Annotated in this window: 58 protein-coding genes and 1 pseudogene (1 of these 59 only partly in view); 39 read left to right on the top strand and 20 right to left on the bottom strand. The window is 31.3% G+C overall.

Features of this window, described 5'->3' with window-relative positions:
* Positions 1 to 38 precede the first annotated feature (38 nt).
* The 14 genes from cyoE to tsaB all read left to right on the top strand — a co-directional run bounded on the left by cyoE (position 39) and on the right by tsaB (position 11909).
* Positions 39 to 929, top strand: coding sequence for a heme o synthase (cyoE, locus tag L3X37_RS08315; RefSeq protein ID WP_237239709.1), 891 nt, complete (start codon positions 39 to 41; stop codon positions 927 to 929).
* A 6-nt stretch (positions 930 to 935) separates the two neighbouring features.
* Positions 936 to 1517: a cytochrome c oxidase subunit 3 gene (locus L3X37_RS08310; RefSeq protein WP_237239708.1), complete on the top strand. Its 582-nt coding sequence runs from the start codon at positions 936 to 938 to the stop codon at positions 1515 to 1517.
* 138 nt (positions 1518 to 1655) lie between these two features.
* Positions 1656 to 2636, top strand: a complete 981-nt coding sequence (locus tag L3X37_RS08305) for a cytochrome c oxidase subunit 3 (protein WP_237239707.1) — start codon at positions 1656 to 1658, stop codon at positions 2634 to 2636.
* A gap of 19 nt (positions 2637 to 2655) precedes the next feature.
* Positions 2656 to 3036, top strand: coding sequence for a cytochrome C oxidase subunit IV family protein (locus L3X37_RS08300; protein ID WP_237239706.1), 381 nt, complete (start codon positions 2656 to 2658; stop codon positions 3034 to 3036).
* A 132-nt stretch (positions 3037 to 3168) separates the two neighbouring features.
* Positions 3169 to 3885: a hypothetical protein gene (locus L3X37_RS08295; RefSeq protein ID WP_237239705.1), complete on the top strand. Its 717-nt coding sequence runs from the start codon at positions 3169 to 3171 to the stop codon at positions 3883 to 3885.
* A 56-nt stretch (positions 3886 to 3941) separates the two neighbouring features.
* Positions 3942 to 4679: an SCO family protein gene (locus L3X37_RS08290; RefSeq protein WP_237239704.1), complete on the top strand. Its 738-nt coding sequence runs from the start codon at positions 3942 to 3944 to the stop codon at positions 4677 to 4679.
* Between the two features lie 46 nt (positions 4680 to 4725).
* A complete protein-coding gene (locus L3X37_RS08285) occupies positions 4726 to 5262 on the top strand; it encodes a DUF420 domain-containing protein (RefSeq protein WP_237239703.1) in 537 nt (178 codons plus the stop codon).
* The gene (locus L3X37_RS08280) at positions 5259 to 5477 is read left to right on the top strand and encodes a hypothetical protein (protein WP_237239702.1); all 219 of its coding nucleotides are present in this window, start codon (positions 5259 to 5261) and stop codon (positions 5475 to 5477) included. The genes L3X37_RS08285 and L3X37_RS08280 overlap by 4 nt, the downstream gene beginning before the upstream one ends.
* Before the next feature lie 88 nt (positions 5478 to 5565).
* A complete protein-coding gene (locus L3X37_RS08275) occupies positions 5566 to 6267 on the top strand; it encodes an ABC transporter ATP-binding protein (protein ID WP_237239701.1) in 702 nt (233 codons plus the stop codon).
* Positions 6260 to 7489, top strand: coding sequence for an ABC transporter permease (locus tag L3X37_RS08270; protein ID WP_237239700.1), 1230 nt, complete (start codon positions 6260 to 6262; stop codon positions 7487 to 7489). The genes L3X37_RS08275 and L3X37_RS08270 overlap by 8 nt, the downstream gene beginning before the upstream one ends.
* 2 nt (positions 7490 to 7491) lie before the next feature.
* Complete coding sequence (locus L3X37_RS08265; protein WP_237239699.1) at positions 7492 to 8736, top strand: ABC transporter permease; 1245 nt, start codon at positions 7492 to 7494, stop codon at positions 8734 to 8736.
* Between the two features lie 12 nt (positions 8737 to 8748).
* Positions 8749 to 9867 carry an efflux RND transporter periplasmic adaptor subunit gene (locus tag L3X37_RS08260; protein WP_237239698.1) on the top strand — a complete coding sequence of 373 codons (1119 nt, stop codon included), beginning with the start codon at positions 8749 to 8751 and terminating at the stop codon, positions 9865 to 9867.
* Complete coding sequence (locus L3X37_RS08255) at positions 9860 to 11236, top strand: TolC family protein (RefSeq protein ID WP_237239697.1); 1377 nt, start codon at positions 9860 to 9862, stop codon at positions 11234 to 11236. Before L3X37_RS08260 ends, L3X37_RS08255 begins: the two co-directional genes overlap by 8 nt.
* Before the next feature lies 1 nt (position 11237).
* Positions 11238 to 11909 (top strand): tRNA (adenosine(37)-N6)-threonylcarbamoyltransferase complex dimerization subunit type 1 TsaB, encoded by a 672-nt coding sequence (gene tsaB / locus L3X37_RS08250; RefSeq protein ID WP_237239696.1) that lies wholly within the window; start codon positions 11238 to 11240, stop codon positions 11907 to 11909.
* Here tsaB and L3X37_RS08245 read toward each other — a convergent pair.
* The 5 genes from L3X37_RS08245 to L3X37_RS08225 all read right to left on the bottom strand — a co-directional run bounded on the left by L3X37_RS08245 (position 11906) and on the right by L3X37_RS08225 (position 16469).
* A complete protein-coding gene (locus L3X37_RS08245; protein WP_237239695.1) occupies positions 11906 to 12718 on the bottom strand; it encodes a mechanosensitive ion channel family protein in 813 nt (270 codons plus the stop codon). The genes tsaB and L3X37_RS08245 overlap by 4 nt on opposite strands.
* A gap of 20 nt (positions 12719 to 12738) precedes the next feature.
* The gene (locus L3X37_RS08240; RefSeq protein ID WP_237239694.1) at positions 12739 to 13092 is read right to left on the bottom strand and encodes a DUF1304 domain-containing protein; all 354 of its coding nucleotides are present in this window, start codon (positions 13090 to 13092) and stop codon (positions 12739 to 12741) included.
* On the bottom strand, positions 13089 to 15194 hold the full coding sequence (locus tag L3X37_RS08235; protein WP_237239693.1) for a thioredoxin domain-containing protein: 2106 nt from the start codon (positions 15192 to 15194) through the stop codon (positions 13089 to 13091). The genes L3X37_RS08240 and L3X37_RS08235 overlap by 4 nt, the downstream gene beginning before the upstream one ends.
* Before the next feature lie 78 nt (positions 15195 to 15272).
* The gene (locus tag L3X37_RS08230; RefSeq protein WP_237239692.1) at positions 15273 to 15473 is read right to left on the bottom strand and encodes a dodecin family protein; all 201 of its coding nucleotides are present in this window, start codon (positions 15471 to 15473) and stop codon (positions 15273 to 15275) included.
* Between the two features lie 93 nt (positions 15474 to 15566).
* Entirely contained in the window at positions 15567 to 16469 is a 903-nt protein-coding gene (locus L3X37_RS08225) for a NifU family protein (RefSeq protein WP_237239691.1), read from the bottom strand.
* Positions 16470 to 16607: 138 nt separating this feature from the next.
* Between L3X37_RS08225 and L3X37_RS08220 the strand changes: the two genes are divergently transcribed.
* Positions 16608 to 17612 carry a PorP/SprF family type IX secretion system membrane protein gene (locus L3X37_RS08220; protein ID WP_439654833.1) on the top strand — a complete coding sequence of 335 codons (1005 nt, stop codon included), beginning with the start codon at positions 16608 to 16610 and terminating at the stop codon, positions 17610 to 17612.
* A gap of 26 nt (positions 17613 to 17638) precedes the next feature.
* Here L3X37_RS08220 and L3X37_RS08215 read toward each other — a convergent pair whose 3' ends face one another.
* Complete coding sequence (locus L3X37_RS08215) at positions 17639 to 18799, bottom strand: vWA domain-containing protein (protein WP_237239689.1); 1161 nt, start codon at positions 18797 to 18799, stop codon at positions 17639 to 17641.
* 207 nt (positions 18800 to 19006) lie between these two features.
* On the opposite strand from L3X37_RS08215, the gene L3X37_RS08210 reads away from it, so the two are divergent.
* The 3 genes from L3X37_RS08210 to L3X37_RS08200 all read left to right on the top strand — a co-directional run bounded on the left by L3X37_RS08210 (position 19007) and on the right by L3X37_RS08200 (position 22594).
* A complete protein-coding gene (locus L3X37_RS08210) occupies positions 19007 to 21181 on the top strand; it encodes a histidine kinase (protein WP_237239688.1) in 2175 nt (724 codons plus the stop codon).
* A gap of 29 nt (positions 21182 to 21210) precedes the next feature.
* Positions 21211 to 21945: a LytR/AlgR family response regulator transcription factor gene (locus tag L3X37_RS08205; RefSeq protein WP_237239687.1), complete on the top strand. Its 735-nt coding sequence runs from the start codon at positions 21211 to 21213 to the stop codon at positions 21943 to 21945.
* 136 nt (positions 21946 to 22081) lie between these two features.
* Complete coding sequence (locus tag L3X37_RS08200; RefSeq protein WP_237239686.1) at positions 22082 to 22594, top strand: gamma carbonic anhydrase family protein; 513 nt, start codon at positions 22082 to 22084, stop codon at positions 22592 to 22594.
* Positions 22595 to 22751: 157 nt separating this feature from the next.
* Here the strand turns inward: L3X37_RS08200 and murI are convergent, their stop codons facing one another.
* The 8 genes from murI to L3X37_RS08160 all read right to left on the bottom strand — a co-directional run bounded on the left by murI (position 22752) and on the right by L3X37_RS08160 (position 31136).
* Positions 22752 to 23534 carry a glutamate racemase gene (murI, locus tag L3X37_RS08195; RefSeq protein WP_237239685.1) on the bottom strand — a complete coding sequence of 261 codons (783 nt, stop codon included), beginning with the start codon at positions 23532 to 23534 and terminating at the stop codon, positions 22752 to 22754.
* A gap of 87 nt (positions 23535 to 23621) precedes the next feature.
* Entirely contained in the window at positions 23622 to 24128 is a 507-nt protein-coding gene (locus L3X37_RS08190) for an OmpH/Skp family outer membrane protein (protein WP_237239684.1), read from the bottom strand.
* Between the two features lie 34 nt (positions 24129 to 24162).
* Entirely contained in the window at positions 24163 to 25140 is a 978-nt protein-coding gene (locus L3X37_RS08185) for an OmpH/Skp family outer membrane protein (protein WP_237239683.1), read from the bottom strand.
* Positions 25141 to 25426: 286 nt separating this feature from the next.
* Entirely contained in the window at positions 25427 to 28084 is a 2658-nt protein-coding gene (locus L3X37_RS08180; RefSeq protein WP_237239682.1) for a BamA/OMP85 family outer membrane protein, read from the bottom strand.
* Complete coding sequence (gene uppS / locus L3X37_RS08175) at positions 28056 to 28796, bottom strand: undecaprenyl pyrophosphate synthase (protein ID WP_237239681.1); 741 nt, start codon at positions 28794 to 28796, stop codon at positions 28056 to 28058. Before uppS ends, L3X37_RS08180 begins: the two co-directional genes overlap by 29 nt.
* A 1-nt stretch (position 28797) precedes the next feature.
* Complete coding sequence (porG, locus tag L3X37_RS08170) at positions 28798 to 29487, bottom strand: type IX secretion system protein PorG (RefSeq protein WP_237239680.1); 690 nt, start codon at positions 29485 to 29487, stop codon at positions 28798 to 28800.
* Positions 29488 to 29586: 99 nt separating this feature from the next.
* Positions 29587 to 30471: an NAD kinase gene (locus L3X37_RS08165; RefSeq protein ID WP_237239679.1), complete on the bottom strand. Its 885-nt coding sequence runs from the start codon at positions 30469 to 30471 to the stop codon at positions 29587 to 29589.
* Positions 30472 to 30476: 5 nt separating this feature from the next.
* Complete coding sequence (locus L3X37_RS08160; RefSeq protein ID WP_237239678.1) at positions 30477 to 31136, bottom strand: CBS domain-containing protein; 660 nt, start codon at positions 31134 to 31136, stop codon at positions 30477 to 30479.
* An 88-nt stretch (positions 31137 to 31224) separates the two neighbouring features.
* On the opposite strand from L3X37_RS08160, the gene L3X37_RS08155 reads away from it, so the two are divergent.
* The 6 genes from L3X37_RS08155 to clpX all read left to right on the top strand — a co-directional run bounded on the left by L3X37_RS08155 (position 31225) and on the right by clpX (position 36776).
* Positions 31225 to 31938 carry a pyridoxine 5'-phosphate synthase gene (locus L3X37_RS08155; protein WP_237239677.1) on the top strand — a complete coding sequence of 238 codons (714 nt, stop codon included), beginning with the start codon at positions 31225 to 31227 and terminating at the stop codon, positions 31936 to 31938.
* An 87-nt stretch (positions 31939 to 32025) separates the two neighbouring features.
* Positions 32026 to 32790 (top strand): alpha/beta fold hydrolase, encoded by a 765-nt coding sequence (locus L3X37_RS08150; protein WP_237239788.1) that lies wholly within the window; start codon positions 32026 to 32028, stop codon positions 32788 to 32790.
* A 24-nt stretch (positions 32791 to 32814) separates the two neighbouring features.
* Entirely contained in the window at positions 32815 to 33168 is a 354-nt protein-coding gene (locus L3X37_RS08145; protein ID WP_237239676.1) for a phage holin family protein, read from the top strand.
* Positions 33169 to 33366: 198 nt separating this feature from the next.
* A complete protein-coding gene (gene tig, locus L3X37_RS08140; protein WP_237239675.1) occupies positions 33367 to 34695 on the top strand; it encodes a trigger factor in 1329 nt (442 codons plus the stop codon).
* A 98-nt stretch (positions 34696 to 34793) separates the two neighbouring features.
* The gene (gene clpP / locus L3X37_RS08135; protein ID WP_136481577.1) at positions 34794 to 35468 is read left to right on the top strand and encodes an ATP-dependent Clp endopeptidase proteolytic subunit ClpP; all 675 of its coding nucleotides are present in this window, start codon (positions 34794 to 34796) and stop codon (positions 35466 to 35468) included.
* Positions 35469 to 35543: 75 nt separating this feature from the next.
* Positions 35544 to 36776, top strand: coding sequence for an ATP-dependent Clp protease ATP-binding subunit ClpX (gene clpX / locus L3X37_RS08130; protein WP_237239674.1), 1233 nt, complete (start codon positions 35544 to 35546; stop codon positions 36774 to 36776).
* Between the two features lie 302 nt (positions 36777 to 37078).
* Here the strand turns inward: clpX and L3X37_RS08125 are convergent, their stop codons facing one another.
* A complete protein-coding gene (locus L3X37_RS08125; protein ID WP_237239673.1) occupies positions 37079 to 38188 on the bottom strand; it encodes a glycoside hydrolase family 88/105 protein in 1110 nt (369 codons plus the stop codon).
* Between the two features lie 1021 nt (positions 38189 to 39209).
* Here L3X37_RS08125 and tnpA point away from each other — a divergent pair.
* The 5 genes and pseudogenes from tnpA (at position 39210) to L3X37_RS08100 (ending at position 43963) form a co-directional block, all read left to right on the top strand.
* A pseudogene (gene tnpA, locus L3X37_RS08120) lies at positions 39210 to 39642 on the top strand (IS200/IS605 family transposase).
* 163 nt (positions 39643 to 39805) lie between these two features.
* Positions 39806 to 40813, top strand: a complete 1008-nt coding sequence (locus tag L3X37_RS08115) for a LacI family DNA-binding transcriptional regulator (protein WP_237239672.1) — start codon at positions 39806 to 39808, stop codon at positions 40811 to 40813.
* A gap of 367 nt (positions 40814 to 41180) precedes the next feature.
* Positions 41181 to 41327: a hypothetical protein gene (locus L3X37_RS08110; RefSeq protein WP_237239671.1), complete on the top strand. Its 147-nt coding sequence runs from the start codon at positions 41181 to 41183 to the stop codon at positions 41325 to 41327.
* Positions 41328 to 41517: 190 nt separating this feature from the next.
* Positions 41518 to 43278, top strand: coding sequence for a tetratricopeptide repeat-containing sensor histidine kinase (locus tag L3X37_RS08105; RefSeq protein ID WP_237239670.1), 1761 nt, complete (start codon positions 41518 to 41520; stop codon positions 43276 to 43278).
* Between the two features lie 10 nt (positions 43279 to 43288).
* Complete coding sequence (locus tag L3X37_RS08100) at positions 43289 to 43963, top strand: helix-turn-helix domain-containing protein (protein ID WP_237239669.1); 675 nt, start codon at positions 43289 to 43291, stop codon at positions 43961 to 43963.
* Positions 43964 to 44226: 263 nt separating this feature from the next.
* Here L3X37_RS08100 and L3X37_RS08095 read toward each other — a convergent pair whose 3' ends face one another.
* The gene (locus L3X37_RS08095; RefSeq protein ID WP_237239668.1) at positions 44227 to 44730 is read right to left on the bottom strand and encodes a DUF456 domain-containing protein; all 504 of its coding nucleotides are present in this window, start codon (positions 44728 to 44730) and stop codon (positions 44227 to 44229) included.
* A gap of 197 nt (positions 44731 to 44927) precedes the next feature.
* Here L3X37_RS08095 and L3X37_RS08090 point away from each other — a divergent pair, with 197 nt between their 5' ends.
* From L3X37_RS08090 to L3X37_RS08075, 4 genes are read left to right on the top strand one after another with little or no spacing between them, the layout of a single operon-like run.
* Positions 44928 to 45287 carry a BlaI/MecI/CopY family transcriptional regulator gene (locus L3X37_RS08090; protein WP_237239667.1) on the top strand — a complete coding sequence of 120 codons (360 nt, stop codon included), beginning with the start codon at positions 44928 to 44930 and terminating at the stop codon, positions 45285 to 45287.
* 2 nt (positions 45288 to 45289) lie between these two features.
* Positions 45290 to 47914 carry a M56 family metallopeptidase gene (locus L3X37_RS08085; RefSeq protein WP_237239666.1) on the top strand — a complete coding sequence of 875 codons (2625 nt, stop codon included), beginning with the start codon at positions 45290 to 45292 and terminating at the stop codon, positions 47912 to 47914.
* Between the two features lie 2 nt (positions 47915 to 47916).
* The gene (locus L3X37_RS08080) at positions 47917 to 49059 is read left to right on the top strand and encodes a tetratricopeptide repeat protein (RefSeq protein WP_237239665.1); all 1143 of its coding nucleotides are present in this window, start codon (positions 47917 to 47919) and stop codon (positions 49057 to 49059) included.
* Positions 49060 to 49100: 41 nt separating this feature from the next.
* Positions 49101 to 49577 (top strand): hypothetical protein, encoded by a 477-nt coding sequence (locus L3X37_RS08075; protein WP_237239664.1) that lies wholly within the window; start codon positions 49101 to 49103, stop codon positions 49575 to 49577.
* A 143-nt stretch (positions 49578 to 49720) separates the two neighbouring features.
* Here the strand turns inward: L3X37_RS08075 and L3X37_RS08070 are convergent, their stop codons facing one another.
* Genes L3X37_RS08070 through L3X37_RS08055 form a run of 4 tightly spaced genes read right to left on the bottom strand, consistent with a single transcriptional unit; the run spans position 49721 to position 53474 of the window.
* Positions 49721 to 50455: a Bax inhibitor-1/YccA family protein gene (locus tag L3X37_RS08070; protein ID WP_237239663.1), complete on the bottom strand. Its 735-nt coding sequence runs from the start codon at positions 50453 to 50455 to the stop codon at positions 49721 to 49723.
* A complete protein-coding gene (locus tag L3X37_RS08065) occupies positions 50456 to 51322 on the bottom strand; it encodes a hypothetical protein (protein WP_237239662.1) in 867 nt (288 codons plus the stop codon).
* 54 nt (positions 51323 to 51376) lie between these two features.
* Positions 51377 to 52501, bottom strand: a complete 1125-nt coding sequence (locus tag L3X37_RS08060) for a glycosyltransferase (RefSeq protein WP_237239661.1) — start codon at positions 52499 to 52501, stop codon at positions 51377 to 51379.
* A 1-nt stretch (position 52502) separates the two neighbouring features.
* Complete coding sequence (locus L3X37_RS08055; RefSeq protein ID WP_237239660.1) at positions 52503 to 53474, bottom strand: lysylphosphatidylglycerol synthase domain-containing protein; 972 nt, start codon at positions 53472 to 53474, stop codon at positions 52503 to 52505.
* Positions 53475 to 53610: 136 nt separating this feature from the next.
* Between L3X37_RS08055 and L3X37_RS08050 the strand changes: the two genes are divergently transcribed.
* From L3X37_RS08050 to L3X37_RS08025, 6 genes are all read left to right on the top strand, one after another.
* Complete coding sequence (locus L3X37_RS08050; RefSeq protein ID WP_237239659.1) at positions 53611 to 54243, top strand: outer membrane beta-barrel protein; 633 nt, start codon at positions 53611 to 53613, stop codon at positions 54241 to 54243.
* Positions 54240 to 54791 (top strand): crossover junction endodeoxyribonuclease RuvC, encoded by a 552-nt coding sequence (gene ruvC, locus L3X37_RS08045; RefSeq protein WP_237239658.1) that lies wholly within the window; start codon positions 54240 to 54242, stop codon positions 54789 to 54791. The genes L3X37_RS08050 and ruvC overlap by 4 nt, the downstream gene beginning before the upstream one ends.
* A 52-nt stretch (positions 54792 to 54843) precedes the next feature.
* Positions 54844 to 56028 (top strand): radical SAM family heme chaperone HemW, encoded by a 1185-nt coding sequence (hemW, locus tag L3X37_RS08040; protein WP_237239787.1) that lies wholly within the window; start codon positions 54844 to 54846, stop codon positions 56026 to 56028.
* A 31-nt stretch (positions 56029 to 56059) separates the two neighbouring features.
* Entirely contained in the window at positions 56060 to 56809 is a 750-nt protein-coding gene (locus L3X37_RS08035) for a cyclase family protein (protein ID WP_237239657.1), read from the top strand.
* A 1-nt stretch (position 56810) separates the two neighbouring features.
* Positions 56811 to 57419 carry a DUF4230 domain-containing protein gene (locus tag L3X37_RS08030; protein WP_237239656.1) on the top strand — a complete coding sequence of 203 codons (609 nt, stop codon included), beginning with the start codon at positions 56811 to 56813 and terminating at the stop codon, positions 57417 to 57419.
* 215 nt (positions 57420 to 57634) lie between these two features.
* Positions 57635 to 57671, top strand: the 5' end (the start) of a protein-coding gene (locus L3X37_RS08025; RefSeq protein WP_237239655.1) for a PhnA domain-containing protein. It continues 542 nt past the right edge of the window; 37 of the gene's 579 nt are visible here — the first part of the coding sequence; it begins with the start codon at positions 57635 to 57637; its stop codon lies off the right edge, out of view.

The raw sequence follows: 57671 nt of genomic DNA, 5'->3' as shown, positions 1-57671 counted from the left end.
TGCACTCGCGTTATAAAGCGACCAAGAATAAGGAAACATTGAGTAACTCAAAATCTTCATTAACAACACATTCTGTAATTTCAGATTTTAAAGAAATCACAAAAATGCGATTAGCATTAAGTGTTGTGTTTTCATCGCTTGCAGGTTATTTGTTAGGTGCAGAAACGGTAGATTTTAAAACCTTGGTTTTACTAGCTTTTGGCGGTTACTTTATGGTTGGGGCATCAAACGCGTTTAACCAAATTATTGAAAAGGATTTAGATGCGTTAATGAATCGAACTAAAGATCGACCTATTCCAGCAGGACGTATGTCAGTTAATACAGCTTTTATAATTGCTTCTATTTTCACGATTTTAGGTGTTATTATTTTGTACACAATTAACAAGCAAACTGCTATGTTTGGTGCCATCTCAATATTTTTATACACCTGTGTTTATACCCCTTTAAAAACCAAAACACCTCTAGCCGTTTTTGTTGGTGCAATTCCAGGAGCTATCCCGTTTATGTTAGGTTGGGTTGCTGCTACAGACGATTTTGGTATAGAACCAGGAACCTTATTTGCTTTACAATTTTTTTGGCAATTCCCTCATTTTTGGGCAATAGGCTGGTTTTTATTTGAAGATTATAAAAAAGGTGGCTTCGTTATGTTGCCAACTGGAAAACAAGATAAAGGGACTGCTGTACAGACTATTATGTATACTGTTTGGACTTTAATAATCTCTATAATTCCTGTGTTTGGATTTACGGGACAATTAGAATTGTCAATAGTAGCTGCAATTGTTGTTTTTTTATTAGGGTTATGGATGCTGTATTATGCGATTCGATTATTTAAATTAATGACTGAAAAATCAGCAAAACAATTGATGTTAGTTAGCGTATCATATATATCATTAGTGCAAATTGTTTATGTAGTTGATAAATTTATATAGATTATTATGGATTTAACTCAAGGTACTTTAGAAGAAAAAAATAACAGAGCAAAAAAAATGATGCTTTGGTTTAGCCTTATCTCATTGTTTATGGCTTTTGCAGGATTAACAAGTGCTGTAATTATAAGTAGAAAACGACCAGATTGGTCAAGCGAATTAGAAATGCCAAATATTTTTTTAGTAAGTGTTTTTGTTGCTGTTATAAGCAGTATTACTTTTATTTTAGCAAAACAGGCATTAAAAAAAGGTAAGAGACCAGTAACTTCAGTATTACTAATAACAACATTCTTTTTAGGAATTTTATTTGTGTTTTTACAGTTTGAAGGATTTAATGCTTTAATAGAATCTGGATATAGATTTACAGGAGAAATAAGTAACCCGAAAGCTTCTTTTATCTTCTTAATTGCATTTTTTCATGTTTTACACGTTGTTGCTGGACTAATATGCATTTTAGTTGTAATTTATAATCATTTTAAACAAAAGTATAACTTAGATAAAATTCTTGGGTTTGAACTAGCTGCAACATTTTGGCATTTTGTTGGTATACTATGGATATTTCTTTATTTGCTGCTAACATATGTTGGATAAAATCATAACAGGTTTTTTAAAAAAAATTTAGTTTTATTTATAATGTGTCATTTTCATTTAAAAAATTACTTAATCGATATTTTATTACATAGATAATTTGATTATTTTTGTGCAACTTTTAAATAACAACCATTACATATGAGTACTACAGTTGTAAACACTGGAACAGAAGGAAAAACTTGGGGAGGTAGCAATCAACCGCTAAAAGCAAGTTACGGTAAAATGATGATGTGGTTTTTCATTGTTTCAGATGCCTTAACATTCTCTGGGTTTTTAGCAGCCTACGGATTTTCAAGATTTAAGTTTATTGATTCATGGCCAATTGCCGATGAGGTGTTTACACACGTGCCGTTTTTACACGGGCAAGAGTTACCTATGATTTATGTAGCTTTTATGACGTTTGTACTTATCATGTCGTCTGTAACTATGGTATTAGCAGTAGATGCAGGTCATCACATGAAAAAAACCAAAGTAACCTGGTATATGTTTTTAACCATTATTGGTGGTTTAATTTTCGTAGGATCACAAGCTTGGGAATGGGCAACCTTTATTAAAGGTGATTATGGTGCTATTCAAACAAAAGGCGGTAATATTTTACAATTTGTAGATACCGATGGGCATCGTGTTGCACTAAGTGATTTTACGGTTGCTGGACACAAAGATAGAACAGCACATGAGCGCAAAAACGGATTGTGGTTTGTTGATGAAGGTACACTGCCAACTTACACTGTTAATGAAGTTATTGATGGTTTTGAAGCCAATAAAAACCTTTTAGTTAGAACGCAAATTATAAATGAAGAAGGTGAAAAAACAGTACTTTCAAGAGCGGAGTCTTCTAAACTTTTAAAAGATAATGGTGTAGCAGTTGTAGAAGGCGCTAATTTACATGTTAATGAATACGGGTCACCACTATTTGCCGACTTCTTTTTCTTTATAACAGGATTTCATGGGTTTCATGTGTTTTCTGGTGTTGTTATTAATATTATTATATTCTTTAATGTAATATTAGGAACTTACGAGCGCAGAGGGAGTTACGAAATGGTTGAAAAAGTTGGTCTTTATTGGCACTTTGTAGATTTAGTTTGGGTATTTGTATTTACATTCTTCTACCTAGTTTAATTTTATATAAAAACAAAACATGGCACACGCACATAATCTAGCAATATTAAGAGGTTTAATAAAATTTAAATCTAATACACAAAAAATCTGGGGCGTATTAATATTACTTACTATAGTAACTGCTGTAGAAGTTGTATTAGGTATTTACAAACCTGAAAGTTTGATGGCAAAAGTTTTAGGTATGAAACTTTTAAACTGGATATTCATTATTTTAACCATTGTAAAAGCGTATTACATTACTTGGGATTTCATGCATATGCGCGATGAAACTAAAGCCTTACGTCGTATGGTAGTTTGGACAGCAATCTTTTTAATTTTATACTTAATATTCATTTTATTACAAGAAGGCGGGTACGTTTTTGATGTTTATAAAGATGGCTTTATAAAAAGAGATTTTTAAAGATTTTTTTGAGCTTGCACTGAGCGTTGTTGAAGTAAATCGAAGTGTTAAATATAGATATAAAGGCGGTTTTTAAACTGCCTTTTTTTATTTTTGCAAAAGAATTAAAAGCTATAAAACTAAAAGAATTTAATGGATTACAAGAAGATTAGTCGTTATGTGGTTTTAGGGGTTTTATTTTTTCTTCCTGTAACATTTTTATTGTTTTTATACCCAGCAACACACAATTACGAGCCATTAGATATTGTAAACGAAAACGTATTAGATTTACACGCGTTTTCATCAGACTCCAATGAATCAGTTGTTTTAAAAGATCATATTACTGTGTTAGGTTTTTTAGGTAATAAGCCTATAGATAAGCTTATAGCAGTTTCAAATTTAAAAGAATTGGTGTATGATAAGTTTAAAGGTTTTAAGCGTTTTCAAATCGTAATTGTAGCGCCAAATGGAACCCAAGCCAACGTTGAAAAACTTAAACAAGAAATAGCATCGTACGAAGACTTGCGATTCTGGCATTTTGTTTTTGGTGAACCCAACAATATTCAGCCTTTATTTTACAGTTTAAAATCAAAAGAAAATCTTAATACAGATTTATCATCAAATCACGTCTTTGTTATTGATAAAGACTTAAGTCAACGCGGTAGGATAGACGACAGAACCGATAACGAAATAGAAAAGAATAAACCTGTTTACGGACTAAGCTCTTATGACTGTATTGAGGTTGCCGAAATAAAAAATAAAATGAGTGATGATTTACGTATTTTATTTACAGAATACAGGCAAAAACGAAAAGGTGAATTTAACTCGGATACTAGAAGAGCAAACAATTTAAAAACAGAAACTAATTAAAGTTGATTTGTCATTCCTGCGAAGGCAGGAATCTATTTTGTAAAAATTGAGTTGAAATGAAAAAAACAAATTATTCATATATAGGAATAGCTTTTATTATACTAGTTTTCGGAATCATCTTTATTCCTAAAATAATAGATAGAATTTCTAATAACGATGTAACCCGTAACGAAAGCAGAAGCGATTTTGCAAATAATAGAAAAGCTTTAGATTTAGCATTCATTAAAATTAATGATGAACCAAAAAAGGTGCCTGCGTTTTCGTTTATAAATCAAGATGGAAAAACCATAACCAATAAAGATTACGAAGGCAAAGTTTATGTTATTGAGTTTTTCTTTACAACATGCCCAACAATTTGCCCGCGTATGAATGCCAATCTTATACAAATTCAAAATGCTTTTAAGGATTTTGAAGATTTTGCTGTGGCATCATTCACTATAAATCCAGATTACGATACACCAGAAATTCTTAAAAATTACGCAGAACATTATGGTGTAAGCAACCCTAATTGGCATTTATTAACAGGGAACAAAGAAGCTATTTACAAGTTGGCAAACGAAGGCTTTAATTTATATACTGGAGAAAATACAGAGATTGAAGGTGGTTTTGAGCATTCAGGTAATTTTGCCCTAATAGATAAAAACGGATTTATACGCTCAAGAAAAGATAAATTTGGAAACCCAATAATTTATTATCGGGGCATCGTATCTGAAGCAGAGCAAGTTGATGACGATGGTGTTAAAGAAGAAATTAGTGCATTAAAGGAAGATATTAAAAAGTTACTGAACGAGTAATTATTAGTAATTCTAAAATCATTTTAGAATCACATAATTTTTAAAAATGGATAATCAAGACCCTATTTTAGACGATAAAAAATATAACAAACTAATTGTTGTCCTGTCAATTGTTATACCTATTGTAGTTGCTGCCTTATTCGGAATTAAAATACCAAATGTAGAGCCGCTATCCTTTTTGCCACCAATTTATGCAACTATAAATGGATTAACAGCAGTTATTTTAGTAATTGCTTTTATTGCTATTAAAAAGAAAAATATAGTTCTCCACGAAAATTTAATGACAATAGCTATTTGGTGTTCAGCTTTATTTTTGGTTATGTATGTAGCGTATCATATGACAAGCGATTCTACAAAGTTTGCTGGCGAAGGGTTTATAAAATATGTGTACTATTTTATTTTATTAACGCACATTGTATTATCTATAGTAGTAATTCCTTTTGTGCTAATTACCTATGTTAGAGCTATAACAAATAATTTTGAAAAGCATAAAAAAATAGCTCAAATCACATTTCCATTATGGCTTTATGTTGCGGTAACAGGTGTTATTGTTTATGTAATGATTTCGCCTTATTACGTATGAAAAATAAACTAGTATTCATTCTTGTTTTTTTTCTGTTGTTTCTCAAAACAAATGCACAATGCGCCATGTGTCGTGCTGTTTTAGAAAGCGAAGAAGGGCAAACCGCTGCTGAGGGCATAAACGACGGAATTGTATATTTAATGGCAATACCATATATACTAGTTGGAGGAATCATCTTTTTTATTTATAAGAAATACAATACGTTAAAAAAGTAATAAAAAGTTTTAGGTACGATTATTGTAACATTTCTTTGTCTTTTAAGTCTAACAAAAAAGCACTTTAGCTTTATTAAATCAATCAGAAATGTTAAAAATAAGCCAACTGCACAAATCTTACCCTATAGGAGATTCTAGTTTACATGTATTAAAAGGGATAGACCTCTCAGTTGAAGATGGAGAAATGGTCGCTATTATGGGGTCTTCAGGTTCTGGAAAATCTACACTTCTTAATATTATTGGTATGTTAGATGAAGCAGATGAGGGCGAATATATTTTAGATGGACTGCCAATAAAAGATTTAACTGAAAAGAAAGCAGCTGTTTATAGAAATAAATTTTTAGGATTTATTTTTCAATCCTTCAATCTTATAAACTATAAAACTGCACTAGAGAATGTAGCGCTTCCATTGTATTATCAAGGGATGAAACGTAAGCAGCGTCAAGAACTGGCTATGTTTCATTTAGAAAAAGTAGGTTTAGCAGGATGGGCACAGCATTTACCAAAAGAGCTTTCTGGTGGGCAAAATCAGCGTGTTGCGATTGCTAGAGCCTTAGCTGCAAATCCTAAATTATTATTAGCAGATGAGCCTACTGGAGCTTTAGATACCAAAACATCTTATGAAATCATGGAGTTTATCCAACAATTAAACGATGAAGGAAAAACTATTTTAATGGTTACCCATGAAGAGGATATTGCAAATATGTGCAAGCGTATTGTTAGGTTGCGCGATGGTGTAATTATGGAAGATAAAAAGGTAAAACAGGTTAGAGCAGAACAGTATGTTTGATATTGATCTTTGGCGAGAAATATTTCAGAGTATAAATAAAAACAGAACCAGAAGTTTGTTATCTGGTTTTACGGTGGCGTTTGCCATATTGTTATTTACCATTCTTTTTGGTATTGCAAATGGTTTAAAAAACACTTTTGCAGAAGCTTTTGTTGACGATGCTAATAACTCTATTTTTATTCGATCAGGAAGAACAACAAAGGCACATAAAGGGTTGCAAGCAGGCAGGCGAATTCAGTTTAAAAATGAAGATTTTAATTATATAAAAGATGATTTTGGTAATAAAGTAGAGTTTATTACAGCAAGAATTTATAGAAACGCTCAAGCATCTTTTAGAAATGAACAAAACAACTATAGTTTAAGAGCTGTACATCCAGATCATCAGTTTTTAGAAAAAACAAAAATAAAGGAAGGTCGTTACATCAATCAAAACGATTTACAAAATAGAACAAAAATTGTAGTAATAGGTAGGTTAGTTGAAGAAGACTTGTTTTTAAAAACTACTGCTTTAGGTAAATATATAAACCTTAATGGCATACAATATAAAGTTGTGGGCATTTTTACAGATGATGGTGGAGATAACGAAGAGCGACTAATTTATATACCTATTACTACTGCACAGCATATATATGGTAATAACGATTATATAGATCAGATAAACTTAACCTATAATCCTGAAATGGATTATAACCAAGCCATAGCTTTTAGTTCGTTATTAACTAGAAAACTTAAAGACCGTTTTTCTGTAGCAAGAAGCGATCAAAGAGCTGTTAGGGTACGTAATATGGCAGAAGGAACAAAACAAGTTGATGCCATGACAGGAGGATTAACTGTTATTATATTGGTAATTGGTTTTGGGACTTTAATAGCAGGTATTGTAGGGATAAGTAATATCATGATTTTTATTGTAAAAGAGCGAACCAAAGAAATTGGTATCCGTAAAGCTTTAGGGGCATCACCGAGGTCAATCGTGTCAATAATTTTAATTGAATCTATTTTAATAACAGCCATTGCAGGTTATGTAGGTTTAATAATTGGTGTTGGTGTTTTAGAACTTGTAGGACCTAGTTTAGAAGAATATTTTATAAAAAACCCTGGAGTAAATAATAGCCTTGTAATTGGCGCAACAATTACATTAATAGTAGCAGGAGCTATTGCTGGATACTTGCCAGCAAAAAAAGCATCAAGAATTAAACCTATTGTTGCATTAAGAAACGATTAATTATGTTTAGATTTTTATTCGATAGAGATACATGGCAAGAAGTTTACGATAGCTTTAGTAAAAATAAACTAAGGTCTATACTTACTATGGTTGGTGTTTGGTGGGGTATTTTATTATTAATAGGCTTGTTAGGCTCTGCTAGAGGATTAGAAAATTCATTTAACAGGTTATTCGGAAGTTTTGCAACTAATAGCGTATTTGTTTGGGGACAAAGTACAAGTAAACCATTTAAAGGATTTCAAGAAGGGAAACAAGTCCGATTAACATTATCTGATGCAAAAAAAATAGAAGAAAACGTTGAAGGCATTGAGTTTGTTGTTCCTAGAAATCAAAATCAAGCACAAGTTATTAGAAAGTTTCTATCAGGTAATTTTAATATAAATGGCGATTATCCGTTACTAGATCAAGTTCAAAAGAAAAAATTAATTCACGGCAGATTTATTAATCAAAATGATATTGATAATAATAAAAAAATAGCTGTCATTTCAGAAGAAATTTACAAACAGCTTTTTGATAAAGATGAAAATGTTATAGGAGAATATATTCAAGTTAATAATATAAATTTTAAAGTTGTAGGCATGTTTGAAAATGGTAATGTTAACATGGGACCAACAACTGATATACATATACCGTTCACCACGTTTCAACAAATATATAATCAAGGCGACCAAATTGGTTGGATGATGATAACAGGAAAGCCTGAGTACGATATTAAGCAAATAGAAAATGATGCTAAGCTGTTGCTTAAAAACTTAAACAGTATCCATCCTAATGATAAACGTGCTTTTGGTAGTTTTAATTTAGGTAAAGAGTTTGCTAAAGTTACTGGGTTTTTAACAGGAATGCAGTTTTTAACATGGTTTGTAGGTATTGCAACTTTAATTGCAGGCGTATTTGCCATTGGTAATATTTTATTAATCACAGTAAAAGAACGCACCAAAGAAATAGGGGTGCGTCGTGCGTTAGGTGCCACACCATTTGAAATAAAAAGGCAAATAGTTGTTGAGGCTGTGTTTTTAACCTTAGTAGCAGGATTATTTGGTATTATATCTGGCGGGTGGATTTTAATAATATTAGATACTGCATTTGGTCAAGGAGCTGATGCCACCATAGTAAATGCATCAGTATCTATTGCAGTGGTATTTATAGCATTAATTATATTAGTAATATTAGGAACTTTAATAGGGTTAATTCCCGCGTTTAAAGCCACAAGCATAAAACCAATAGAAGCATTAAGAGAAGAATAAACAATAAAAAAAATGAATAAAACAGTAAAAATTATTTTAGGAATCATTGTTTTAATACTACTAGTATTTGTATTAAAATATTTTAAAGATGCCAATTCTAAAGATGTAGTAGACTATAAAGTTGAAGAACCTTTCTACACATCAATAAATACAAAAGCCGTAGCAACAGGTAAATTAAACCCAGAAGAAGAAATTGAGTTAAAACCTCAAATTTCTGGTATTGTAGATAAAATATTTGTTGAAGAAGGAGATATTGTAGAAAAAGGCGATTTAATAGCAAAAATTAGAGTAGTACCTAATGAGCAAAGTTTAGTAAGTGCGAAAAGCAGAATAGCATCATCTAGATTTTCGTATGACAACGCCAAAACGTTATACGATAGAAATAAAGCCTTGTTTGAAAAAGGTGTGATTTCTCAACAAGATTTTGAAAATAGTGAGCTTTCTTTTAATCAAGCCAAAGAATCATTAGCACAGGCTCAAAATGATTATCAAATTATTAAACGTGGTTCTATTTCTGGCGGTAGCTCAGCAAATACTAACATTGTAGCTCAAATACCAGGAACCATTTTAGAAATTCCTGTTAGAGAAGGTAATCAAGTTATTCAAAGTAATAACTTCAACGATGGTACCACTATAGCAACTGTGGCCGATATGAGTAAAATGATTTTTGAAGGAAAAGTTGATGAAGCTGAAGTTGGAAAACTTGAAGAAGGCAAAGAAATTAAAGTATTATTAGGAGCAATTAACGATAAAGAATTCCCTGCAAAATTAACTTTTGTTGCGCCAAAAGGTATTGAGGAAAATGGCGCAGTACAATTTACTATTAAAGCCGACGTAAGTGTTGAAGTTAGCACAAACATTAGAGCAGGATATAGTGCTAATGCCGAAATAGACATTGAAAGTAAAGATAGTGTTCTGGCTATTAAAGAAGCTTTATTACAGTACAATAGAATAACAGAAAAACCTTTTGTAGAAATACAAAAGGAAGAAGGAAAATTCGAAAAAAAGAATGTAACATTAGGTCTTTCCGATGGAATTAATGTAGAAATTACTGAAGGCGTAAAAGAAGGCGACAAAATTAAAGTGTGGAATAAAGCATCAAAAGATAATAATGATGGTGAAAATGATTAAAATTAGCTCTAGTTTCGTGCAAAGTTTAAAAAATCTTGTAGGCATAAAACAAACCATTTTGTTATTGGTTCTATTATTTACAGTAACAACTTCTTTTGCCCAAAAAAAATGGACTTTGCATGAGTGTGTGACTTATGCGCTCGAAAATAATATTACCGTAAAACAAACCAAAAATGCATTACTTTCTGGAGAACAAGATATTATTTCAGCCAAAGGACAATTTTTACCTTCAGTTAGCGGAGGCGTAGGTTCAGGAGCACGAATAGGTTCTGGTTTTGATCCTGTGTCTAACCAGCGCGTTAACAATCAAACTACATATTCACTTAATTATAGTTTGGGCGTAAGTCAGAATATATTCAACGGCTTTAGGACTTTAAACCTATATAAACAATCACGTTTAAATCAAGAAAGAAATAGTTTAGAATTGGCACGATTAAAAGACGACATCTCCTTGAATGTTGTTAATACTTATATAAGTGTGATTGTAAGTAAAGAAAATCTAGAAATAGCCATTGCGCAATATAATTTTAGTAAAAAACAGCTTAAACAGGTTAAGGAGCTGGTAGAGGTAGGCTCTCAACCTAAAGCCAATATTTATGATGCTGAAGCTGCTTTAAGTCGAGATGCGCAACAGGTTACTAATGCAGAAAACAACTATAATTTAGCATTGCTAAATTTATCACAGCTATTACAGGTACCTTATAATGGTTTTGATATTGAGATTATTGAGGTTGATTCGCCATCAGAAACTTTGTTATACAATGATGTTACACCAGTTTTAAACCATGCTTTTGCCAATAGAAATGAAATTAAAATTGCTGAAAAGGATATGGAAAATGCTGTACTTGGTACGGAAATTTCTAAAGCAGGATATCTGCCTTCAGTAGGTTTTAGTTATGGGTTTGGTTCTGTATGGAGTGAATCAAAAAACGACATTTTTAAACAAGCATTGTTTAGGGAGTTAGACATAAACAAAGGGCATAGTTTTAGTCTTAATGTTAACATTCCTATTTTCTCTAGGTTTCAAAATAAAACAGCAGTTGCAAAATCTAAAATTCAAGAGGAGAACAGTAAACTAAATTTAGATCAAGCAAAACTAGATTTAGAGGCTAATGTCCAACGAGCTTACACCGATGCCCAAGCTGCCTTTAAAGCATACGAAGCTGCAAAAAAAACTTTAGTATCTCAAGAGCTAGCGTTTAACAACTCAAAAGAACGATACGATATTGGTAACATGACCGCTTTTGATTTAGAACAAGCCAGAGTGCAATATATTAATGCGCAATCATCTTTGATTAATGCAAAATATGATTTTGTTTTTAAGACAAAAGTTTTAGATTTTTACATGGGAAAATCTTTAACTAATTAATTTGGCATTAATACTTAATATAGAAACTGCAACAACTAATTGCTCAGTCTCTCTTTCAAAAGATGGAGAGACTTTGGTTTTAAAGGAAGATTACGATAAAAACTATTCGCACGCAGAAAGACTTCATGTTTATATTGATGCCATTTTAAAAGATGCAAACCTCAATTTAAAAGATTTAGATGCGATTGGTGTTAGCAAAGGTCCAGGTTCTTATACAGGATTGCGCATAGGCGTTTCGGCAGCAAAGGGACTATGTTTTGCTTTAAATAAGCCACTAATTTCTGTGTCAACCTTAGAGGCATTAGCGCGCCAAGTTGAAGTTAACGATGGTGTTATTGTAGCTATGTTAGATGCTAGACGTATGGAAGTGTATTCGGCTGTTTTTGATTTTAGCTATAATCAAATACGAGAAACCCAAGCACAAGTTTTAGATGAAAACGCTTTCGCGGAATATTTAGAAAAAGGCAAAGTGTATTTTATTGGTAATGGTGTTAATAAAACCAAGACACTAATTACCCACGCAAATGCTGTATTTGTTGAAGATAAATTACCATCAGCTAACGAAATGAGTTTATTAGGATATAACAAATACAAAATAAGCGACATCGAAGATGTCGCTTATTTTGAACCTTATTATTTAAAAGATTTTGTGGCCTTAAAACCTAAATCTTAACCTTGTTTTTGTATTTCAACTTGATGTGGATAAGGAATTTCAATACCAGCAGCATCAAGAGCTTCTTTTACATTTTCTGTAATTCCAAAATAGACATCCCAATAATCATCAGCCGTACTCCATGGTCTTACAGCAAAATTTATCGAACTATCAGCTAATTCAGATACATTTACAGTTGGAGCCGGTTCTTTTAGTACTTTCGGGTGGGAAGTCAATACATTCATTAGAACTTCTTTTGTTTTCTTAATATCGGAATCGTAACCTACTCCAAAAGTTAAATCAACTCTACGAGTACCTTCGGTAGTATAATTAATTATGTTTCCGTTTGATAAAGCCCCATTAGGAATAATAATTTCTCTGTTAGATAAACCCGTTAGTTTGGTTGTAAATATTTCAATTTCTTTAACAACACCAAGTTCTCCTTGAGCCTCAATTAAATCACCAATTTTAAACGGTTTAAAAATCATAATTAAAACGCCTCCAGCAAAATTGCCTAAAGACCCTTGTAATGCTAAACCAATAGCTAAACCAGCTGCAGCTAAAATAGCAGCAAATGATGTAGTTTCTACACCAACGGTACCAAGTACTACAACAATTAAAACAATTTTTAATATCCAGCCTAAAAGGTTTACTAAGAATTTTTGTAAACTCTCATCATAATCTCTTTTGGACATTATTTTTTTAGTGGTTTTTAGTAATTTTTTAATGACCCAAGATCCAATAATCCAAATAAGAATGGCACCTAATACTTTTGGTCCAAAATCCATAATTAGGGCAAAACCTTTGTCAATCCATCTTTGTAAATCCATTTATTATTTTAGTTTTTTAGTTAAATAAATATTGTAATTAGTGCAAAAATAGCAGGAATACTTTGTGCATAAAACAATTTAATATTCTTTGTTGAGTAAGACCCATAAATACCAGCAATAGTCACACAAACAAGAAAAAATATGGCAATATTTATATCTTTTTGAATAATGGCGTAAACTAATCCAGCAGATAAAAAACCATTATACAATCCTTGGTTTGCAGCTAACACCTTAGTTTCTTCAGCAAATGCTTTAGATTTTAAGCCAAATGTTTTAATACCTTTTGGTTTAGTCCATAAAAACATTTCTAATATTAAAAAATAAAGATGCTCTAAAGCTACAAAAGCAATTAAAATGCTTGTTAAAAGAGTCATTCTTTTATAAATTTTATAGCATCATTTACTTCGGTAACAGGAAGTTTACAAGCTTTGTTTACGCACACATAAATAAATGTGTTATCAGGATTAAACCTGTTTTCTAACAAAGGCATATTGTTTTCAGATGTACTAGCAGCTATAAGTTTATTAGGTAGATATGTTTTATTTAATTCTGTTATTTTTTGTTTTGCATCAGCCCCAACAATAGCTACTTCGTAAAAAGGTTGCGCATAATTTAGCATTAAATCAAACCAATTGGAGTAGGCTGAAGGATATTCTTTCATTTCTGGCTTCACATTATTAAGCATGCTCATAGCAGTTTTGCTAAAATGTACATTATCAAAATAATGTGATAATTTAAATAAGTTTTTAGCCATTATTGAATTGCTTGCAGGAATAACATTATCCCGATATTCAATACTTCGTGAAACTAACGATTCATCTTCATTTGATGTAAAATAAAACATTTTGGTTTGCTTATCGAAAAAGTGATCAAAGCAGTAATTAGCTAAATCTCTTGCTGTACTTAACCACTTTTCATCTAAAGTGCTTTCATATAGTGCTAAAAAAGCATCAATGGTAGCAGAGTAATCTTCAAGGTAGCCATTATTTGTACTCTTTCCATCTTTATAGTTATGGTATAATCCACCATCTTCTTTTAATTGGTTATTAATTATAAAGTTGGCGTTTTTCTTTACTGTTTCTAAATATTCAGAGTTACCAAAAACACGATAAGCATCAATATACCCTTTTAACATTAAGGCATTCCAAGAGGTTAGTGTTTTATCATCTAATCGCGGTTTCGACCTTTTATTGCGTTCTTTTAATAAAATAGATTTCCAATTAGATTTTTTTTCTTTTAGTTCTGACTCAGTCAAATTATACTTTTCTATAATTTTAGTATCATCATCTTTTCTAATTAAAACGTAATTACCATGTTCCCAAAACCCATAATTATTAATGTTGTAATAATCAGAAAACAACTCAAAATCATTTTCTATAATCACCTTTAGGGTGTCTTTATTCCAAACGTAAAAAGCACCTTCTTCAAGCTCTCCTTCAGATGTTAAACTATCGGCATCAAGTGCTGAGTAAAATGCTCCATTATCAATAGTCATTTCGTTTTTTACATAGTCTAAAGTTTCAGTAACAATATCTTTATATAATTCATTTTTTGTAATTAAATAGGCATCGGCATATAAGCTTACCAATTGGCCATTATCGTAAAGCATTTTTTCGAAATGTGGCACATGCCATTTTGAGTCTACCGAATACCTAGAAAAACCGCCACCCAACTGATCAAAAACACCACCATAAGCCATTTTTGTTAATGTTAAATTAACAAAGTCCATTAATTTCTCGTCATTATTTTGATGGGCATAGCGCAGTAAAAAGTGATAGTTATTAGGCATCATAAATTTTGGTGCTCTATTCATTCCGCCTAAGCTGTTATCAAATTGTTTAGACCAACTATTAACAGCTTCATCTATAAAGGTTTTTTCAAAAATAGGCTCGTCTGTATTTAAACTCACCATATCCATAGTCTTAATACCTTCTTCTAATTTATCGGCATATTCGCGCAGCTTTTCGGGCTTTTCTTTATATAATTCAGAAATTTGTTCTAGAGCATCTATCCACTGTTCTTTCTTAAAATAAGTACCGCCCCAAACTGGTCTGCCATCTGGTAAAGCCACGGCATTTAAAGGCCATCCGCCGCTACCAGTCATAAGTTGAACGGCGTTCATGTATACTTGATCGACATCTGGACGTTCTTCTCTGTCTATTTTTATATTAATAAAATTATTATTCATTACTTGCGCAACTAGGGTGTCCTCAAAACTTTCGTGCTCCATAACATGGCACCAATGGCAAGCTGAATATCCAACACTTATTAGCATAAGTTTGTTTTCAGATTTTGCTTTAGCTAAGGTTTTTTCATTCCAAGCATGCCAATTTACTGGGTTATGTGCGTGTTGCAGTAAATACGGGCTAGTTTCATTAATAAGCTCGTTGGTATATTTATGTTTCATGGTTTCAGAATTCTGACCTTTACAGCTAATTAAAGTGATGATGCAAATGGATATTAAGATATATTTCATGCTTTCAAAGTTAGCGAAAATTGAGCATAAAAAAAGCGTTCGGTTAACGAACGCTTAAATTATAAAATATAAGGGGATTTAGTTTACTTCAAAAGTAATTTTTAAATTCACTCTAAATTCTGTAACCTCGCCATCTTTTACAATCGCACTTTGGTCTTGCACGTATACTGAACGAATATTTTTTACACTTTTTGAAGCGTGTTTTACTGCTTTTTTAGTTGCGTCTTCCCAACTTTTCTCTGAGTTTGATAAAATCTCAATTACTTTTAATACTGCCATGGTTTATTTTTTTAAGATTATAATTAAATATTTGTTTTAAGATATTTGCTTTTTTGACACAAATAAACTTAAAAAGTCACTAATAAAACGAATTTATCCGTTAATAGCTTCAACCATTTCAACTTTTCCTGGAAGCATTTCTTTTAGCATGTTTTCTATACCGCTTTTTAATGTATAAGTTGATGATGGGCAACCACTACAAGCACCTTGAAGCATAACGCTTACGTTTTTACTATCAGCATCATACGAAATAAACTGAATATTTCCACCATCACTAGCAACAGCAGGTTTTACATACTCTTCAAGAATGTTTACAATTTGTTTAGAAGTATCATCTAGTTTTTCAAACTTACTATCTATCTGATTTGTTGATTTTTTTAAAGTTTCAGCAGCATTAGGTAGTACAATTTCTTTTCCGTTTTCAATATAACTTCTAATAAATTCACGAAGTTCTACCGTTATATCTTGCCATTCTGCCATATCGTTTTTGGTGATAGACACATAGTTCTCGTCAATAAAAACACTTTTAACAAACGGGAAATGAAATAATTGGGTTGCTAAAGGAGATAATTTAGCTTCATCAATTGAGGTGAATTCAAAAAGAGCGGTTACTATTTTTTTATTGGCTACAAACTTTATTACCGATGGATTTGGAGTACTTTCGGCATAAACTGTAACAGGTATTTTTTTAGGAGCATGGGTTTCTTCAATTACAACACCGCCATCATTTAAATAGGCTTCAATCTGTTCTGCAACTTCGTTTTGTACATCGCTCCACTCAACAATGTCGTAACGCTCAACAGCTATAAAATTACTAGACATGTATACCTTTTTAACAAACGGCAAATAAAATAGCTGCTGCGCTAAAGGTGATGGTTTAGCGTCGTCAATATTATTAAACTCGAAGCTTTGATGCTTGGTTATAAATTGATTGACTTCAAATTTTAATATGGCTTTATTTGTTGTTTCTTGCGCAGAAACCTTGAAATTGTTCATTTTAGCTAATTTTTTGTAAAAATACTAAAAGAAAACTAAGATATGCATATATTTGAGTTTTGTGTGTGTGTTTTTAATATGTATTTTTTTATAAAAAATACGTTTCAATTTAACCCAAACCTACTTAGTAAAAAGATTATGAAATTGAAAAATATCTTTATGATAGCCATTTGTGTTATGTTAACGCACAAAGCTACTTCGCAAGAGGGTTTACCTATATATACAGATTATTTGACCGATAACTACTATCTTATTCATCCATCTATGGCTGGTATTGCCAATTGCTCTAAGGTAAGATTAACATCGCGCCAGCAATGGTTTGGGCACGAAGATGCTCCAAGACTTACTACGCTAAGTTTAAATGGAAGAATTGGCGATACACCATCAGCAATAGGAGGTGTTTTGTTTACCGATAAAAACGGATACCATTCACAATCTGGGGCTTATGCTACTTATGCGCACCATTTGTTATTTTCTAGAAGCGAAGTAGATTTAAACATGTTATCTTTTGGAATAAGTGCAGGTTTTATTCAATATAAATTAGACGAAACAACCTTTTTATTTGATGGACCAGATCCTATAATTGATGGTATTGTACAAAACGAAACTAATTTTAATATCGACTTAGGGTTTTCATATCATTTTTTAGATTATTACGCACACGCTACGATAAAAAATGTTTTGAAAAATGCGGGTGTTAATAACGATGTAGAAATTACCAGTAACTTAAGACGCTATTTGTTTTCTGTTGGAGGTGTTTTTGGAAAATTAGGAAGTGAATGGAGCTACGAGCCTTCAATAATGTTTCAGTATAAAGATGGTACAAAAGAAGCTTCAATCGATATTAACGGAAAAGTTTACAAACAGATGGAATTTGGTAAACTTTGGGGAGGATTATCCTACCGACAAAGTTTTGATGGCGCAGAATATTTAATAAATAATAATACCGTAAGAAGTCAAAAACTACAACAATTTACACCTATTTTAGGTGTTGATTATAAGCAATTCATGTTTGCTTACACTTATACATATCAAAACAATTCGATTGTATTTACTAATGGAGGTTTTCATCAGTTAACATTAGGCTTAAACTTTGCTTGTAGAGAAAAGCGTTTTGAGTGTAAATGTCCTGCTGTAAATTAATAATTGTCATTACGATTTTTATACTTCTAATCCCAAGTGTACTTTTTCTTTTTAGCTTGTTCTTTAATAGATTTTGTCATAGCATTTTCTAGTCCATTTGAGTTTTCTTTTTTATGATCTAAAATGTAAAGTTTTCGTTTGTTATTTAATTCTTGAATTTGCTTTTTAATACTCTCGCGCTCTTTACGTTTTTTTGCAACATAAGCTTTTATTTCAGCTTCAGACTTACCTTTTAAAACGTCAGGTAATTGACTTTTTTTTAAATCATTATATTCAAAATCTTCTTCAGCTTCAGCGTCAACTAAATCCCAAGATTTGTTTTTATATAAATGTGAACTTTTACTCACTGTTCTGCTTACCGCATTGGCTTTACTGTAATTGTTTGCATTTGTATCTTGTAATGCCTGAAGTTCCATTTTTTTGCTTCCTACACTTCCATAATGTACATAGGTTTTATTTAGTTTTTTATTTAAAATTAAAATGTCATCATCGTAAGGCGATGCAATATGTACTGTCGCATTGTTCTGGTTTATTGCCATATAATCTCCATTAGTTAAACTTGCGCCATCTTTCCAAGATGTTGAAATGCCTTGTCTATAATCGCCACAAAAAATGGTGTTAATAGTAACATCTTTTTCTTTTGCACTAGCCGAGGCATCTTTGTAATTAACTTTACCTTGTGTAAAAGGCTCGTTACCTGCAACAAAAATAAGTTTTAAATCGTCTGGGTTATTACCCCATTTTAGTTGATTTAAAGATGTTTGAATGACCTGTCCACAATATTCTTCACCACCATTTGTAGTTAATGAGAATAATTCTTTAGAAATTTCATCAAGGTCTTCACTAAAGGTTAATACTTGCCTAATATAACCTTCGTCTCCATTTAAACGGTCGTTACCATATTCGTATAAAGCAATTTGTAAATTGGGTTTATTATTGCCACATTTTGCGTATGATAATTCGTTTACGATATCCCAAAGTTGTGCTTTAGCTTGGTCTATTAATCCGTCCATACTATTACTAGTATCAAGTAGTAGTGCTACTTTAATATATTGTTTATTTGGTTTGTGTGCTGTAAGTTGTTGTATCTGTGCAAAGTCTGTGTTAGTCTTTTTGTTGTTTGCATTACAAGTTGTAAAACTTATTAGCACTAAGCTAAAAAGGAATGTTTTAAAATGTGTTTTCATGATAATTTTGTTTTTTGATTAGCATAAAACTAAAAGCAATTTGTTTCTTAAAAAAGGCAAAATGAGTTAAGTGCCTTTTTAAATGAGTAAACGAAACATTTCAGTACGTAAAAGGCTCTTTTTCGTATTAAAAAGAAGTTAAATTGTAAAAACCGCATTTTATTATAACAAAGAAAGTGCGTAAGTTTAGCTATTATTAAGAGATTAATGAAGCTACTAGTTAAATATATTACGCTTTTATACCTTGTTTTTTCTACAAGTTTTGTGTTTGCTCAAGTAAACGAGGATGTTATCGATTCAGAAAAAAGGTTTACTATACGGGGATCTGTAATTGAAAGCAATACATATAAACCAATACCTGATGTGAATATTGAAGTTAGTGGTGGCGCATACACCACAACCGATGCTCTAGGTGAGTTTAGAATTGTAGCTAAAAGAGGCGATGAACTTATTGTAAGACATAAAGATTTTGAAACCGTTTATTACATTATTAAAAGTAGCGAACGGATTAAGGTTGAGGTAGAACCTAACAAGACGGATAATTTTAGAAGTCAAGCTTTAAAATCAAAAACCAGTACTAAAGTTTTTAAATCGCTTATTGATTCTGCTGAAGTGTATTTAAAAAAAGATGCAAAAAAAAGCATTCAATTTATTGCAGATGGATTAAAAGTTAGCAAATCAGTTAAAGAAAATGGTGAAGCTTACGAGGTTTTAGGCGATATTTATATGCACTGGAAACAGTACGATTTAGCGGTTTCTAACTACAGAATAAGTATTCAAAATAGACCAACTAATAGTGTTAAAATAAAATTGGCAAAAGCTTATCAGCTCAATAAAAATTATCAAGAAAGTCTTACTACGTATAACGACATTGATAAAAAGGAGCTTTCAAATTGGGAGTTAGTTACACTTTACGAAGGTATTGGCGATGTGCATCAAAATACAAAAAGTTTTGATGCTTCTATAGATGCTTATACAGAAGGCTTAAAAGTAGCTTCAAAACATTTGATAACACCAAAAATCACTGACTTAAATTCTAAGCTAGCCCAAGTGTTTGATGAAAAGGGTGAACCTGAAAAAGCTAAGGGGCGTTTTAATGAATCTTTGAGATTTGCTAGTACTCAAAATAAAAAAAGAGCAGTTGAAGAGAAATTAAAATTTGCTGAATTTCAAAACAATTTAAGTGATTATTCTAATGAAATTGAAATACGTAAACAAGCATTAGATGATATTAAAGAAATAGAAATAGATTCGGTTTTTGATAACGAAAGTCCTTTAACACCCCAAAAACAAAACTATAAAATAGGGAACGCTTATGCGCTGAAAAAAGATTTTGGTAATGCAATAACTTATCTAGAAAAAAGTATTGAAGAAGCAGACGATAAAGAAGATTTAATTGTTCAAAAAGATGCCACCAGAAAACTATCAGATGTATTTCGAGATGCCGGAGAATATGATAAAGCACGAATTACTTTTGACAATTATATAGAATTATTAGACAAAGTATACATAAAAAGAGAGCAAGAAATATCGCAAGCTGCTCGATTTAGCAAAGACATAATTAACAAACAAAACCGTATTTTAAGTTTAGAGAGCGACAGAGCATTATCAGAGAGTAAATACCAACTTAATATTGAACAAGCACGTACCCAAAAACTAATAATTTACTCGCTAATTGGTGGTGTATTATTGTTGTTAATTACCGCATTTATAATGTTTAAATACATAAAGCAGCAACGTTTAGCAAATAATTTATTGGCTTTAAGAACGCTGCGTAGCCAAATGAATCCGCATTTTATTTTTAATGCATTAAACTCTGTAAACAGTTTTATTGCTTCAAACGATGAGCGGACAGCAAATAAATACTTATCAGACTTTTCATTATTAATGCGTGCCGTTTTAGAAAATAGCGAAGAAGATTTTATTCCGTTAGAAAAGGAAATAGAACTTTTAGAATTATACACCAAATTAGAGCATTTTAGGTTTAAAGATAAGTTTGATTATAATATTACCGTTGATAAAAACATTAAAGTAAACGATTTTGTAATTCCACCAATGCTTTTACAACCTTACATTGAAAATGCAGTTTGGCACGGATTGAGATATAAGAAAACAAAAGGGCATTTAAACATTGAAATCACTCAAAATAAGCCTGATGAAATTAAAATTACCATTACCGATGATGGTATTGGAAGGCAAAAATCTAAAGCTTTAAAAACAGAGCATCAGCAAAAACAAAACTCAAAAGGTATGGGTAATATTAAAAAACGTGTATCTATTTTAAATAACATGTATAAAGATAAAGTAGATGTATTTATTGATAATTTTCAAGATGAAGAAGATACAGGAACTAAAGTAATTGTAACACTTAAAAAAGATTGAGTGCGTAATAAAAAATAAAGAATTTCAAAATGAAATTAACCTCAATAATAGTCGAAGACGAAGAAACCAGTAGGGAAATTCTAAAGAATTATCTAAAAAAATACTGTCCAAATGTTGATCTTGTAGGAGAGGCTGAAAATGTTGAAGAAGCCTTAATTTTAATTAGAAATAACAATTTAGATTTGGTATTTCTAGATGTAGAAATGCCTTATGGAAATGCTTTCGATTTGCTCGATAAAGTAGGCGATATTAATTTTGAAACGGTATTTGTAACCGCTTACAACCATTATGCAATGGATGCGCTTAATGCACATGCTTCATATTATTTAATGAAACCGATTTCTATTGATGAGCTTATCAAAGCAGTTGATTATGTTGCGAAAATAAGAACTAAAGAAAATGCCCTTCAAAACCAAGTGTTAATGCCAAAAACTAATGTTGTAAATGGTAAAATTACTATTCCGCAGCAAAATGGATTCGAGGTTATTAATACAGCAGATATTTTGTATTGTAAAGCTGATGATAATTACACCGAAATCTATCTTAACACCAATAAAAAGAAACTGGTGAGTAAAACTCTAAAATACTTTGAAGATATTTTGAAGGATACTAGTTTTGCTCGTGTGCATAAATCTTATTTAGTAAACGTAAACGAAGTGGTAAAATACCTAAAAGGTAAAGGCGGAAGTGTAGTACTTAGTAACGGAAAAGAAATTATGGTTTCGGCTTCAAAAAAATCAGATTTGTTATCATATTTCAAGTAGACCATCATTACGAAAGAGGTGCGACTAAAGTAATTTAAATTGAATTTAAGTAAATAAATAACATACAGATTGCTTCTTTTTACTCGCAATGACCGTCTAAAAACAACTAAACGAATTAACAAATAAACAATAACAAATGCCAATAATAAAGTCAGTAAATGGAAAATCTCCACAAATCCCAAACGATTGTTACATTGCCGAAAACGCCACTATAGTTGGCGATGTTGTAATAGGTAGTCAATGCAGTATTTGGTTTAGTGCTGTAATTCGTGGCGATGTACATTACATAAAAATGGGTAATAAAGTTAATGTGCAAGACGGGGCAGTTATACATGCTACGTATCAAAAATCACCAACAAATATTGGTAATAACGTATCTATAGGGCATAATGCCATAGTACATGGTTGTACTATTCATGATAATGTTTTGGTAGGCATGGGTAGTATTATTATGGACGATTGCATAGTAGAAAGTAACAGCATTATTGCAGCAGGTGCAGTTGTTACGCAAAACACAAGGGTAGAAGCGGGCAGTATTTATGCTGGTATTCCTGCAAAAAAAGTTAAAGATATTAGTCAAGAGCTTATTTCAGGAGAAATAGATCGCATTGCAAATAATTATATAAAGTATTCGGGGTGGTTTAAGTAATAGGGTGTTACCATAGGTTCGGGTTTTTGGCAGTCGTTTTTTTCTGTTGCATACCTCTGCCTGTCGGCAGACAGGTAAGACAAAGAGAGCTTCAACAAACTTGTGCTGAGCAAAGTCGAAGCATGTCTCAATCCCCTAACGTAAATTAGAGATTCAATTAAAAATCTAAATAATCTATTTGATGATATTTTTTATCTAAAACAGATTGCATCACATCGGGATTTCCATTAGTAAAAAACTGCAATTTGGGATTTGTATTTTGAGCATTTAGTAATCGATGTTTTGTTAAAACAGCTTTAGCTTGTCTAGCTACAGCTTCACCAGAATCTATAATTTTTACATGATTTGGTAGTAAATCAATAAGTAAAGGCATTAAATAAGGGTAATGGGTACAACCTAAAACCAAATAATCAATGTTAGCATCAATCATAGGGTTTAAATACAGTTTTAGTAACGCGGTCATTTCATCAGAATATAATTTTCCGCTTTCAATAAGCTCTACAATACCTTCTCCCACCTGTTCAACAACATTAATATTACTAGCAAATAACCCAGAAGTTTTAGAGAATAATGCACTACTTAAAGTCCCTTTAGTGGCTAAAATTCCAATAGCATTAGTTTTAGTTTGTAGAGCAGCAGGTTTTATTGCAGGTTCAATACCAATAAATGGTACTTTGTAAGTTTTGCGTAAATAATCTATAGCATTAGTTGTGGCCGTATTACAAGCCACAACAATAAGCTTACAGTTTTTGCTTAATAAAAGTTCTGTGTTTTTTATACTAAGTTTAACAATAATATCTTTCCCTTTTGGTCCAAAGGGAGCATTTTTACTATCAGCTAAATAAATCGTGTTTTCGTTAGGTAAAAGGCTATGGATTTCTTTCCATATAGACGTGCCGCCAACACCAGAATCGAAAATACCAATAGGAAGTTTACTCATGTGTATAAATTTAGGTAATTAAAATAAAAAAGCCACCTTAATTAAGGTAGCTTTTGAATTATTTTAATTATTAAAAAAGTAATATTTTTAAATACCTAACTCTTTTTTTACATCTGCAAGTAAGTCTTTGCCATTAGACAAAATAACCATACCTTGAGAAGAATCTAGTACATAATCAAACCCTTGAGCTTTACCTACCTTTAAAATAGCATCTTTAGCTTTTTTGGTTATTGGTTGTAATAACTCTAATTCTTTTTTCTGCATATCTTGTTGTGCTTGCCCTTGAAATTGGCGAATGTTTTGCTCCATAGCTCCTAATTCTTGAACTCTTTTGGCATTCTCTTCTTGAGTCTTGGTAGATTCTTCAGCTCCATATTGCTTAGATTTGTTTTGAAGCTCAGTCATCATTGCTTGCATATCTGTTTGATATGTTTTACCAAGTGTTTCAATTTGAGTTTGTGCCGCCTTCATTTCTGGCATGGCTTGAATTAATTCTGAGGTATTTATATGGGCAATTTTACTTTGTGCCTGTGCAAAACTAAGAGTCCCTATACATAATGCCGTTGCTAATAAAATAGTTTTAAATTGTTTCATTTTTAAATAGTATTAATGTGTTATAAATTATTTTTTAATTGTTTTTTATACTGTCTTTTGCCTTTTGGCGTTCTTCTAATATTTTTTTCTTTCTATCTTCTAAAGCTTTTTTTCGTTCTTCTCTTTCTTTTAATTTCTTTTGCCTGTTTTCTTCAATTAATTCTGCTTTAGTTTTTGTTTCTCCAGTTGTTGTTGTTCCATCTGCAGATGTTTTTGTTTCTGCTGCTTTGTTTTGCGCGTCTAACTTTTCTTGTTTAGCTTTAGCACGATCGTCTAATATTTTCTGGCGTCTATCTTTAGCTGCTTGAACTTTTGCTTCTCTGGCTGCTAACTTTTCTTGTCTCGCTTTTTCAACAGCACTTTCTCTAGCTGCTCTTTTTTCCTCTAATGCTTTTTGACGTTCTTCTAATTCTAAGTTCACTTCTGGAACTACATCTTCTTTTTCTGCTGCCTTTCGTTCTGCTTTTGTTTGTACTTGTTTACGTTTTGATGCTCTTTTGATGCTTCTTAAAATCTGCTCACTTAAATCGAATTGTTTTGCTGAATATAGCATAACAACATCGGCAGATTTATCAAATATAAAATCGTATTTTCTTGTCCCTGCTAAATCTTGAACTGCCGCAAAAATTTGATCTTGAATAGGCTGCATTAATTGTTTTTTCTGAATCGTTAAATCGCCATTTGGTCCAAAACGTTTTTGCTGGTAATCTAATACCTCTTGCTCTTCAAAAAAGATATCTTCTTCGCGTTCATTAATAAGTTCTTTAGTTAAAAGTGCTTTTTCGTTGCTTAAATCTTTTCGCTTTTGTTCAATAGTGCTTAACTTAACTTGAATTTCATTTTGCCATTTTTGAGCTTTTTCATCTAACTGCGATATGGCTTCTTGGTATTCAGGAACGTTCTCTAAAATATATTCTGTATCTATATAGGCAATTCTAACACCACGTTGTGCGTGTACAGATATACCTAATGTAAACATTACTAACAATAAAAAAAGAACTTTGTTTTGCATCTGTTTAATATTTTTTAATTTATTGGCTATAAATTCTAAAATAGACAGATGATTGTTTTTTTAAATTCTGTCATCTTTTTTGAATTGTCATTTCATCTGATAACTACTAGTTTTTTTAATTGTCAGATGTCATTCGCAAAATAAACATTTTCGTTGTTATGAAAAATTTTAGATTGCTCATTTCAAAATTAACGAATTTTAATCTGAAAAATTTCAATTCTTATTCAAATCATCAAATAGGTATTAGAAAATATCGTGCCAAAGTAAATTTTGTTATATCTATTTGTTAAAACTGTTGCCCAATAATAAAGTGTGTTTCCCAACCATTTTTAGCAGTTTGCCCTGGTATAGCATCAAATCCATATCCAAAATCAATACCTAATAAACCAAATGCAGGCATAAAAATTCTAACACCTAATCCAGCAGATCGTTTTATGTTAAATGGATTATAATCTCTAAAATTATTAAACGATGCACCCCCTTCTAAAAATCCTAATGCATATATTTTGGCCGAAGCTTTTAAAGTAATTGGGTAACGAAGCTCTAACGAAAACTTGTTGTAAATGGTACCACCGTCTTGAGATGGTCTTCCGTTATCATCTAAAGGGACTAAAGACTGATTTGGATATCCACGCAATTGTACAACCTCTCTACCGTCTAAGCTGAAGTTTCCTAGTCCGTCACCTCCAAGATAAAAACGTTCAAAAGGGATAACACCTCTATCATTATTATAAGCACCTAAAAACCCAAATTCTGTACTTGGTCTTAATACAAGGTCTTTTGCAATTTGAGCATACCAATCGGCCTTAAAGTTTATTTTATAAAATTCTAACCATTTGTAGCGTTCTTGATCTATTTCTGCTATTCTAGTAGATGCTTCATTTGCTCTTGTAGTTTGAGCTAGTGTAGGGTTAGGTGTGTTTCTTATGCTATTCAATAATGTTTCCTCACCGTCACGTTCATCTTTAAGCGCATCATAATCTACACCATTTACTACTGAATACGGAAAAGAAAATTTAGCTGTTGCAGAAAAGCTTGAACCTCCTGTTGGATAAATAGGGTCTATTCTAGTATCATTTCTGCTCAATCCAACCGTGTAAGATAAGTTATTTGAATACCCATCTCCAAATGTAAATAATCCTGTATTGTAATTATTTAAATCGTATCGCTGAAAACTTAGGGCTTGCGATAGAGTAAAATAGTCATCTGGAACCGTTAAACGCTTAGCTAAACCTACAGTAACACCTGTAATATTAAAACTTTGGCTTTTATCAGCTCGTCTTGTTAAAAAATTGTATTGAAATTGTTTAGAATGTGATAAAGAAACTGAAAATTGTACTGGTTTTTTACCTCCTAACCAAGGCTCAGAGAATGAAAAACTATAAGTTTGAAAAAACCTGCTAGATTGTAATCGTAAAGCTAATTTTTGTCCATCGCCCATTGGCACAGGTTTATAGGCTTCTTTTTTAAAGATATCTTTTATAGAAAAATTATTAAAAGAAAGTCCAAGCGTACCAATAAATCCACCACCACCATAACCACCTTGCAATTCTATTTGGCTAGACCCGGTTTCTTTAACAGAATATTCCATTTCTATAGTGCCTTCATTTGGGTTTGGATTATTAAAATTTGGTGAGATTTCTTGTGCATCAAAAAATCCTAATTGACCCAATTCTCTTACAGAACGCATCACATTTTCTTTGCTGTATAATTGCCCAGGTCGTGTACGCAACATTCTATAAACGACATGATCGTTGGTTTTATCGTTTCCAACAACCGATACTTTATTAAAATAAGCAGGTTTCCCTTCTACTATTCTAATTTCCATATCAATTACGTTGCCTTCAGCATCAACTTCAACTGGATTTATTGAAGAAAATAAATACCCACTATTTTGATATAGATTTGTAAGATCTATAGCATCAGGTTTTGAGTTGTCTGCAATACGCTCTTGTAATAAAATACCATTGTATGTTTCGCCTTTTTTAATGCGTAAATATCTGGTTAAAAACTCATTGCTGTAAACCGTGTTGCCAATAAAAGTAATGTCTCCAAAAGTGTATTGCTCACCTTCATTTACACTGATTTTAAGTGAAACAGTTTTATTGTCATCGTTAACAACTAAGCTGTCTGATAAGATACGGGCATCTCTATAACCGTTTTCTTTGTATTTATCTATAACTTTAGATAAATCTTCTTGATAGGCAGAATCTACAAATTTAGAGCGTTTTAATAAACGTAAGCGGTTTATTTTTTTTGTATTTTTCATGGCTTTTCTAAGTGTTTTATCACTTAAAATATCGTTGCCGCTAAATTCAATATTTTTAACCTTAACTTTTTCTCCTTTATCTATATTTATTACCATATTAACTCTTGCAGTTTCTACAGAGTCTTTTACATCAATGGTATTTATAAGTACTTTAGTATTGTAATAGCCTTCTTTTTTGTATTTTTTTGTTAAGAAGTTTTTAGTGGTTGTAAGAAGATTTTCGGTTACTTTAGTGCCTTTTTTTAGGTCAGTATCTTTAATAATCGCTTCTTTTTTACCTTTTTTAATACCATTAATTTTTAACTCGTTAAGTTGAGGTAAATCGGAGAGTTTAATTTCTAAATCGGCTGTATTGCCTTCAATTTTTGTGATGAATACTTCAATATCACTAAACAATTTATATCCCCAAAGTTTTTTAATGGCTTTACTAATGTCTTCTCCAGGAATGGTTATTTCTTTTCCTTTTCTTAAGCCTGAAGTTGTTATTATAGTCTGTTCACTAAAAGTAGTATTTCCAGAAACGGTTATATTTCCTAAGGTGTATTTTTTACCATTACTATACGGCAATTCTTGAGCTTGAATGCTAAAACTGTAAAATAACGTTACTATTAATAAGCAGTGTTTTAAAGTTGCCAAAGATAAAATATTAGCTAAGTTGTTCACTTGTTTTCCCAAATCGTCGTTCTCTTTTTTGATATTCAATAATAGCTTCGTACAAATGCTGCTTTGTAAAATCTGGCCAAAGCGTGCTAGTAAAGTACAATTCTGCATATGCAATTTGCCATAATAAAAAATTGCTTATGCGCTGTTCGCCACTAGTTCTAATAAGCAAATCTACGTCTGGCAAATTTTGCGTGTAAAGATGCTCATTTATAATTGATTCATCAATTTTTTTTGCCGAAATTATATTATTTTTAACTTTAATACTAATCTCTTTAACAGTATTTAGGATTTCTTCCCTAGAACCATAGCTTAAAGCTAGGGTTAAAGTCATTCTATTATTAGCTTTAGTGCTTTCTATCACCTCATGTAATTCTTTATAAACTTTTTTTGGTAAGGTTTTTAAATTACCAATGGCTGAAAGTTTTATATTATTATCTTGAAGTGTATTAATTTCTTTTTTTAATGAAGACACCAAAAGTTTCATTAAAGTTTGTACTTCTAGTTTTGGTCTATTCCAGTTTTCTGTAGAAAACGCATAAAGTGTTAAGTTTTTTATACCTATTTCGGCTGATGCTTCAACAACTTCACGAACCGCTTTTGTGCCATTTTCATGTCCAAATGCGCGCAGCATACCTTTTTGTTTTGCCCAACGCCCGTTACCATCCATAATAATGGCAATGTGCTTTGGAAGCATTTTAGTTAGTATGTTTGCTTTTAAACTCATTTTAATCTGTAGGGCAATAACAAGGGTTTAATCCAAAAGTATAAGTTAGTGTTATTCCTGAAAACACATACCAGTCGTTATTATTAATATTGCCAAATCTATATTGTTGATTTGCTAACCTATCAGGTATACTGCCATCAATTTCATCTGAAAATGTGTAACGTGCTCCAACTTCAATACCTAAAATAATGTTACCTAAAAGGTTAGCTTTTACACCTAAAGCCATAGGAATTCCGTAAGCCCAACTATTATTGTTTTCTGAGGTTTGTACACCATTAAAAAAATAATAATTGTCATGGTTTGCAACACTTATACCTGAATATAGGTAAGGCGTTGCAATTTTTACACCGGTATGTAAATCAAAGTCGAAAAAAGTAAACTCTATACCTGCCGAAAATTCTAATAAGTTTGAATCAAAACTGTACCCTCTTTGTATGCGTCTTGGGTCATCTGAGTCGATATCGTTAGCTTTTAAATCTGAATATATTATCGATGCTCTCCAAGAATGTCTCGGACTAGCATTCCATTTATATATTAATCCTAAAGTAGGGCTGTTTGGTGCGATGTAGTTTGTAGCACCTACATCTCCAATAAAATTACTGCCACCAACAAAAACACCAATTTCGTTAATTTGCGAATGGCTTAATTGGAGACTTAAAATACTTAATATCAGTACTATTAAATGCTTCATAGATATTCAAAAGTTTGCAAATATAATAAATAAGATTAGCCTAATATAATTTAGGGTAAATTGTATTAGTGTTAAACAGATTTTCTTTTGAAATATTGCCTAATTACGCTTGTCTTCACCCCAAAGTAGTTTTTTACGGAGTGTGGTTAAAAAGCTTTCATTTAATAGGTCTATCATTTTAATTTTAAATGGTGCTTTTTTAATTTTTATTAGAGTGCCATTGTCTAACGTAGCAATTCTTGAGTCTAGTGATACTAAATGTTGTTCTTCTCTTCCGTTAACGCGTAATTGTATTTCAGTAGTATCAGGAATTACTAATGGGCGCGCACTTAAATTATGTGGAGCAATTGGTGTTAAAACAAAGCTATTTGTGCCTGGTGTAATAACGGGCCCGCCACAACTTAAAGAATACCCTGTAGAACCTGTTGGTGTTGAAACTATTAAGCCATCGCTCCAATAGGATGTTAAGTATTCTCCATCAAGGTGTGTATCAACGGTAATCATCGATGTGGTATTTTTTCTGCTTACAGCAATTTCATTTAAAGCAAAATTGAGAGAGGTAATGTCTTTGTTTTCTGGAGTGGTTTCAATGGCAAGTAAACTGCGATCAGAGATTTTATATTTGCCATCAATAATATCTTGTATGGCACTTTCAATACCATCTACTTGAATAGTTGCTAAGAATCCTAACCTGCCTGTATTAATACCAATTATAGGAATGCCTAAATTTTGTACAAAAGTAATGGCCCTTAAAATAGTACCATCTCCACCAACACTAACCAATAAATCAAATGAGGTGTCTAAAGTGTCAAATGTTTTAAAAGATGAATAGTCTTTTTTGTTTGGTTCTTTACTTTTTATAAGGTTGTAAAATTCTGTTTCTATATAGGCGTCAAAGTCCTTTTTTAACAGATAATTAAACAATGTTTCAACCGAAACGGTAGTACGTTCATTATAAAATCGACCAAAAACCGCAACCTTCATATGATTTAAATATTTAAATATTTTCTTAAATAATCCGATCGCTCTTTAAGACTCTCGTTGTAACTATCTTCTTCGTGTCCAGACACAATATTGTAGCTATATCTCCGAAAGGTTTGAATAATATCATTAAGACTCGAATTGCCTATTTTAAGCGTAATTTGAACCACATCATTTTTAATTTTAGAAACAAATGCGCCTAAAAGTTTACCATTGTTAGACTCCACAATTTGACTTATTTCGCTAAATGAATAATCGATTAAGCCTTTTTCAATTACTAAAATACCTCCAGCTTCAAAAAAGAAAGGTGTTTCATTAAAAAGACCAATAACATCATTTAATTCGTAATAGCCTAAATACACATTTTTAGCATTTAAAACAGGCATAATATTAGCGTTGTTTTTAGCAAAAGCTTCTAAAACATCCAGCCATATTGTAGTGTCTCTAACATAAAAATCTTCAATGGCGTATAGGTATTCGTTTAATGCTTTATCGCCATCAAAACAGTGCGCATCGGTTTCAGAAAAACTTCCTAAATAGGTGTTGTTTTCATCTTTAACTGGGATGTGGGAATAGGTTAACTGATTAAATAACAACTGCAAATCACTTATTTTGCTGTTGTTATTTAATGGCTTTATGTCATTTATAATAAATTCAGATAACCTCATTGTTTAGTTTTAAAGCGTATGCAAATTAATCAAAAAAATAGTATATAAGCTTCTTCTACTTTGTATTTTTGTTTTTTAAAATTGAGAGATGACAAAATTAAGTGTAAATATTAATAAAATTGCCACCTTAAGAAATTCTCGAGGTGGCAATATGCCAAATGTTGTAAAGTTTGCTAAAGATGCGCAACGTTTTGGTGCAGAAGGGATAACCGTTCACCCAAGACCAGACGAGCGCCATATTAGATACCAAGACGCACGCGATTTAAAACCTGAAGTTTATACCGAGTATAATATTGAAGGCAATCCTATTAAATCTTTTGTAAACTTGGTTTTAGAAGTTAAGCCAACACAGGTTACTTTGGTGCCCGATGCTGTTGATGCTATTACTAGTAATGCAGGGTGGGATACTATAAAACATAAAGATTTTTTAGTAGATGTAATCAAAGAGTTTAAAAACAATAATATAAGGACATCTATTTTTGTTGATCCTGTTTTAAAGCAAATTGAAGGTGCTAAAGCAACAGGAACTGATAGAATAGAATTGTATACTGAAGCTTTTGCTCATCAATTTAATTTAGGAAATAAAGATGCGATAAAGCCTTATGCTGAATCTGCAGAATTAGCTAATAAATTAAATTTGGGTATTAACGCAGGACACGATTTATCGTTAGATAATATCAAATTTTTTAAAGATAATATTCCAAAATTGTTAGAGGTTTCAATAGGGCATGCACTTATTTCAGAAAGTTTGTATTTAGGTGTTGAAAACGTGATACAAATGTATTTGCGGAAGTTGGAATAAAAGCGTTTACTTAGAGACTGAGGTTCTCGAAGTCACCGGCTAAAATTAAAAAATGTGGCTTCGAGAGCCTCAGCCACCAATAGAGATATGTTATTACATTCAAACATTTTAGGAAAAGGGCAACCATTTGTTATTCTACATGGTTTTTTAGGCATGAGCGATAACTGGAAAACGCATGGTAAAAACCTGAGTGAACAAGGTTTCGAGGTACATTTAATCGACCAACGAAATCATGGACGCAGTTTTTGGAGCAATACCTTTAATTATGAAGCTTTAGCTGAAGACCTAAAACATTATTGCGACAAACATCATTTAAAAGATATTGTTTTGTTAGGACATTCTATGGGTGGAAAAACAGCCATGTTGTTTGCAACGCAGTATCCAGATTTGGTTTCCAAATTATTGGTAGCCGATATTTCACCTCGATTTTACCCGATTCATCATGATACTATTTTAAATGGGTTAAGTAAATTAGATTTTGATATTATTAAAAGTAGAGGTGAAGCCGATAAATCTTTAAGCGAATACGTATCAGATTTTGGGACACGTCAATTTTTACTTAAAAACCTATACTGGATTGAAAAAGGAAAACTAGCATTACGAGTAAATTTAGAAGTCTTAAAAGAAGAGGTAGCCGAAGTTGGCGAAGCACTACCAAGCTATTCAAGGTTTGAAAAAGCCACTTTGTTTTTACGTGGCGATCGCTCAGAATATATTAGTATTGATGATGAGCGCATAATTACAAACCACTTCCCTAAGGCAAAAATAGTTACTATTGCAAATGCTGGACATTGGTTGCATGCCGAAAACCCTAAAGATTTTTTTGAGGCTGTAATGCAATTTATTTTGTAAATTTAGTAAAATTTTAAAAAAACTATGAAACTCATAATCAAACTCCTATTAAATGCTGTTGCAGTATTTGTAATATCCTATTTGTTAAGAAATAATGGCGTTGAGTTAGATAATTATTTAACCGCTATTATTGTAGCCGTAGTATTATCTGTGTTAAATCTATTTGTAAAACCCATTTTAGTTATTTTAACGCTGCCAATAACCATTGTTACATTAGGTTTGTTTTTACTAATAATTAATGCCATAATAATTTTGTTAGCCGATAAATTAATCGATGGGTTTTCAGTAAGTAGTATCTGGATTGCTGTGTTATTCAGTATCCTACTTTCGGTATTGCAATCTATCCTGCATTCGCTCTTAAAAGAAGATAAAAAATAGTCTGAAATTCAGCATATTAAAAACTTTGTCGAGACGTAAAAATGTATTACTTTTGCATCCCAATTTTAGTTGCAAAAACTCTACGAGGTTTTGACTCGCAGTAACGATTGAAATTGTCATTCCCGATATCTCGGGAATCTTTATGTTTAAGAAAACTGTTTGTTAAATTCCCTGTAAAAGGGTTTCAGATTTATAAAAATGAATATTACAAGAGAAAACGTTGATGCATTAAATGCGGTAGTAAAAGTAGATATTGCTAAAGAAGATTATAGCGATAAAGTTGAAAAAATCTTAACAGATTATCGCAAAACCGCAAACATTCCTGGGTTTAGAAAGGGCCATGTGCCAATGGGTATGGTTAAAAAACAATACGGAAAAGCGGTTTTGGTTGATGAGGTAAATAAACTTTTACAAGATGCATTAAACAAATACTTAACTGAAGAAAAGTTAGATGTTTTAGGGCAGCCATTACCAAAAAAACAAGATGATATTGATTGGGATGCCGAAGGGTTTTCTTTTGAATTCGAATTAGGTTTAGCACCAGAATTTGAAGTAAACTTAAAAAGTAAAAAGGCTATTACGCAATATAATATTGTTGCTGATGATAAAATGATTGATGAGCAAATTGAACGTATCCAGAAACAATACGGGAAATTAGTATCTCAAGACACTGTTGAAAAAGACAGCGAAATCACTGGAACATACACTAACGAAGAAAAAGAGATTGATAACACCGTAACTTTAACTTTAGATAAATTTAAAGGAAAAGCAACCCCTAAACAATTTATTGGGGCAAAAGCAGGCGATGTTATTGTTTTAAAAACAAAAGGATTGTACGATGATGAGCATGAGTTAATGCATGCTTTAAAGTTAGGACATGATGAAGTTCATGGGTTAAATATTGAAGTGTCTTTTACCATTACAGAAATTAATAAACGCGAATTAGCAGATTTAGATCAAGATTTATTTGATAAGCTTTTTGGACCAAAAGCAGTTACTTCTGTTACTGAATTGAAAGCTAAAATAAAAGAAGATGCCGAAAAGCAATTTGTTCAACAGTCTGATCAAAAGCTATTAAATGATGTTACTGAGTATTTAGTTGAAAACACAAAATTTCATTTGCCAGCAGAATTTTTAACAAAATGGATGCAAACTGCAGGTGAAAAAGAAATGGATGAAGCTCAAGCTAAAGAAGAATACGAGAAATCTGAAAAAAGTTTACGCTACCAATTAATTGAAGGTAAACTAATTGAAGAAAACGACATAAAAGTTACTATGGATGATATTAAAAATCATGCCAGAGAAATGATAAAGGGGCAAATGGCTCAGTTTGGTCAAATGAATCCTTCTGATAAAGAGTTGGACGATATTGCTGCGCGTGTATTATCAAATCAAGACGAAGCACGTCGTATTTCAGAACAACTAGTAAGTCAAAAACTATTATCGCTTTACAAAGAAAAAGCAAACGTAAAAGTAAAAGAATTGACTTACGAAAAATTTGTAAAAGAAGTATACGGAGATAAATAATTCGTTTCTCTTATAAAAGAATAATTGCTTATATTTAAGCGCTTAAATCTAAATACGGTTTAAGCGCTTTTTTATTCAAAATAAATCACAAAATAAATATGGATTACGCAAAAGAGTTTGAAAAATTCGCGATAAAAGATCAAGGCATTAGCAGTACATATTACAACAAAATTATTAGTAGTATGTACCCAACAAATCTCACTCCAAATATTATTGAAGAACGTCAAATGAATATTGCTGTTTTTGATGTATTTTCTCGATTAATGATGGACAGAATTATATTTCTTGGAACTGGAATTAATGATCAGGTTGCAAATATTGTTCAAGCACAATTATTATTTTTAGAAAGCACTGATGCTTCAAAAGATATTCAGATTTACATCAACTCACCAGGTGGTAGTGTCTATGCTGGTTTAGGTATTTACGACACCATGCAGTTTATAAAACCAGATGTAGCAACTATTTGTACAGGTATGGCAGCATCTATGGGAGCTGTTTTATTATGTGCTGGTGAAAAAGGAAAGCGCAGTGGGTTAACACATTCTCGTGTTATGATACATCAACCATTAGGTGGTGCGCAAGGTCAGGCTAGTGATATTGAAATTACTGCAAGAGAAATACTAATTTTAAAAGAAGAACTTTACAAAATTATTAGTAAGCATTCGGGTCAAGATTACGACAAAGTATATGCCGATAGTGATAGAGATTATTGGATGAAAGCCGATAAGGCTAAGGAATATGGTATGATTGACGAGATTTTAGCTCGTAATTAAATAAAATTTTGTAATTTTATAAGATTGTTATAGAGGGATTTATAAGAATTCTTATCTTCTTAAATATATAGATTAATGGCAAAGGAAGAATTAGAGTGTTCGTTTTGTGGTCGAAAAAAACCTGAAACGAATTTGTTAATAGCTGGATTAGACGCACATATCTGTGATCGCTGTATTGAGCAAGCACATGGTATTGTAATAGAAGAATCTAAGCAAACCGATGGTAATGACTTATCTGCTGAATTGAAGCTTAGAAAGCCTCAGCAAATCAAAGAATTTCTTAATGAATATATAATTGGGCAAGACATGACTAAAAAGGTAATGTCTGTAGCCGTTTATAATCATTATAAAAGATTGTTGCAGCCGTCAACAAATGACGATATCGAGATTCAAAAATCAAATATCATTATGGTTGGGCAAACAGGAACAGGTAAAACCTTAATGGCAAAAACGATTGCTAGAATGCTTAATGTACCTTTAGCTATTGTAGACGCAACGGTTTTAACCGAAGCAGGATATGTTGGCGAAGATGTAGAAAGTATTTTAACACGTTTATTACAAGCAGCAGATTATAATTTAGAAAAAGCAGAAAAAGGCATTGTTTTTATTGATGAAATTGATAAAATTGCACGCAAAAGTGATAATCCGTCTATTACTCGAGATGTTTCTGGCGAAGGCGTACAACAAGCTTTATTAAAACTTTTAGAAGGTACTGTTGTTAATGTTCCGCCAAAAGGAGGAAGAAAGCACCCAGATCAAAAATTTATAGAAGTTAATACCGAAAACATTTTATTTATAGCCGGTGGTGCTTTTGATGGTATTGAGCGCGTTATTTCTAAACGATTAAATATGCAAGCCGTTGGGTATAGTGCTTCTATGTCTGACGATGTGGTTGATCAGGATAATTTATTACAGTATATTATCCCCAAAGATTTAAAAGATTTTGGTTTAATTCCAGAAATTATTGGGCGACTTCCTGTATTAACTTATATGGATCCATTAGATGCTAAAACATTAAGAGCTATTCTTACGGAGCCTAAAAATGCCATCATTAAACAATACAAAAAGTTGTTTTCTATGGATAAAATTGAATTCTCTATTACAGATGGAGCTCTAGATTTTATAGTAGGTAAAGCCATTGAGTATAAACTCGGCGCTAGAGGATTACGTTCTTTATGCGAGGAAATATTAACAGATGCTATGTTTGAATTACCTAGTAGTAATGAAAAGAAGCTAAATGTCACCAAAATGTATGCTGAAAGCAAATTAACTAAAACCACAATAAAGAAACTTAAAGCAGTTTCTTAAGTAGAGAATTTGGAGAATATTAAAAATAAAAAACCACGCTAATTAGTGTGGTTTTTTATGTGGATGCATAGATGTTCACAATATTTATTCTTCTACGATGGGAAAATACCTGACTTCTTTAAGGGTAATTTCTTTTCCTATTATTTCAGATTTGTCAATTAAAAAAATAGTTTTTGCGTTATTAATTAATTTAAAAGATTACTTTTTAGACGACCTGTTTTTAAACTTTATATACATTAGAGGATACTACCCATATCCTTGCACAATAAAAATTTATATTGCTAAAAAGTGTCAAATTAGTTTTATAACCCCCCATGCAATTTATATACTTCAGAACCTGCAGATAAAAATGCACCTGTACCATAAACTTCCGTTTTATCAGCATAAGCTTTTCCAGGAGCTTCCCCTATTCCTTGCACATATCCCAGCATTCCATCTTCTGTCACATGGCTTACCATAGCTTTCCAGCCTTTGTCTACAGCTTTTCCATATTTTGCTTTATCCAGTACGCCATTGTTGATTCCCCAGGCCAAACCGTAAATAAAAAAAGAGGAACCACTGGTCTCTGGTGTTGGGTAATACTTTTGCCCTAAAAGACTCATTGCCCAATGCCCTTCGGGTGTTTGAATCTTAAGCAGTTTTTCTGCCATTCTCTTATAGATATTGAGAAAGTATTTGTATTCATGACTTTTTGAATCAAGCTCATTTAAAATATTAACAAGCCCAGCAAACACCCAACCGTTACCTCTTGCCCAAAATACTTTTGTACCATTATCTCTCTTTTCTATATAGTTCTCATCCCTGTAGTATAGGTTTTCGTCCTCATCGAATAAAAAGTCTGTTGTAGCTTTGTATTCTACCATCAAAAAATCCAAGTATTTTTTTTCTTTAGTAATGTTGTATAGTTTTGCCCATACGGGAGGCGACATAAATAAAGCGTCGCACCAATTCCATCTATCCTGACAATAAAGAGCATCCCAATTCATCTTCGTTTGGGCTGGATGAAGCATTATAAAATCAAATTGTTTTTTGGTGGGTTCTATCATGTTTTGGTTTCCATATTTTTTATATAAGTCAAGATACATTTGACCTACGGTATGGTCATCTGCATGATACTTCCTATAATAAAGCTTCCAATCATGTTCTCTCCCAATATTTTTCAACCAATTGTAGTACTTGTCGCTATCAGCCATGGCAGCCCATTTTACCATACCTACATAGAGAGCACCATTGGTCCAATCAAGTGGATGATGAAACTTTTCATGAGTGAACGTATTACGGAAATTAAAAATCTGCCAATCGGCAACCTTTTCCATTATTTGTTTTACTTCTATTGGTTTAATTTCTTGTCCTTGAGATGTAAAAGTTAAACTTATCATCATCAAACTAAAAGCTATTGTTGTAATCTTCATTTTTTTATATTTAATTTAAAACTTACTTTTTATATGATTCTTTGGGTTAGCAAACCAAACTTTATATCCTAATAATAAAGTTAGAACTACATTCCTGACAACCTCACTTTTATCTTTCCTTTACCTCCTACAAATGTCCATGCAGGTATACCAGATTTCTATTCGCTTCAACCCTTTATTATGTTTGTCCAGCTTCAATGGTGGAGGACTCAGTGCTATTATAGAAACCAAAAAATCTGGATGAGAAAGGTTTCTCTAGTATAGTCAGCATTAGCGTCATTTTTTACGACTAAAACCTCTGAGGCACTATAGTTTTTGTTTGAAATAGTACCCACTTGGAATAAGCATTGGCTTCTGCCTGAATAGCCGTCTGTGCGTTAGAGTAACTAAAAGGATGTTAAAAAAAATAGTGTTATACATAAATTCGTTGGTAAAAAGCATTTGTTTTTCATAGTTGTGAGAGCCTTTGAATTCTAAAATTATTAAAGCTTTTGTGTCAAATATACACAAAAATTAAGATAAAATTTTTGTTAAACATGGGGTGATGTTTCAGTTTAAAGGGGATGGTGTTTTAACCCGCATTATTCATCGCCGCAAGAATTTTGAATAGGATTCAGATTTTGATTTTATAATTTTGCTTTTGTCTGATTTTTGGAAAATTCACTCTACTTTCAAAAGTTTTACTGGGGTATTTTCTTTGTTTTTAGAGCAAAAACAGACGTTTTTTAAGACAAGACATAGCAATTCCAAGGTTGTTGATTTATGCAAACAACAACCGTTACTGTGTCATGAGTTCTCGAAATAAATCTTTGTACACAAAAGCTTTGTACAAGTTATAATAGATGCGCCTTTTTGGGATTTTTATTGTAGCACCTATTTTGAGTAAGGAAGTTCTTATACTACTTATTTGACATGTTTTGGGTTTGTGATAAGTTGTGTTTTTAATTTCTAATTCGGGGAATGGGAGAAAATCCCTCGCCTTCAGGCGAAGACTTTAGTTTGATATTTTTATATTTGAGATATGCAACATTATCGCAAGACCTCTCATACAGTTTACGATATCAAATATCATTTGGTATGGATAACAAAATATCGAAAAAAGCTATTAAAAGGCGAGTTGGCAATTCGAGTTCGAGACCTTATTCGAGAAGTCTGTAAAACTAATGAGGTAGAAATTATAAAAGGTCATATTTTCGGTTGATCACGTCCATTTGTTTGTGTCAGTTCCACCTCATATATCGGTAAGTAAACTGATGCAGTATATAAAAGGTAAAAGTTCGCGAAAGATTATGTCTGAGTTCAAAACTATTTCAAAGATGTATTGGGGTCGTCATTTTTGGGCAAGCGGATATTTTGTAGTAAGTTCAGGAACAATAACCGATGAGATGATAATGGAATATATTGAGAATCAGGATTTAGAAGATAAGGATGGATATTTTAAGATTTCAGAGTAATAACTTTAGCCGCCTTATAGGCGGAAATCAAATCTACTGGCTTATAGACGGTAGTAGTTTAATTTTTTATTAATTTTTAGAATAAAAATCCTTTGATCTAAGACCTTTTTTCTAATCTGTAATTTGTAAATTGCATTTCTTAAAAACTAAACCTAACAGTATAATGGTTACTTTAAAACAATTAGCAAAAGAGTTAAATGTTTCAATATCTACAGTTTCAAAAGCTTTAAACAATAGCGAAGAAATTGGCGAAGAAACTATTAAACGTGTTAAAGAGCTTGCAGAGTTATACAACTATAAGCCAAATAAAGTAGCTTTAAGTTTAAAACAAAACAAAACAAATACTATAGGTGTTATTATTCCAGATATCCTTAATCATTTTTTAGCAAAGGTTTTATTTGGTATTGAACGCGAAGCAACACAGCATGGGTATAACATAATTACTTGTATTTCTAATGAGTCTTTAGAAAAAGAAAAAGAAAGCTTGCAGCTTTTAGCAAATGGAAGTGTTGATGGGTTTATTTTATGTGTATCAGAAGAAACACAAATAAAAAATGAGATAGTGCATTTTAAAAAAACAATTAAGCAAGGATTACCAATAGTGATGTTTGATAGAGTAGCACATGATGTATTGTGCGACAAAGTAATTGTTGATGATTTTGATGCAACTTATAGAACTACAATAAAACTACTAGATGAGAAGAGAAAAAAAATAGCGTTTATAAGTAATATTGGTGATTTAAGTGTTGGTAAATTGAGAGAACGAGGTTACAATAAAGCTATTTTAGAAAGTTCAAAACAACAAGCCCTCGTTTTAAATTTAAAAAAAGAAGACAACCCTCAAAACACAATAAAGGCTTTTATCAAGCAACACAAAACTATTGATGCTGTAATTGCAGCCGATAGTACTTCTGGAGTCATCGCTATTAATTTAGCTGTAAATTTAGGACTTAAAGTACCTAAAGATATATCGGTTGTTGCTTTTGCTAGTCAATCTGTGTCTAACCATGCTTTCCCTAGGCTAACAACAATAAGGCAACATGCTAAGGAAATTGGTGCCAATGCTGCACAAATGCTTATTAAAAGATTGCAAAGCATACCTGAAGAACACTATGATTTTAAAACTAAAATAGTTAAAACAAGTCTAGTAGAAAACGGTTCTACTTTATAGGTTTTATCATTGGATTGTTAATAAAAAACAAGTATTTCGTCGTTTAATCGATAAAATCATGCTTTTTATCGATTATTTAATGTTGTCGAAAACCTTTGGCATAATTTCGCTTATACTTAATAAGCACCCAAATCAATTCCCTCCGCTAATTAAGTTTATTTAATCCATTTTTTTGTGACACTATTGTCATACTCCCTCAATTAAGAAAATATAAAAAAATCTGTGCGCTTTTGTGTGTTCGATTTTAAGTTAATTATCCATTTTTTTCCCTCATCAAAGGTTTTGATTCATTTCAAAGTCTTCGATTAAGATTTTAATTTTTAAAAATAAAATAAGAGAAAATAATTTTAACCTAAAATCAATAATTATGAAAGCTTTAAAAATTACTTTATTATTAGCATTATTAGTAACTGCATTTACTTCTTGTACTAAACAAGATTTAAACGAAGATGATGTTTTAGAAGCACCTAAAACTAAAGAAACTTTGTTTACTGGTGGTAGTGGTCAGGACTAGTATAATATAATATAATATAAAAATATAAAAGTCCCAATGCAATTTAATTGCATTGGGACTTTTTTTTAATAAAAAATTATAGATACATTTGAATACAAAGCAATAACCTTCTTATATATTGAAATATAGATTTTTTTTCATTATTATATTCATTTGGTTTAATGAAACTCATTCGCAGGTACATAAAAATTTGCATAAAATTGATTCTATCCAATATCACTTATTAACTGCAAAACTAACAGATCCTATTTCTATTGCAAATCAGCATTATAAAATTGGAGAACTGTATAGGTATTCTTTGTTATCTGATAGTGCTTATTTTTATTATCAAAAAGCTGAAAAGGTTTTTAGGAAGTTCAATTACAAGTATAAGACAGCTATAACTCTTTATGGAATTGCAGTATGTCAAACCTATGATAAAGATTATACAGGAAGTGAAGTAACATCAGTTGAAGCGCTAACTTTATTAGGGCAGCTAAATGAAAATAACCTAATAAAAGAACGTAAAGCTTATATCTATAATAATTTAGGAATTGTTTTTGATGAATTAGAAGAGTTTGACCAAGCAATTGAATATTTAGATAAATCTCTTGAATTAAAACAGGAACTTAAAGGGGATTTTCAGAGAAGCATTGGGTTGACATTAAATAATATGCTAAAAGTTTACAGGCGTTCTGGAAAATATGATTTAGGAATTGAAAAATACAATGAGATTTTTTCAAACAAAGAGCTTATCAATAATCACCCAGATATTCATGTTTTAGCCTTAGGAAATTATGCAAATACATTGTATTTATCAGGACAAACAGAGGAGTTACCTGACCTTTACCTTAAAGCTTTAAGAATTTGTGACAGCATTGATGATAGTTATAATTCTATTATAATTCATCAACATTTAGGGGAGTATTATTACAATTTAGGCAAAAAAGACTCAGCAAAGTATTATGCGTATAAAGCTAAAAATATTTCTGAAGCCTTTAATAATGATGATTTATTAAAATCTCTTTTATTACTCTCAAAAATAGAGGAAGGAGATATTGCAGCTAATCATCTAAACGATTATATAAAACTTAGCGACAGCTTACAAAAAAAGGAAAGAGCTAAAAGAGATAAATTTGCTAGAATACGTTTTGAAACAAATCAAATAGAACAAGAAAATATTAGAATTGCTCGAGAACGTATGTGGCTTTTAATTATTTCGGTAACTTTAATTATTACGTCTTTTTTAATTTATTTGGTTATTAATCAAAAAAACAAAAATAATGAGTTAAAATTTATACAGCAGCAGCAAGAAATCAACGAAGAGATTTACAACCTCATGCTTTCTCAACAAGATAATATTGAAGAAGCAAGAACATTAGAAAAAAAACGCATTTCTGAAGAATTACACGATGGTGTTTTGGGTCGTTTGTTTGGTACCCGTTTAAGTTTAGATAGCTTAAACATGAATAATAGCACTGAAGCTGCAAAAACAAGAAGCCAATACATTAGCGAACTTAAAACCATTGAAGACGACATTAGAAAAGTATCACACGAATTAAATACCGATTTTATTTCTGGTTCTGGCTTTATAGACATTATAAAAACACTAATAGAAACACAAACCCAAGCCTATGGTTTTGATTACGAATTTAAAACTAATGGCGACATTAATTGGGAAGAAGCATCAAATAAAACTAAAATTCATATTTATAGAATTATTCAAGAATCGCTTCAAAATATCTATAAACATGCCAATGCAACTCTTGTGAAAATTAGTTTTCAAATAAAAAACAACGTATTTTGCTTAAAGATTAACGATAATGGTTCTGGTTTTGATGTTAATAAAGCAAAGCGGGGCATTGGGTTAAAAAACATTAACTCTAGAGTTAAAGAAATTAAAGGAGATTTAACTATAGATTCAGAAGTAAATAAAGGCACTACTATAACAATAAAGGTAAGAACAGATTAATTAAAATTGAATGACGGAGCATATTAAAATATTAATGATTGACGACCATCCTATGATTATAGAAGGTTATCAAAACACATTGTTATTTACAAAAAAAGAAAGTCAAGAATTATTAATTGATATAGCTAATAATTGTGATGAAGCGATTTCTTTTATGAATAAAGCGGTTGAAAATAACCTGCCCTATGATGTGTTATTTGTAGATATTAGCTTACCACCATCGACTAACGGCACCATGCAGTCTGGCGAAGATTTAGCAGAATATGCTCGCGGTATTTTACCAAATGCAAAAATTATAATATTAACTATGTTTAACGAATCTTTTCGAATTCATAATATTATAAAAACAATAGACCCTGAAGGCTTTTTAATTAAAAGCGATTTAACATCTAGCGAATTGGCAAGTGCGTTTCAAGCAGTACTTAATAATCCGCCTTTTTACAGTGGTACAGTAAATAGCTATATTAGAAAAACCATTACTAGCGATATTGTAATTGATGACAAAAACAGAAAGATACTTCATTTATTGTCTCAAGGTGTAAAAACTAAAAACCTCTCAGCACATTTAGGCATTTCATTAAGTGCAGTTGAAAAAAGAAAAAAACAACTTAAAGAATTATTTTCTGTTCAAGATGGGCAAGACGAAACTTTGCTAAAAGAGGCAAGAGACAAAGGTTTTGTGTAAGTAAATTTTTATGTTTTGTTATAATTTAAAATTTTTTTAATTTTTTTTCACTATCTAAACACCTACCATATCTTAATTCTACATTTTACCCGTAAAGAGATTGCGGTTTTTCCGCAGTTTAAAGTCGCTTATTCTGTATATATTTGAATTATCAACATTTCAAATTAACTAATCCCTCAATTTTTTTGTTGATAATAGCAATTTACAATAACCCTGTGGAGGTGAGAGAACCACAGGGTTCTTCTATTTAAATACCGTCGTTTTTAAAATGTAAAAAGAGTGCTTTTATAATCCCATAAAACTCCAATAAATAGTCCTAAGTAAATAACTGCAACTATAAACTTTATAAACGTAGAAGTTAAAAAACCAATAAACGAACCAAATGCTGCTTTAACTGCGGTGTTAGAATTTGCATTGTTTAATAGTTCGCCAATAAGTGCACCAACAAAAGGCCCAATAATTATACCACCAGGTATAGGCGCAATTAAGCCAACAATTAACCCTAAAGTGGTACCAATCATTCCCGATTTTGTACCACCAAATCGTTTTGTGCCAATAGCAGGTATAATATAATCTAGAACCCAAATAAGTATAGCAATAATAAGTGTAACAATTATAAACGATTTATCCATTGGGATAGCATTGGTTAAATGAAGCACTAATAATCCTACCCAACTTGTAAGCGGTCCAGGTAAAACAGGAAGAAAACTACCTACTATTCCTAAAAAAATAAATAAGGCAGCAATAATAATTAAAATAATATCCATAAAAGAGTTTAATTATTCAATTAATTAGACTAAAAACTATGCCAAATGTTACATTTTTAACTAAAAAATTAGTTTAAACTAATTTTTTAGTTATATTAGCAAAGTGAAATATTTCACTTTGCTATGCTGAACTTGTTTCAGTATCTCAAAAAAAATAGAAATAGTATTAAAAGATACTAAAATAAATCGAGTATAAAATGAAACAACTTACCAAAGCCGAAGAGGAGATAATGCAAATACTTTGGCAACTTAAAAAAGCCAATGTAAAAGCTATAATAGAAGAATTTCCTGAGCCAAAACCGGCTTACAACACGGTATCTACCATTGTAAGGATTTTAGAAAGCAAAGGTTTTGTTGATTACGAAAAGCAAGGTAAAGGGCATTTATATTTTCCGTTAGTACAGCAACAAGAATATAGTAACCAGTCTATAAATAAGTTAGTAGATAATTATTTTCAAGGGTCGTTTAAAAGTATGGTGTCTTTCTTTGTTAAGAAAAATGATATTAGTTTAAACGAACTAGAATCGGTTTTAAAAGAAATTAATAAAAAGAAATAAGTATGCTTTATTATATAATACAAACCATTGCATTTCAATTATTCTTTTTAATTGTTTACGATGTGTTTTTAAAAAGGGAAACTTTTTTTAATTGGAACAGAATGTATCTTTTAGCAACCGCTATTCTGTCTTTAATATTGCCATTTATAAAAGTAAGTAGTTTTAAAACTGTTGTTCCTCAAAATTACATTATTTCGTTGCCCGAGGTTGTTTTGGGGCAATCTAGTATGAATCCTAATAATACTATTGCTTTAGATGCGGTGACTTTAGAGCAAAATTCTATGCCTATTTGGGAGCTTGTCTTTTACATAGGGCTTTTTATTGCTTGTGGTTTATTTCTGTTTAAGTTATTTAAAATTGTTGTTTTAGTAATAAAAAATCCAAAGCAATCTATTGGAGATATTGTATTAGTAGAGCTTGTAAATAGTAACGCAGCATTCTCATTTTTCCATTATATATTTTTAGGTGAAAAAATAAAAGCCGAAGAAAAAGAAGCCATTTTAAAACATGAGCTTATTCATACCAAACAAAAGCACACACTAGATTTATTGTTTTTTGAGGTGCTACGAATACTATTTTGGTTTAACCCGCTAGTATATATGTATCAAAATAGAATACGTACGCTTCATGAGTTTATTGCAGATGCTAATGCCGTAAAGCATCAAGATAAAAACGAATATTACCAAAACCTATTATCTCAAGTTTTCGAAACAAGAAATATATCATTCATCAATACATTTTTTAAACAATCATTAATCAAAAAACGAATCGTTATGTTATCAAAAGCAAAGTCAAAACAAATTCATTTAATTAAGTATGCATTACTAATACCTTTGGTTTTTGGGATGTTGGTTTATACTTCTGCTGAAGCTCAAGAAATAATTAAAAATGAGAGGAATCAAGAACAAGTATCTACACAAGACTTGACGGATAAACAACTAAAGGAAAAATTTTATAAAGAAATTTTAGAAATGGATAAAATGGATGATTCCGAATCAGAAATTATTACAAAATATATGTCTCATAGTGATAAGTATATAATTTCAAAAGAAGAATATTATAAGAATCAAATGTATTACAAGTTTATCTTTACTTACAAAAACAATATTCCAGAGGAGAAGATATCTAAAGGTTTGATAAAAATGACTTATGACGAATATCTTGAATGGAAAAAGAGTGATGAGGCTAAATATGATTGGGAGAATAAAAAAATGGACGTTATGAGATTGGTTGTAAAAGATTTAGACAATATTACTGTTGAAGAAAATGAAAAATATATAAAGAAAGAAGAATTATTTTTTAACGATAAACACTATAAAGAGTTTGTTGTGACTGATGGTAAAGATTATAAAGTAATTATTAAACCAAGTGTTAGTCTTAGTAATCATAAGCCTAAAGAGCATGTTGAAGTCCCATTTGCAGTTATAGAACAAGTACCCGTATTTCCAGGATGTGAAGGTTTACCGCAAAACGAACAAAAAAAATGTATATCAGATAAAATATCAAAGTTTGTAGCTAGAAAATTTAACACAGATTTAGCAACTCAATTAGGTTTGGTTGGCAGACAGCGTATCAATGTAATTTTTAAAATTGACAAGGAAGGAAATGTTACAGGTATTCGTTCAAGAGCCCCACACCCCGATTTAGAGGCAGAAGCTATTAGAGTTATTAAAACGTTGCCAAAAATGACTCCAGGGAAGCATAACGGTAAACATGTAATAGTGCCTTATTCGTTACCAATTATTTTTCAACTACAAGATAAATCGGCGCTAGAAGAAACAGTTGTTGTTGGCTATGGCGTAAATAAGGGAGTAAATAAGGGTGAAAATATCAGTATAATTGAAGATGTAGAAGTCCCTTTTGCTGTTATTGAAAATGTACCTGTTTATCCTGGTTGTGAAGACTTAGTTACTAATGCTGAAAAGAAATCATGTATGAGCGAAAAGCTTAGCAAATTTGTAATTGAAAATTTTAATACCAAAAAAGCAAGCGAATATGGGTTACAAGGCAGACAGCGCATTAATGTGATTTTTAAGATAGACAAAAAAGGAAATATTATTGGTGTACGTTCCAGAGGTCCGCACCCAGCTCTAGAAGCAGAAGCTATCCGTGTTATTTCGTCTTTGCCTAAAATAAAACCGGGTATGCAAAAAGGGAAAGCAGTTACTGTACCTTATTCGCTACCAATAGTTTTTGAGGTCGAAGACACGCAATTGCTAGATGAAGTAGCTGTGGTTGGGTATGCCGATGATACTTTAGGAGGTAGCACATTACCTTTTGCAATTGTTGATAAAGCTCCCATATTACCAGAATGCAAATCTTTAGCCACCGAAAAAGAAAAAAGAGAATGTACTTCAACTGGTATTCAAAAGTTCATAAATAGAAACTTTAACACAGATTTAGCTGAAAGCTTAGGATTAAAAGGTAGACAACTCATCAATGTTGTTTTCAAAATCACTAAAAAAGGAAAAATAGAAATAGAAAAATCTAGAGCACCACACCCCGATTTAGGAGCCGAAGCTATGCGTGTTATAAAATCGATTCCAAAGTTGATTCCAGGTAAGCATAACGGTAAAAAAGTTGATGTAACCTATTCAATACCTATTGTATTTCAAGTTCATAAATAAATATGATAAGATTCACATTTTTATTTTTATTAATAATTTTTAAAACCGAAGCTCAAACTTCGGTTTTAAATGTTGCAGACAGTTTGTTTGCTCATGGCAATTACAGTAAAGCTATTGTACAGTATAAGGCATACAATAATCCGCCAGAAGTGTATCAAAAAATAGCAAAGGCATATATTGCAATTGGTAATTACGAAGAGGGCTTTATAAACTATCAAAAAGCAGTAGAAACCAACCCCGAAAATATCCTGTTAAAATACGATTTTGGAAAATTTTTATACCGAACAAAAAAATTTAAAAAGGCATCAGAAATATTTAATCAATTGGTCTATAAAGATTATAAAAACCCTAACTTTCATTATGAGTTGGGTTTGGTTTTAGAACAGTTACAGGATTCTACGGCGCAAAATAGGTTTCATAGCGCGTTTCAGTTAGATAGTACGCACCAAAAAGCCATTTATAGAATAGCAAAACATCATCTTAAAAAAGGACATAATACATTAGTAGACAAATATATCGATATTGGTTTGTCAACTTATAAAAACAATAAAGAATTAATAAGTTTAAAAGCGCAAAATTACTATGTAAGGCAGCAGTACGAAAAAGCTATAGTTTGGTTTGAAAAGCTTTTAGAATTGGGCGAATCATCAGCTTTTATTCATGAAAAATTAAGCCTATGTTATACACAATTATATGAATATGAAAAAGCTATTGAACAACGAAAGTTGGCATTAAAATTTAATCCATTGGATGCAACCTCTATTTATGTTATTGGAACGTATTATGAGGAGCTAGGTGATTTTAAAAAAGCTGAAGAATATATATGGAAAGCTTTAGCGTTATTAGATAAACCACTAGATGCTGAATATATTAGGTTAGCTACGGTTTTAAACCGACAAAAAAAATATAAAAAGAGTATTGAGGCTTTAAAAAAAGCCATACAAGAAAACCCCAGCAATGAGTTTGCAAGTTTGCAGTTAGCAATAACACTTGAGGCTTATTATGCTGATTATGATGCTAAAATTAAAGCTTTTGAAGATTTTAAGAAAAAATTCCCAAAAAGCAAGTTAATATCTTTTGTTAATAATCAAATATCAATACTTAAAGAAGAAAAGTTTCTTAATGAAGAGAAGAAAGAAGATTAAAATCTAAAAAAAATTGTACTTTTCGGTTTCAGTTTTAATCCATGAGGCAAACTTGCGTTTTATTATTATTTATAGTGCTTACGTCTTGCGAGTATTTTAACATAAAAAAAACATCGCCCGAAGCCATTTTAAAAGAAGAACTACAAACTTTTAATTGGAACGATGTTGATGAGTACCCTAGTTTTTCAGAATGCGATTCGTTAACTGTTAAAGCAGACAAAAAAGTGTGTTTTCAACAGGTATTAACCACACATATTTCTGGGTTTTTACAAAATGAAATCATTGTAGTTACTAAAGATATTAGCGATACATTAGTTTTAAATTTTCAAGTATCTGAAACAGGGCAGTTAAAATTAATAGATGCTAAAATAAACGCTTTAACAAAAGAAGAAATCCCGAATATTGAAAGTTTGCTATATGAAAGCTTAGATTCTATACCCAAAATTTTTCCAGCTATAAAGCGCGGACAACAAGTTAAAACAGCTTTTGAATTACCTATAATTATTAAAGTGAATTAGCTGATTTAATGCGGATTGGATTTTAGCAATTGCCACGGCGGATGGGTGCGCGTTAGGGATAGTAGTGAAAAGCCCACAGCGAGGTACGAGCGCGGACTTGTAGCGAATAGCCCGACCCCTCTTCGGGGTAACGCCCAAAAAATTTAAAACCGAATAGCCAATTTTTTCATTAACCTTAATACTTCAACATACAGCCAAACTAAAGTAACTAAGAGCCCCCAAGTGGCTAGCCATTCTTTATATTTTGGTGCTTTGTTTTTATAACGTTCTATGTAATCAAAATCTAAGAGTAATGAGAGCGAAGCAAAAATGGCGGCTATAATATTAAAAATTATTGCTGGCCAAGAAACACCCCAAATAAAAACTTTAATACCAAAAAAGCCCAAAATCCAAGAAATAATATAGATTACAAAAATGCTTGTTGCTGCTGTTATAATAACGCTTCGAAGCTTTTTGGTGACCACGATAATTCGTGTTTGATACAATAAAAGCATAACCACAAAAGTAACCATAGTAATACCTATGGCTTGATACGGGAAATTAGGAAATTTAGCATGTGCATAAGCCGAAATGCTTCCTAGAAAAAAACCTTTAGCAATAGCATAAAGAGGTGCTAAAATATGTGCCCAATGCTGCCTTACAGAAATAACAATGCTTATTATAATGGCAGCTAACATACCGCCTAATGAATACCACTTGAGGTTTATACCTTGACCGTGTAACCTCCAAATACCAATAGATATTATGATAATAATACTAATTGAGGCTAAAGATTTAATAAAAACACCTGTTACAGACATGGTTTTTGGAGTAGTATTATGACCACCGAAAAAGTAATTTGTAAACGCAGGATTTGATGTTTTATCTAATAAATTCATTTATAAATTTAACTTGTAGCCTATTGCAAAATTGACTGGGAAATTACTACTTTTTTCTACAAATATGGCAAACAATTCATTATAGGCTAAAGTAATAAAACCACGTTTACTAACTTTAATATCGGCACCCAAACCAAAAGCAAATGGTATTTTAAACGTTGAATTTTTTACTACTTCGTTTGTTGTACTTGTTAGTGCAATGGTGCTTTTTGAGAAATTATAAGTTGCTACAAGAACATTTCCGTAAATGTTAAATGAAGATTTTTTAATAAATCGGTAACGGTAACCAAGAGCTAGTTGTGTGGTTGAGTATTTAAAATCATCGTTGTCTAAAGCATGTTCAATACTAAAAAAACTCGCATGTCTTGAGTCTTCAAGAGATGAAATAGCTTCTAATTCTGCACCAAAAAAGGGAACTTTTGTATTATTAGAATTGTTCACTAATGGGTGGTTTGTTAGGCCGCCATAAAAACCTAAACGTGTTTTGAGTGTTGGTTTTTCATCAAGATAGGCTGAGTCTCCGATAGCAGTATTATAGTGTTTAAAAAACTGTGTTAAATCGTTTAATGTGAATTTTAAATCGTTTACTGAAACATTTAATTTTTTAGAAAATTCACTAAGTTGTGTTTTGTATTCCTCTTTATAATTATTGCTTGAATCTTTGGTGTTTACTAATTCGAAAATATTGCCATTGCTTGTTTTTACAAAATACCTGAATTGTTTATCAATACTATTCCAAAGTAAATTTAGGTTGCCTTTTACGGCAGTTTTAAGTTTTAAGGTTTTTCCGTTAATTGTGTATTGTTGTTGTGCGGCAACCGAAAAAGAACATGCAGTAAGTACAAGGAAAAAAAGAATTTTTTTCATGATTTTTAAGATTTTGGGTTGAATGTAAAGCTAATAAAAATTTATCAAATCTATTTATTTTTTGAATTCCCGTCCTTTCCATTTGTAACCTTTAAAGGCTGCAATAAAAGCAATATAAACGCTAAAAAGAGGATAAATTAAAAACGCAAAAAGATAAGTTCTTAAAACATGCTTTTTGTTAAAAAATACTGCAGATTTATGTATCAATAAAAAATCAATACTAAACTTAATAATCAAAATATAAATAAAACTTTTTGGGCTAAATTTATCTATAGTAGATAATATTAAAAGGACTATTATTAAAGCGTTCATTAACAAAACAATTAATCCTACTAGCTTTCCAAATGTATTATTGTAAGTACTCGTTTTTGCTACCCATCGTACGCGCTGTTCTTTTAAAGCGTTCCAGTTGGGTTGTGATTTAGTTGTTACAGTTGCTCGTTCGCATTTTAAATATTTTACATTTTTAGGATACATTTTTACAGCTTTTTCTAATAGAAAAATATCATCACCGCTTGCAGTATTGGTATTGCCTTCAAATCCGTTAACAGCCTCAAATAATTCTTTTTCATATCCAAAATTGGCACCATTACATAAAAACGGGTTTTTAATACCAAATGCACCAATGGTTGCACCTTGCAAGCTTAGCATATCAAGTATTTGAAAGCGGTTTAAAAAGCTTCTCTCATCAGCAAAAATTACTGGAGCAATTACACATTTGCTTTGATTTGTTTGTATAAACTCATCAAAACTATCCAGCCAGTACTTGGGTAGTTTACAATCGGCATCAGTAGTTACAATCCATTTGTTTTTAGCATGTTTTATAGCGGTAGTAATAGCGTCTTTTTTTGGTGAATTTGATGTTCTAATATTTTTGATAAACGAAATATTAATTGGAGAATGAATGAACCCTTTTTTTATAATCTCAACTGAATCATCATCAGATTCATCATCAACAAAAATAATTTCGTATAGATGATTAGGATATTCTAGTGAAGCAATCGATGTCATTAGATTAGATAAATTCTCAACTTCATTTCTAAAAGGGATAATTACAGAAAAAGTGGTTTTAGCTTCTATGTTTTTCAATTTAAAAACAGGAACTTTATCAAAACCAAAAACAAAACTTCCTATTAAAATCAGGTAAGCTATAGTTATAAATATGCTAATTAAAACCATACTAATCTTCGTTTTTGGGTAAGTTAAAATTGAGTACATAAAAACTGCCAAACAAACTTGGTACCACAAAATTAAATAACCACATAAGTGTAATAATGCTTAAAATAGTAAACTCGTTAACACCAGCTAAATCAAATAAATACAGTGCAATACTACCTTTTATTACAACATCGAAAATAAATATAGAAGGAATTATTGAAGCTAATAAATACATAGAAGTAATAATAATCATAGTATTTATATAAGTCATGTTAACACCAAATAGTTGTAATAAAAAGTAAAATTGAAATGAGAAAAACGCATATCGAATTAATGAATATAAAAACCCAAAAACAATTTTTTTTCTAGGAAATTCTAAAACAAATGATTTTAATTTTTCTAATGAAAAACCTTTAATAGTGAATTTGCTTTTTTTTATGCCAAAACCAACCAAAAGTATTCCCATTACACCTAATGACAAAATTCTTGCAAGTCTGTAATAATCTAAATTTACATCATACGTTGTTACAAGAAAGCAAAAGCCAACTATACCTAAAATTAGGGTAACGCTCATTTGTAATAGGTTGCTTAATAGGTTTATTAGTACGATACGTTTTCTAAAATTAGCGGAATAATAAATAGCTTTTGCGCCATATTCTCCAATTCTATTTGGTGTAAATAAGGAAGCTGTTAAGGCGCCTAAACTTTGCTCAAGCGCATTTTTAAAGGTTATTTTTTTTATATAAGAAACTAAATGTTTCCATTTTAATATTTCAAAAAGCCAATTAAAAAAGCTTAAAAAAAGCAATAAAACGATGTTTTTTGGTGTAAAAATGTCATTTTTTTCTAAAAAATCAACAAAAGCAGAAAATTGTAAATCAGTGTTGTTTGTTAGTTTTTCATAAATAAAAAAAAATGCACCAGCCACTATGCTTAATTTAATCAGCACAAAAAAGAATTGCTTAGTTTTGTATGGTAACGAATTATTTATCATATAAAATAAAAAAGAATTTCTCGAAGCGTTGCTTTGAGATTTTCGTTGAAACTGTCATTCCAGTGAAAAACGGGAATCTAAATAAAAGAATTGCTTGAAATTATTTTATTTCAGCAAATTAAGCCATTATTATTTTATGATTTTAAAATACAACTCAATATTCTTTTTAATACTAATTACTTGCTTTAGTTTTTTGGGGTTTTCGCAAAACGATACAAGCACTTTTAAAGCGCAATTTGCTTTGGGGATAAACAGTCCATCAGCAAATGGATTTGTAAATAATTTTGAAGCTAAGTCGATTAATTTTCCAAGTATTAACTTAGGAATTCAATATATGTTTAAGCCAAAGTTAGGTGCAAAATTAGATTTTGGTTATAACCGTTTTTCAAACCTAAATAATACACCAGAATTTAAAGTTAATTATACCCGACTTAATGCGCAACTGGTTTACGATGCTACAAGTGTTTTTGGTTTTTTATCACAACGCATGTGCACTTTTATTCATGCAGGACCAGGTTATACGTCTGTTAAACCGTTAGGTAATTATACTAATAACGACACATTATTTTTAAATGTAATGGCAGGTATTGATTTTCATTATGGTATTTCAGATAAACTTTCGGTGTATTTCGATACTTCTTATGTATTAGGATTAGGAAAAGATTTTAATCCAATTTCGAGCGGATTTGGATCGTTTAACGGAAACATGTTAGCATTTACTATTGGCGCATCCATTTCGTTAAGTGGTTGCTATTATTGTGGAGAATGAGTAAAGAAAAAATAATTTTAGGGATAGACCCTGGAACAACCATTATGGGTTTCGGGCTCATAAAAGTAGTTGGTAAAAAAATGCAATTTATGCAACTTAATGAGCTTGATCTTAAAAAATACAGTGATCATTACCTAAAACTCAAACTTATTTTTGAACGTACCATAGAACTTATCGACACACATCATCCAGATGAGATTGCCATTGAGGCGCCTTTTTTTGGGAAGAATGTGCAAAGTATGCTTAAACTTGGTAGAGCACAAGGTGTTGCTATGGCAGCAGGATTATCGAGACAAATTCCAATTACCGAATATTTACCAAAAAAAATTAAAATGGCTATTACCGGAAATGGTAATGCGAGTAAAGAACAAGTTGCAAAAATGTTGCAAAGCCTACTTGATTTAAAAACATTGCCAAAAAACCTAGATGCAACCGATGGGTTGGCAGCAGCTGTTTGTCATTTTTATAACTCTGGAAAAGTTACCGTAGGTAAGAGTTATTCTGGATGGGAAAGTTTTGTAAAACAGAATCAAGATAAAATAGGTTAGTATATCTTTGTTATTTCTGCCAAAGCAGGAATTCACTTTTAATAGTTAAGCCATCTCAGGAATTTACATTCACATACCATTTTGCAAGCAAGCATGTTATTATTGCGATTTTCATTTTTCTACATCATTAAGCAAGAAAGATGAACTAATTAATACACTTTTAATAGAATTGCAGTTACGAAAAGAAGAGCTTAAAAATCAAACCATAGAAACTATTTACTTTGGTGGAGGCACGCCTTCACTATTAATGAATGAAGAATTAAAATTGTTGATTGATGCCGTTTATAAAAACTATCAAGTTGTAGAAAACCCAGAAATTACATTAGAAGCTAATCCAGACGACTTAACAACTAAACGAATAAACGATTTAGCAGCTTCCCAAATAAACAGATTGAGTATTGGCATTCAATCCTTCTTTGAAGACGATTTAAAAAGCATGAATCGTGCGCATAATGCAACAGAAGCAAAAAAATGTTTAGAAGAAGCAACACGTTATTTTGATAACATTACCATCGATTTAATTTACGGTATTCCAAACATGAGTTTAGATAAGTGGAACCAAAATCTACAGATAGCTTTTGATTTTGGTGTCAATCATATTTCTAGCTACGCCTTAACGGTAGAGCCTAAAACAGCCTTAGATAGTTTTATTAAAAAAGGGACTTATCCACCAATTGATGAAGACCTAGCTTTAGAACATTTTAATCATTTAATAGCTGAAACCGAAAAAAAAGGCTTTATACAGTACGAGATTTCTAATTTTGGAAAACCTAATTATTTTTCTAAACATAACACAAGCTACTGGAAAGGGAAACCGTATTTAGGAATTGGACCATCAGCACATTCGTTTAATAACAATCAACGCAGTTGGAATGTATCAAATAACACAAAATATATTAAATCTATTCAGCAAAACGAATTACCTTCAACTGTTGAAACACTCTCAAAAAAAGACAGATTCAATGAGTATGTTATGACGGGTTTGCGTACTATTTGGGGAGTTTCATTAAATAAAATTAAAGAAGACTTTGGAGTCGAATATAAAGAACATTTACTAACAGCATCTAAAGAATTTATCCATCAACAATTACTAGTCATTGCGAATGAAATGAAGCAATCTCATTCTCTTGAAAAGATTACTTTGTCGCAAGCTCCTCGTAATGACGAAATTCTTAAAGCAACCCAAAAAGGAAAATTTTTAATTGATGGAATTTCATCAAGTCTTTTTCTTATTTAATCCTTAAATTTACGCTTAACATCCATTACACATGAAAGCAGTTATAAACGTAAACAGTCGTACCTACGCCATATATATAGATAAACCCTTAGATATTTCAATCCCATTACGTGCTACAAAAAGCAACGTAAATGCTTGGTATATTGATGAACCTATTATAGAACCAGTAAAAATGAATGACTTTATTGTAAGCGTTGAACATGGAGCTCCAGTAAATTTTAATAGCATCCTGTTTAATCCACATGCTCACGGTACGCATACAGAATGTGTTGGTCATATTACAGAAAAAAAATACAGTATTAATCAATGTCTAAAACAGTTCTTTTTTGTCGCTGAAGTCATAACAGTTGCGCCAGAAAAATTAGGAGATGATTTTGTGATTTCGGCTAAGCAATTGCGTTTTGCTATTGGAAACAAAAAGCGTGAAGCAGTTATTATTAGAACATTACCAAATACTACTGAAAAATTATCGCAACAATATTCAAATACTAATCCACCATACTTGTTAGAAGAAGCAGCAATTTATTTAAAAAGTAAAGGGGTAAAGCATTTACTTATTGATTTACCAAGTGTTGATAAAGAAAGAGATGATGGCAAATTATTATCTCATAATGCTTTTTGGAATACAGACGGAAAAATAAGAACCGAGGCAACTATTACAGAGTTTATTTATGTGCCTAATAGCATTGAAGATGGTAAGTATATTCTAAATCTTCAAATAGCACCATTTGAGAATGATGCAACACCAAGCAAACCTGTTTTATATAAATTATACGAATAGTATGGAAGCAATTTTAGGTTTAATAATTGGTGTTTTACTAGCGGTTGGTGTTATTACCTATATTAAATATTTGCAATCAAAAAAATTGACTAATTCGCAATCTGTTATTCTTTTAGATAAAGTTAAAAGTGTTTGTAAATTTATAACTGTAGAAGGCGATTTTGCAGAAATTTACCATTATGAAGATGTTAAACAGAAATTTTTAAAACTTATTTCAAGTAAAAAGAAAGCCTTGGTTGTTATTAATGCAAAAGCTTACGTGGGTTACGATTTAGCAAAAATTAAACTCAAATCAGATAATATAAATAAGAAAATTATATTAAAACACTTTCCACAACCAGAAGTGTTATCTATAGAAACTAATTTGAATTATTACGATAAATCGGATGGTTTATTTAATAAGTTTGAAGCTGCCGATTTAACCGATTTACATACCCGAGCTAAATGGCATATTAAGGATAAAATTCCAGAAAGTGGTTTAATTCAAGTTGCACAAAAAGAAGCCTTAGAAACTATATCGCTTATGGAAACTATAGTAGAAACAATTGGTTGGAAACTAGATTATTCAGCTTTAAAACTAGAAGATACGGAACAAAAACTAGTTGACTAATGCAAATAAATTAAATTAGATACCCTAAGTAATAAGCATTAGCATACTATGGCAATTTATAAAAATGAATTACTACCTAAATTGGTTTTAGAACTTATACATTATAGTTACAATATGGTTGTAAAAGGAATGATAAAAAAGTTTAGAGAAGAACTAAACAATTTGTAGAAGCAACTATATAAATGTATTATTGCATGGTAAAATAGCATTCAAAAATGAGTTTAGAAAGAACGTTAAAAAAACGAAGTAATT

Origin of the sequence: Wocania arenilitoris (genome assembly GCF_021728535.1) — a bacterium.
GTDB lineage: Bacteria > Bacteroidota > Bacteroidia > Flavobacteriales > Flavobacteriaceae > Wocania_A > Wocania_A arenilitoris.
This window is presented reverse-complemented; position numbering and strand designations above follow the sequence as displayed.

Excerpts from the sequence above, each read along its gene's own strand:
- L3X37_RS08310 (WP_237239708.1), top strand. The coding sequence starts at position 936 with ATGGATTTAACTCAAGGTACTTTAGAAGAAAAAAATAACAGAGCAAAA.
- L3X37_RS08305 (WP_237239707.1), top strand. The coding sequence starts at position 1,656 with ATGAGTACTACAGTTGTAAACACTGGAACAGAAGGAAAAACTTGGGGA.
- L3X37_RS08300 (WP_237239706.1), top strand. The coding sequence starts at position 2,656 with ATGGCACACGCACATAATCTAGCAATATTAAGAGGTTTAATAAAATTT.
- L3X37_RS08295 (WP_237239705.1), top strand. The coding sequence starts at position 3,169 with ATGGATTACAAGAAGATTAGTCGTTATGTGGTTTTAGGGGTTTTATTT.
- L3X37_RS08290 (WP_237239704.1), top strand. The coding sequence starts at position 3,942 with ATGAAAAAAACAAATTATTCATATATAGGAATAGCTTTTATTATACTA.
- L3X37_RS08285 (WP_237239703.1), top strand. The coding sequence starts at position 4,726 with ATGGATAATCAAGACCCTATTTTAGACGATAAAAAATATAACAAACTA.
- L3X37_RS08280 (WP_237239702.1), top strand. The coding sequence starts at position 5,259 with ATGAAAAATAAACTAGTATTCATTCTTGTTTTTTTTCTGTTGTTTCTC.
- L3X37_RS08275 (WP_237239701.1), top strand. The coding sequence starts at position 5,566 with ATGTTAAAAATAAGCCAACTGCACAAATCTTACCCTATAGGAGATTCT.
- L3X37_RS08270 (WP_237239700.1), top strand. The coding sequence starts at position 6,260 with ATGTTTGATATTGATCTTTGGCGAGAAATATTTCAGAGTATAAATAAA.
- L3X37_RS08265 (WP_237239699.1), top strand. The coding sequence starts at position 7,492 with ATGTTTAGATTTTTATTCGATAGAGATACATGGCAAGAAGTTTACGAT.
- L3X37_RS08260 (WP_237239698.1), top strand. The coding sequence starts at position 8,749 with ATGAATAAAACAGTAAAAATTATTTTAGGAATCATTGTTTTAATACTA.
- L3X37_RS08255 (WP_237239697.1), top strand. The coding sequence starts at position 9,860 with ATGATTAAAATTAGCTCTAGTTTCGTGCAAAGTTTAAAAAATCTTGTA.
- L3X37_RS08245 (WP_237239695.1), bottom strand. The coding sequence starts at position 12,718 with ATGGATTTACAAAGATGGATTGACAAAGGTTTTGCCCTAATTATGGAT.
- L3X37_RS08240 (WP_237239694.1), bottom strand. The coding sequence starts at position 13,092 with ATGACTCTTTTAACAAGCATTTTAATTGCTTTTGTAGCTTTAGAGCAT.
- L3X37_RS08235 (WP_237239693.1), bottom strand. The coding sequence starts at position 15,194 with ATGAAATATATCTTAATATCCATTTGCATCATCACTTTAATTAGCTGT.
- L3X37_RS08230 (WP_237239692.1), bottom strand. The coding sequence starts at position 15,473 with ATGGCAGTATTAAAAGTAATTGAGATTTTATCAAACTCAGAGAAAAGT.
- L3X37_RS08225 (WP_237239691.1), bottom strand. The coding sequence starts at position 16,469 with ATGAACAATTTCAAGGTTTCTGCGCAAGAAACAACAAATAAAGCCATA.
- L3X37_RS08220 (WP_439654833.1), top strand. The coding sequence starts at position 16,608 with ATGAAATTGAAAAATATCTTTATGATAGCCATTTGTGTTATGTTAACG.
- L3X37_RS08215 (WP_237239689.1), bottom strand. The coding sequence starts at position 18,799 with ATGAAAACACATTTTAAAACATTCCTTTTTAGCTTAGTGCTAATAAGT.
- L3X37_RS08210 (WP_237239688.1), top strand. The coding sequence starts at position 19,007 with ATGAAGCTACTAGTTAAATATATTACGCTTTTATACCTTGTTTTTTCT.
- L3X37_RS08205 (WP_237239687.1), top strand. The coding sequence starts at position 21,211 with ATGAAATTAACCTCAATAATAGTCGAAGACGAAGAAACCAGTAGGGAA.
- L3X37_RS08200 (WP_237239686.1), top strand. The coding sequence starts at position 22,082 with ATGCCAATAATAAAGTCAGTAAATGGAAAATCTCCACAAATCCCAAAC.
- murI (WP_237239685.1), bottom strand. The coding sequence starts at position 23,534 with ATGAGTAAACTTCCTATTGGTATTTTCGATTCTGGTGTTGGCGGCACG.
- L3X37_RS08190 (WP_237239684.1), bottom strand. The coding sequence starts at position 24,128 with ATGAAACAATTTAAAACTATTTTATTAGCAACGGCATTATGTATAGGG.
- L3X37_RS08185 (WP_237239683.1), bottom strand. The coding sequence starts at position 25,140 with ATGCAAAACAAAGTTCTTTTTTTATTGTTAGTAATGTTTACATTAGGT.
- uppS (WP_237239681.1), bottom strand. The coding sequence starts at position 28,796 with ATGAGTTTAAAAGCAAACATACTAACTAAAATGCTTCCAAAGCACATT.
- porG (WP_237239680.1), bottom strand. The coding sequence starts at position 29,487 with ATGAAGCATTTAATAGTACTGATATTAAGTATTTTAAGTCTCCAATTA.
- L3X37_RS08165 (WP_237239679.1), bottom strand. The coding sequence starts at position 30,471 with ATGAAGGTTGCGGTTTTTGGTCGATTTTATAATGAACGTACTACCGTT.
- L3X37_RS08160 (WP_237239678.1), bottom strand. The coding sequence starts at position 31,136 with ATGAGGTTATCTGAATTTATTATAAATGACATAAAGCCATTAAATAAC.
- L3X37_RS08155 (WP_237239677.1), top strand. The coding sequence starts at position 31,225 with ATGACAAAATTAAGTGTAAATATTAATAAAATTGCCACCTTAAGAAAT.
- L3X37_RS08150 (WP_237239788.1), top strand. The coding sequence starts at position 32,026 with ATGTTATTACATTCAAACATTTTAGGAAAAGGGCAACCATTTGTTATT.
- L3X37_RS08145 (WP_237239676.1), top strand. The coding sequence starts at position 32,815 with ATGAAACTCATAATCAAACTCCTATTAAATGCTGTTGCAGTATTTGTA.
- tig (WP_237239675.1), top strand. The coding sequence starts at position 33,367 with ATGAATATTACAAGAGAAAACGTTGATGCATTAAATGCGGTAGTAAAA.
- clpP (WP_136481577.1), top strand. The coding sequence starts at position 34,794 with ATGGATTACGCAAAAGAGTTTGAAAAATTCGCGATAAAAGATCAAGGC.
- clpX (WP_237239674.1), top strand. The coding sequence starts at position 35,544 with ATGGCAAAGGAAGAATTAGAGTGTTCGTTTTGTGGTCGAAAAAAACCT.
- L3X37_RS08125 (WP_237239673.1), bottom strand. The coding sequence starts at position 38,188 with ATGAAGATTACAACAATAGCTTTTAGTTTGATGATGATAAGTTTAACT.
- L3X37_RS08115 (WP_237239672.1), top strand. The coding sequence starts at position 39,806 with ATGGTTACTTTAAAACAATTAGCAAAAGAGTTAAATGTTTCAATATCT.
- L3X37_RS08110 (WP_237239671.1), top strand. The coding sequence starts at position 41,181 with ATGAAAGCTTTAAAAATTACTTTATTATTAGCATTATTAGTAACTGCA.
- L3X37_RS08100 (WP_237239669.1), top strand. The coding sequence starts at position 43,289 with ATGACGGAGCATATTAAAATATTAATGATTGACGACCATCCTATGATT.
- L3X37_RS08095 (WP_237239668.1), bottom strand. The coding sequence starts at position 44,730 with ATGGATATTATTTTAATTATTATTGCTGCCTTATTTATTTTTTTAGGA.
- L3X37_RS08090 (WP_237239667.1), top strand. The coding sequence starts at position 44,928 with ATGAAACAACTTACCAAAGCCGAAGAGGAGATAATGCAAATACTTTGG.
- L3X37_RS08085 (WP_237239666.1), top strand. The coding sequence starts at position 45,290 with ATGCTTTATTATATAATACAAACCATTGCATTTCAATTATTCTTTTTA.
- L3X37_RS08080 (WP_237239665.1), top strand. The coding sequence starts at position 47,917 with ATGATAAGATTCACATTTTTATTTTTATTAATAATTTTTAAAACCGAA.
- L3X37_RS08075 (WP_237239664.1), top strand. The coding sequence starts at position 49,101 with ATGAGGCAAACTTGCGTTTTATTATTATTTATAGTGCTTACGTCTTGC.
- L3X37_RS08070 (WP_237239663.1), bottom strand. The coding sequence starts at position 50,455 with ATGAATTTATTAGATAAAACATCAAATCCTGCGTTTACAAATTACTTT.
- L3X37_RS08065 (WP_237239662.1), bottom strand. The coding sequence starts at position 51,322 with ATGAAAAAAATTCTTTTTTTCCTTGTACTTACTGCATGTTCTTTTTCG.
- L3X37_RS08060 (WP_237239661.1), bottom strand. The coding sequence starts at position 52,501 with ATGGTTTTAATTAGCATATTTATAACTATAGCTTACCTGATTTTAATA.
- L3X37_RS08055 (WP_237239660.1), bottom strand. The coding sequence starts at position 53,474 with ATGATAAATAATTCGTTACCATACAAAACTAAGCAATTCTTTTTTGTG.
- L3X37_RS08050 (WP_237239659.1), top strand. The coding sequence starts at position 53,611 with ATGATTTTAAAATACAACTCAATATTCTTTTTAATACTAATTACTTGC.
- ruvC (WP_237239658.1), top strand. The coding sequence starts at position 54,240 with ATGAGTAAAGAAAAAATAATTTTAGGGATAGACCCTGGAACAACCATT.
- L3X37_RS08035 (WP_237239657.1), top strand. The coding sequence starts at position 56,060 with ATGAAAGCAGTTATAAACGTAAACAGTCGTACCTACGCCATATATATA.
- L3X37_RS08030 (WP_237239656.1), top strand. The coding sequence starts at position 56,811 with ATGGAAGCAATTTTAGGTTTAATAATTGGTGTTTTACTAGCGGTTGGT.